Source organism: Paenibacillus sp. JGP012, assembly GCF_014203995.1.
In the GTDB taxonomy this organism is placed as follows: domain Bacteria; phylum Bacillota; class Bacilli; order Paenibacillales; family Paenibacillaceae; genus Paenibacillus; species Paenibacillus silvae.
Window position 1 is genome coordinate 1 of the sequence record NZ_JACHKG010000032.1, and the last position, 57,671, is coordinate 57,671.

The 57,671-nt window shown below is 49.1% G+C and carries 54 protein-coding genes and 1 riboswitch (1 of these 55 running past the window's edge); of the genes, 10 read left to right on the forward strand and 44 right to left on the reverse strand.

Features of this window, described 5'->3' with window-relative positions; genetic code table 11:
• Positions 1 to 306: 306 nt before the first annotated feature.
• On the reverse strand, positions 307 to 1,515 hold the full coding sequence (locus HNR77_RS25220) for a PQQ-dependent sugar dehydrogenase (RefSeq protein WP_184190245.1): 1,209 nt from the start codon (positions 1,513 to 1,515) through the stop codon (positions 307 to 309).
• Positions 1,516 to 1,875: 360 nt separating this feature from the next.
• On the opposite strand from HNR77_RS25220, the gene HNR77_RS25225 reads away from it, so the two are divergent.
• A complete protein-coding gene (locus HNR77_RS25225; RefSeq protein WP_184190247.1) occupies positions 1,876 to 2,964 on the forward strand; it encodes a M24 family metallopeptidase in 1,089 nt (362 codons plus the stop codon).
• A 169-nt stretch (positions 2,965 to 3,133) separates the two neighbouring features.
• Here HNR77_RS25225 and HNR77_RS25230 read toward each other — a convergent pair whose 3' ends face one another.
• From HNR77_RS25230 to HNR77_RS25240, 3 genes are all read right to left on the reverse strand, one after another.
• Positions 3,134 to 3,487 carry a hypothetical protein gene (locus HNR77_RS25230; RefSeq protein WP_184190249.1) on the reverse strand — a complete coding sequence of 118 codons (354 nt, stop codon included), beginning with the start codon at positions 3,485 to 3,487 and terminating at the stop codon, positions 3,134 to 3,136.
• A gap of 447 nt (positions 3,488 to 3,934) precedes the next feature.
• Positions 3,935 to 4,618 (reverse strand): queuosine precursor transporter, encoded by a 684-nt coding sequence (locus tag HNR77_RS25235; RefSeq protein ID WP_184190251.1) that lies wholly within the window; start codon positions 4,616 to 4,618, stop codon positions 3,935 to 3,937.
• A 287-nt stretch (positions 4,619 to 4,905) separates the two neighbouring features.
• Positions 4,906 to 6,303 (reverse strand): L-cystine transporter, encoded by a 1,398-nt coding sequence (locus tag HNR77_RS25240; protein ID WP_184190253.1) that lies wholly within the window; start codon positions 6,301 to 6,303, stop codon positions 4,906 to 4,908.
• A 347-nt stretch (positions 6,304 to 6,650) separates the two neighbouring features.
• On the opposite strand from HNR77_RS25240, the gene HNR77_RS25245 reads away from it, so the two are divergent.
• A complete protein-coding gene (locus tag HNR77_RS25245; protein WP_184190255.1) occupies positions 6,651 to 8,351 on the forward strand; it encodes a methyl-accepting chemotaxis protein in 1,701 nt (566 codons plus the stop codon).
• Between the two features lie 273 nt (positions 8,352 to 8,624).
• Here the strand turns inward: HNR77_RS25245 and HNR77_RS25250 are convergent, their stop codons facing one another.
• The 11 genes from HNR77_RS25250 to cobD all read right to left on the reverse strand — a co-directional run bounded on the left by HNR77_RS25250 (position 8,625) and on the right by cobD (position 20,348).
• The gene (locus HNR77_RS25250; protein WP_184190329.1) at positions 8,625 to 10,199 is read right to left on the reverse strand and encodes a cobyric acid synthase; all 1,575 of its coding nucleotides are present in this window, start codon (positions 10,197 to 10,199) and stop codon (positions 8,625 to 8,627) included.
• A gap of 79 nt (positions 10,200 to 10,278) precedes the next feature.
• Entirely contained in the window at positions 10,279 to 11,178 is a 900-nt protein-coding gene (gene cobS, locus HNR77_RS25255) for an adenosylcobinamide-GDP ribazoletransferase (protein WP_184190257.1), read from the reverse strand.
• Positions 11,175 to 11,735 carry a bifunctional adenosylcobinamide kinase/adenosylcobinamide-phosphate guanylyltransferase gene (gene cobU, locus HNR77_RS25260; protein WP_184190259.1) on the reverse strand — a complete coding sequence of 187 codons (561 nt, stop codon included), beginning with the start codon at positions 11,733 to 11,735 and terminating at the stop codon, positions 11,175 to 11,177. The genes cobS and cobU overlap by 4 nt, the downstream gene beginning before the upstream one ends.
• On the reverse strand, positions 11,732 to 12,808 hold the full coding sequence (gene cobT / locus HNR77_RS25265; RefSeq protein WP_184190262.1) for a nicotinate-nucleotide--dimethylbenzimidazole phosphoribosyltransferase: 1,077 nt from the start codon (positions 12,806 to 12,808) through the stop codon (positions 11,732 to 11,734). The genes cobU and cobT overlap by 4 nt, the downstream gene beginning before the upstream one ends.
• Before the next feature lie 64 nt (positions 12,809 to 12,872).
• The gene (locus tag HNR77_RS25270; protein ID WP_184190331.1) at positions 12,873 to 13,655 is read right to left on the reverse strand and encodes an ABC transporter ATP-binding protein; all 783 of its coding nucleotides are present in this window, start codon (positions 13,653 to 13,655) and stop codon (positions 12,873 to 12,875) included.
• Between the two features lie 101 nt (positions 13,656 to 13,756).
• Positions 13,757 to 14,803: a FecCD family ABC transporter permease gene (locus HNR77_RS25275; protein ID WP_184190264.1), complete on the reverse strand. Its 1,047-nt coding sequence runs from the start codon at positions 14,801 to 14,803 to the stop codon at positions 13,757 to 13,759.
• Complete coding sequence (locus tag HNR77_RS25280) at positions 14,800 to 15,792, reverse strand: ABC transporter substrate-binding protein (protein ID WP_184190266.1); 993 nt, start codon at positions 15,790 to 15,792, stop codon at positions 14,800 to 14,802. Before HNR77_RS25280 ends, HNR77_RS25275 begins: the two co-directional genes overlap by 4 nt.
• 416 nt (positions 15,793 to 16,208) lie before the next feature.
• A riboswitch (cobalamin riboswitch) is annotated at positions 16,209 to 16,344 on the reverse strand.
• Positions 16,345 to 16,521: 177 nt separating this feature from the next.
• The gene (locus HNR77_RS25285; protein ID WP_184190268.1) at positions 16,522 to 17,244 is read right to left on the reverse strand and encodes a histidine phosphatase family protein; all 723 of its coding nucleotides are present in this window, start codon (positions 17,242 to 17,244) and stop codon (positions 16,522 to 16,524) included.
• Positions 17,235 to 18,215 (reverse strand): adenosylcobinamide-phosphate synthase CbiB, encoded by a 981-nt coding sequence (gene cbiB, locus HNR77_RS25290; RefSeq protein WP_184190333.1) that lies wholly within the window; start codon positions 18,213 to 18,215, stop codon positions 17,235 to 17,237. The genes HNR77_RS25285 and cbiB overlap by 10 nt, the downstream gene beginning before the upstream one ends.
• A 37-nt stretch (positions 18,216 to 18,252) precedes the next feature.
• Positions 18,253 to 19,161 carry an adenosylcobinamide amidohydrolase gene (locus HNR77_RS25295; RefSeq protein WP_184190270.1) on the reverse strand — a complete coding sequence of 303 codons (909 nt, stop codon included), beginning with the start codon at positions 19,159 to 19,161 and terminating at the stop codon, positions 18,253 to 18,255.
• Positions 19,158 to 20,348 carry a threonine-phosphate decarboxylase CobD gene (gene cobD, locus HNR77_RS25300; protein ID WP_184190272.1) on the reverse strand — a complete coding sequence of 397 codons (1,191 nt, stop codon included), beginning with the start codon at positions 20,346 to 20,348 and terminating at the stop codon, positions 19,158 to 19,160. The genes HNR77_RS25295 and cobD overlap by 4 nt, the downstream gene beginning before the upstream one ends.
• A 263-nt stretch (positions 20,349 to 20,611) precedes the next feature.
• On the opposite strand from cobD, the gene lplA reads away from it, so the two are divergent.
• Together lplA and HNR77_RS25310 are read left to right on the forward strand one after the other, a co-directional pair.
• Positions 20,612 to 21,616, forward strand: coding sequence for a lipoate--protein ligase (lplA, locus tag HNR77_RS25305; RefSeq protein WP_184190274.1), 1,005 nt, complete (start codon positions 20,612 to 20,614; stop codon positions 21,614 to 21,616).
• Positions 21,617 to 21,868: 252 nt separating this feature from the next.
• Positions 21,869 to 22,672 (forward strand): Cof-type HAD-IIB family hydrolase, encoded by an 804-nt coding sequence (locus HNR77_RS25310; protein WP_184190276.1) that lies wholly within the window; start codon positions 21,869 to 21,871, stop codon positions 22,670 to 22,672.
• Positions 22,673 to 22,921: 249 nt separating this feature from the next.
• On the opposite strand, the gene HNR77_RS25315 is transcribed toward HNR77_RS25310, so the two are convergent.
• Complete coding sequence (locus tag HNR77_RS25315; RefSeq protein WP_184190278.1) at positions 22,922 to 24,451, reverse strand: FAD-dependent oxidoreductase; 1,530 nt, start codon at positions 24,449 to 24,451, stop codon at positions 22,922 to 22,924.
• Between the two features lie 173 nt (positions 24,452 to 24,624).
• Between HNR77_RS25315 and HNR77_RS25320 the strand changes: the two genes are divergently transcribed.
• Positions 24,625 to 25,194 (forward strand): TetR/AcrR family transcriptional regulator, encoded by a 570-nt coding sequence (locus HNR77_RS25320; protein WP_184190280.1) that lies wholly within the window; start codon positions 24,625 to 24,627, stop codon positions 25,192 to 25,194.
• 77 nt (positions 25,195 to 25,271) lie between these two features.
• On the opposite strand, the gene HNR77_RS25325 is transcribed toward HNR77_RS25320, so the two are convergent.
• Positions 25,272 to 26,207, reverse strand: a complete 936-nt coding sequence (locus HNR77_RS25325; RefSeq protein ID WP_184190282.1) for a DMT family transporter — start codon at positions 26,205 to 26,207, stop codon at positions 25,272 to 25,274.
• A gap of 136 nt (positions 26,208 to 26,343) precedes the next feature.
• Here HNR77_RS25325 and HNR77_RS25330 point away from each other — a divergent pair, with 136 nt between their 5' ends.
• Entirely contained in the window at positions 26,344 to 27,750 is a 1,407-nt protein-coding gene (locus HNR77_RS25330) for an aminotransferase-like domain-containing protein (RefSeq protein WP_184190335.1), read from the forward strand.
• Between the two features lie 715 nt (positions 27,751 to 28,465).
• On the opposite strand, the gene HNR77_RS25335 is transcribed toward HNR77_RS25330, so the two are convergent.
• From HNR77_RS25335 to cysT, 11 genes are all read right to left on the reverse strand, one after another.
• Positions 28,466 to 29,092 carry an ABC-2 transporter permease gene (locus HNR77_RS25335; protein WP_184190284.1) on the reverse strand — a complete coding sequence of 209 codons (627 nt, stop codon included), beginning with the start codon at positions 29,090 to 29,092 and terminating at the stop codon, positions 28,466 to 28,468.
• Complete coding sequence (locus tag HNR77_RS25340; protein ID WP_184190286.1) at positions 29,085 to 29,951, reverse strand: ABC transporter ATP-binding protein; 867 nt, start codon at positions 29,949 to 29,951, stop codon at positions 29,085 to 29,087. Before HNR77_RS25340 ends, HNR77_RS25335 begins: the two co-directional genes overlap by 8 nt.
• 5 nt (positions 29,952 to 29,956) lie before the next feature.
• Complete coding sequence (locus HNR77_RS25345; protein WP_184190288.1) at positions 29,957 to 30,331, reverse strand: GntR family transcriptional regulator; 375 nt, start codon at positions 30,329 to 30,331, stop codon at positions 29,957 to 29,959.
• A gap of 206 nt (positions 30,332 to 30,537) precedes the next feature.
• Positions 30,538 to 31,125, reverse strand: a complete 588-nt coding sequence (gene clpP / locus HNR77_RS25350) for an ATP-dependent Clp endopeptidase proteolytic subunit ClpP (protein ID WP_184190290.1) — start codon at positions 31,123 to 31,125, stop codon at positions 30,538 to 30,540.
• A gap of 22 nt (positions 31,126 to 31,147) precedes the next feature.
• A complete protein-coding gene (locus HNR77_RS25355) occupies positions 31,148 to 32,149 on the reverse strand; it encodes an RNA polymerase sigma factor (protein WP_260410883.1) in 1,002 nt (333 codons plus the stop codon).
• 319 nt (positions 32,150 to 32,468) lie between these two features.
• A complete protein-coding gene (locus HNR77_RS25360; RefSeq protein WP_184190292.1) occupies positions 32,469 to 33,281 on the reverse strand; it encodes an MBL fold metallo-hydrolase in 813 nt (270 codons plus the stop codon).
• A gap of 224 nt (positions 33,282 to 33,505) precedes the next feature.
• Positions 33,506 to 33,952, reverse strand: coding sequence for a hypothetical protein (locus HNR77_RS25365; protein WP_145403374.1), 447 nt, complete (start codon positions 33,950 to 33,952; stop codon positions 33,506 to 33,508).
• 189 nt (positions 33,953 to 34,141) lie between these two features.
• Positions 34,142 to 35,233 (reverse strand): sulfate ABC transporter substrate-binding protein, encoded by a 1,092-nt coding sequence (locus tag HNR77_RS25370; protein WP_260410885.1) that lies wholly within the window; start codon positions 35,231 to 35,233, stop codon positions 34,142 to 34,144.
• A 27-nt stretch (positions 35,234 to 35,260) separates the two neighbouring features.
• On the reverse strand, positions 35,261 to 36,325 hold the full coding sequence (locus HNR77_RS25375) for a sulfate/molybdate ABC transporter ATP-binding protein (protein ID WP_184190294.1): 1,065 nt from the start codon (positions 36,323 to 36,325) through the stop codon (positions 35,261 to 35,263).
• A 1-nt stretch (position 36,326) separates the two neighbouring features.
• Positions 36,327 to 37,124, reverse strand: coding sequence for a sulfate ABC transporter permease subunit (locus tag HNR77_RS25380; protein ID WP_184190296.1), 798 nt, complete (start codon positions 37,122 to 37,124; stop codon positions 36,327 to 36,329).
• On the reverse strand, positions 37,121 to 37,936 hold the full coding sequence (gene cysT, locus HNR77_RS25385; RefSeq protein WP_184190298.1) for a sulfate ABC transporter permease subunit CysT: 816 nt from the start codon (positions 37,934 to 37,936) through the stop codon (positions 37,121 to 37,123). The genes HNR77_RS25380 and cysT overlap by 4 nt, the downstream gene beginning before the upstream one ends.
• A gap of 256 nt (positions 37,937 to 38,192) precedes the next feature.
• Here cysT and HNR77_RS25390 point away from each other — a divergent pair, with 256 nt between their 5' ends.
• The gene (locus HNR77_RS25390; RefSeq protein ID WP_184190299.1) at positions 38,193 to 38,594 is read left to right on the forward strand and encodes a secondary thiamine-phosphate synthase enzyme YjbQ; all 402 of its coding nucleotides are present in this window, start codon (positions 38,193 to 38,195) and stop codon (positions 38,592 to 38,594) included.
• 170 nt (positions 38,595 to 38,764) lie between these two features.
• On the opposite strand, the gene HNR77_RS25395 is transcribed toward HNR77_RS25390, so the two are convergent.
• From HNR77_RS25395 to tkt, 5 genes are all read right to left on the reverse strand, one after another.
• Complete coding sequence (locus tag HNR77_RS25395) at positions 38,765 to 39,367, reverse strand: TetR/AcrR family transcriptional regulator (protein ID WP_184190300.1); 603 nt, start codon at positions 39,365 to 39,367, stop codon at positions 38,765 to 38,767.
• A 5-nt stretch (positions 39,368 to 39,372) separates the two neighbouring features.
• Positions 39,373 to 40,005, reverse strand: coding sequence for a YigZ family protein (locus HNR77_RS25400; RefSeq protein ID WP_145403378.1), 633 nt, complete (start codon positions 40,003 to 40,005; stop codon positions 39,373 to 39,375).
• Between the two features lie 193 nt (positions 40,006 to 40,198).
• The gene (locus HNR77_RS25405; protein WP_090918059.1) at positions 40,199 to 41,554 is read right to left on the reverse strand and encodes a glucose-6-phosphate isomerase; all 1,356 of its coding nucleotides are present in this window, start codon (positions 41,552 to 41,554) and stop codon (positions 40,199 to 40,201) included.
• 183 nt (positions 41,555 to 41,737) lie between these two features.
• Positions 41,738 to 42,055: a pyrimidine/purine nucleoside phosphorylase gene (gene ppnP / locus HNR77_RS25410; RefSeq protein ID WP_110898659.1), complete on the reverse strand. Its 318-nt coding sequence runs from the start codon at positions 42,053 to 42,055 to the stop codon at positions 41,738 to 41,740.
• A gap of 149 nt (positions 42,056 to 42,204) precedes the next feature.
• Positions 42,205 to 44,247 carry a transketolase gene (gene tkt, locus HNR77_RS25415; RefSeq protein ID WP_184190302.1) on the reverse strand — a complete coding sequence of 681 codons (2,043 nt, stop codon included), beginning with the start codon at positions 44,245 to 44,247 and terminating at the stop codon, positions 42,205 to 42,207.
• Between the two features lie 349 nt (positions 44,248 to 44,596).
• Between tkt and HNR77_RS25420 the strand changes: the two genes are divergently transcribed.
• Positions 44,597 to 45,073, forward strand: coding sequence for a hypothetical protein (locus tag HNR77_RS25420; protein WP_184190304.1), 477 nt, complete (start codon positions 44,597 to 44,599; stop codon positions 45,071 to 45,073).
• A gap of 129 nt (positions 45,074 to 45,202) precedes the next feature.
• On the opposite strand, the gene purU is transcribed toward HNR77_RS25420, so the two are convergent.
• Both purU and HNR77_RS25430 read right to left on the reverse strand, forming a co-directional pair.
• A complete protein-coding gene (purU, locus tag HNR77_RS25425; protein WP_184190306.1) occupies positions 45,203 to 46,096 on the reverse strand; it encodes a formyltetrahydrofolate deformylase in 894 nt (297 codons plus the stop codon).
• A gap of 42 nt (positions 46,097 to 46,138) precedes the next feature.
• On the reverse strand, positions 46,139 to 47,245 hold the full coding sequence (locus HNR77_RS25430; RefSeq protein ID WP_184190308.1) for a deoxyribonuclease IV: 1,107 nt from the start codon (positions 47,243 to 47,245) through the stop codon (positions 46,139 to 46,141).
• Between the two features lie 168 nt (positions 47,246 to 47,413).
• Here HNR77_RS25430 and HNR77_RS25435 point away from each other — a divergent pair, with 168 nt between their 5' ends.
• Positions 47,414 to 47,881 (forward strand): DUF2621 domain-containing protein, encoded by a 468-nt coding sequence (locus HNR77_RS25435; RefSeq protein WP_184190310.1) that lies wholly within the window; start codon positions 47,414 to 47,416, stop codon positions 47,879 to 47,881.
• Between the two features lie 181 nt (positions 47,882 to 48,062).
• Positions 48,063 to 48,974 (forward strand): TIGR01777 family oxidoreductase, encoded by a 912-nt coding sequence (locus HNR77_RS25440; RefSeq protein ID WP_184190312.1) that lies wholly within the window; start codon positions 48,063 to 48,065, stop codon positions 48,972 to 48,974.
• Between the two features lie 82 nt (positions 48,975 to 49,056).
• Here the strand turns inward: HNR77_RS25440 and HNR77_RS25445 are convergent, their stop codons facing one another.
• The 9 genes from HNR77_RS25445 to HNR77_RS25485 all read right to left on the reverse strand — a co-directional run.
• The gene (locus HNR77_RS25445) at positions 49,057 to 50,895 is read right to left on the reverse strand and encodes a DUF6382 domain-containing protein (protein WP_184190313.1); all 1,839 of its coding nucleotides are present in this window, start codon (positions 50,893 to 50,895) and stop codon (positions 49,057 to 49,059) included.
• Positions 50,896 to 50,946: 51 nt separating this feature from the next.
• Positions 50,947 to 51,453 (reverse strand): A24 family peptidase, encoded by a 507-nt coding sequence (locus HNR77_RS25450; RefSeq protein WP_311768672.1) that lies wholly within the window; start codon positions 51,451 to 51,453, stop codon positions 50,947 to 50,949.
• 15 nt (positions 51,454 to 51,468) lie between these two features.
• The gene (locus tag HNR77_RS25455; protein ID WP_260410890.1) at positions 51,469 to 52,509 is read right to left on the reverse strand and encodes a pilus assembly protein; all 1,041 of its coding nucleotides are present in this window, start codon (positions 52,507 to 52,509) and stop codon (positions 51,469 to 51,471) included.
• Between the two features lie 52 nt (positions 52,510 to 52,561).
• Positions 52,562 to 54,673, reverse strand: a complete 2,112-nt coding sequence (locus HNR77_RS25460) for a hypothetical protein (RefSeq protein ID WP_184190315.1) — start codon at positions 54,671 to 54,673, stop codon at positions 52,562 to 52,564.
• Between the two features lie 93 nt (positions 54,674 to 54,766).
• Positions 54,767 to 55,447 (reverse strand): TadE/TadG family type IV pilus assembly protein, encoded by a 681-nt coding sequence (locus tag HNR77_RS25465; protein ID WP_184190317.1) that lies wholly within the window; start codon positions 55,445 to 55,447, stop codon positions 54,767 to 54,769.
• Complete coding sequence (locus tag HNR77_RS25470; RefSeq protein WP_397367555.1) at positions 55,425 to 55,652, reverse strand: Flp1 family type IVb pilin; 228 nt, start codon at positions 55,650 to 55,652, stop codon at positions 55,425 to 55,427. The genes HNR77_RS25465 and HNR77_RS25470 overlap by 23 nt, the downstream gene beginning before the upstream one ends.
• Positions 55,653 to 55,724: 72 nt before the next feature.
• The gene (locus HNR77_RS25475) at positions 55,725 to 56,594 is read right to left on the reverse strand and encodes a type II secretion system F family protein (protein ID WP_184190319.1); all 870 of its coding nucleotides are present in this window, start codon (positions 56,592 to 56,594) and stop codon (positions 55,725 to 55,727) included.
• Positions 56,595 to 56,607: 13 nt separating this feature from the next.
• On the reverse strand, positions 56,608 to 57,327 hold the full coding sequence (locus HNR77_RS25480) for a type II secretion system F family protein (RefSeq protein WP_184190347.1): 720 nt from the start codon (positions 57,325 to 57,327) through the stop codon (positions 56,608 to 56,610).
• 38 nt (positions 57,328 to 57,365) lie between these two features.
• A protein-coding gene (locus HNR77_RS25485) for a TadA family conjugal transfer-associated ATPase (RefSeq protein WP_184190321.1) crosses the window boundary here: on the reverse strand, positions 57,366 to 57,671 show its final stretch. It continues 1,002 nt past the right edge of the window; the window shows 306 of its 1,308 coding nt (coding positions 1,003–1,308); the start codon falls outside the window, past its right edge — the gene reads right to left on this strand; the stop codon is at positions 57,366 to 57,368.

Consider the following 57,671-nt stretch of genomic DNA (forward strand, 5'->3'; position numbering starts at 1 on the left):
AGTACATTGAGTTCTATTACAACCGCAAGCGAATGCATGGCGCGCTAGGTTATCTTTCCCCTGCTCGTTTTGCAATGAAATTTACGGACAAATCCGTAGCGTAGTGTCTACTTTCTTGACATAGGTCCACTGGGAGTCTTATTTACTCGAAATACCACTGAAATCTCCCAATTATGCACCTTTTCAGCAAAATAGCATTCCTGAGAATCGTTACATTTTTCAAACACTCAAAATCCACCAAATAAGCTTCCCTCGAATCGTTAGAATAGCCGCGTCTCTTCATCCGCACTATCCCTCCGTGTCCCCTCACGCTTCTGGAGTAAGTACGATTAATTTGTCATCCCCGTCACGCGGTGTGCCGCGCCCATCGCGATTGTTCGTGAGCACGTACAGCTTGCCGTCTTCACCGGCACTCACATTGCGGATGCGTCCCCATTCCCCTTTGAAAAAAGGAACTACCTGTTCGACCTTTGTACCGTCTTCGGATAATATCACCCGCAGCAGCTGCTCTCCTCTCAGGTTGGCAGCTACCAGCGATCCGGCCCACGGGCCTTCCGTAATATAAGCTACGCCCGAAGGCGCCCAAGTTTCATTGCCACTATGCGCAAGCGGGGCCTGATAGGCGCCGCCACCATCGTCGTCACCCTCCACTTCGGGCCAGCCGTAATTCTCCCCGGCAATAATCCGGTTAATCTCGTCATGATTGCGTTGACCGTGCTCGGTCGCATAGAGATACCCGTTATCCGGGTTCCATGCCAGCCCTTGAGCGTTCCGATGCCCCATACTGTATACAGGTGAATTCGGCCAAGGGTTATCTGAAGGGATCGAGCCATCGAGACCGATACGCAGTATTTTTCCACCAAGACTGTTCTGGTCCTGTGCCAGCTCCGGTTCGTATCGCTCCCCCGTAGTAATGTAAAGCCGTTCATCCGGGCCAATCTTGATACGTCCACCGTTATGATTCACCCCGCCAGGAATGTCAGCAAGCAGCTCGCGGTCAATCACCGCTTTTCCACCATTCACCTTCAAACGCAGCACCCGATTGGCGATATCCTGCCCGTCCAGATAGGAGTGGTACACATACAAATATCCGTTGCTCTCGAAGTTCGGATCAATCTCCAGCCCCAGCAGCCCGCCCTCTCCTTCTTCGTTAAAAGGGGCCTCAAATTCAATCAGCGGTTCAGACTCCAGCTTTCCATCTGTAATGACGCGGATCGTTCCCGGGCGCTCTGTAACAAACATTTGCCCATCTGCAGCTGTTACTATCTCCCAAGGTGCATTCAGCCCCTCCACCAGCACAGACGCCTGATAAGGCACAACGAGGCTGCCTTGCTCTTCACTCTCTCCAGCAGTAGCTCCATGATTACTTCCCTTTGCCGTCTGCCCTTGACCCGTTCCCTCTCCCTGAGAAGACGATTGTGAGCTTGATGCCGGATCACCCGGTGTACAGGACGCGGTCAACAAAGCCATACTAAGTAATGATGCATACAGCGGCACGGTTAATCGATTGTTCATAACAGATTGAATTCTCCTTTCGTTCTGATCTCATTGATATAATATATGTCGGGCCTCTCTCCCACATCGCAGCTCTATCTGGAATCATTATAACGTATCAAAATTGAAAAGGCTTCCATGTCTCCGATGGCTCCATGTGTCTATGTCTTTATTCTTGCTTGATTCTTGCTTGATGCACAACGGCATTCATAAGATAAAACGTTTCGCCCTGTATTACCCTTGCCACTCCTCACTTAAACGATATCAAGCATCCTGCGACCATCTTGTGATTGGGAAATCCATGAATATCTTCTATAATAGAAACAGCACAACGAATCACGAACCTATGCAGCACATATGGAAAGGTGGATACATCCAATCATGAATCAAACTCCCTTATCAAGACTCGAAGCCGATCTGTCCGGGCAGGGGCTGGACGCCATGCTCATTACCGATCCCAAACATATTTATTACTTGACCGGATATGCCAGCAATCCGCATGAACGCTTTATGGGTCTGATGCTGGCGCGTGGCGAAGACCCGCTGTTGATTGTACCCGCACTGGACGCCGACGCCGCGGCAGCCGCTTCTTCCGTATCCAACATTGCGACGCATTCGGACACCGATAATCCTTATGCTTTGTTCGACCGATATCAGGGACGCCTGGGCCGGGTTGGTCTGGAAAAAGAATACGTCACCGTCTCCCGTTATGAGCAATTGACCTCCGCGCTTGGTGGTGCAAGCTTCGAAGATGTCGGTCCTTTGCTGCGCGCGCTGCGTGTCAACAAAACACCGGATGAAGTCGCTCGCATTCGCCACGCGATCTATCTTATTGAAGAAACGCTGCGCCAAGGTCTTACCCATGTGCGTGCAGGGGTAACGGAGATCGAACTGGTGGCCGAGATGGAATATCAGATGAAAAAGCTTGGAGCAGATGGCCCTTCCTTTGACACGATGGTGCTGACCGGGCCCAAAACCGGCCTGCCGCATGGCACGCCTGGTGAACGCAAGCTTCAGCATGGAGACCTGCTGATGTTTGATATGGGTGTGTACGCCGCGGGATATGCATCCGATATTACGCGGACGTTTGCATTTGGAGATATCACGCCAGAGCTGCGCACCATCTATAACACGGTGCTCTCCGCCAATGAAGCCGCTATTCAGGTAGTTAAACCAGGCATTACCTGTGCCTCGGTGGACCATGCTGCCCGCCAGGTTACGATTGCTGCAGGCTACGGCGAGCGCTTTATGCACCGTGTTGGACATGGACTCGGCATTGATGTGCACGAATATCCTTCACTTCACGGCGAGAATACGGACCTGCTTCAGGCTGGAACCGTGTTTACGATTGAGCCGGGAATTTATACGGCAGCAGGCGGCGTGCGGATTGAGGATGATGTGCTCGTAACCGAGACAGGTGTAGAGGTGCTGACGACCTATCCGAAAGAACTGCAAATCCTGACAGACTAGTCTGTATACAGAACGAGCTACGAAATACACAAACGCAAAAAATCCCGCTTTCCATGACCTCATGGTTTGCGGGATTTTAATTATTTTATTTCCTCACTGACAATTAGCCTCTCACAATTAAATTACTTGCCATTAAACGGCTTACCATTAACCTAAAAACGGCTTACCATTAATCCAACTCATGCGTAATATCCTTCCAGGACTCCAGCTGTGGCAGCTGCTGCTTCCCCCAGTAATCCAGAATCCATTGAATGATCACCGTCGGATCTGCCGTAGTATAGCTGTAATGCCGGAAACCGCTCTCTCCTTCCTGCAAACGAATCTCCGCCACCATTTGCCCGGGTTCATCAAGCGCAGCAGCCTGCATATACATACTTCCCTCCACCAGCTCCGAAGGTTCAAGCACCACATAATCCTGCAATTCCAGATTCGTAATTAACTCCACCAATAACGAGGCATTAATGCTATCATTCTCGTAGGTTGTGCCATTGCTTTCCAATGTATAACGCAGTGTTGAGTACATGTATGATTCCCCTTTGCCCTTGGTATGAAGTGATTGCCCACGAATGCTACACGTTCGCTCATAACGACAGGTTGTTTATATTATAACTTTTTCATAAAAATGTAAAAGCATTATTTCTTGTTTCGATAAAATATGATGTCTTTATAAGTTGAACTATTTATTTACACGTGAACGGAGAGGACAAAAAAACCTGAAAAAGCGGAGCGGTCGCCTGAAAGCTTTCTGCAAGAAAGCTGCTTCGGAAGCATACGCTTATCACCGGATTTTCCCCTTTAGAAAAAGGAATCGAAAAAATCTGGGGATAACAGCGATTGGAAGGTTATTCTGTCATCGGAGTGGATGGTGTAAAATCTTTAGTTCAACTTATAATTAAAAAATCCCCTGTACAGTCCAATTTCAAGTGGCTGCACAGAGGGAAATCTCAACATGATCCTTTTTGAATATTAATCAAGCCTCATCTTTAAACTTGAAGCTGCGTGCAGCATACAGAAACGGCGTTCCTACCGCAGTCAGCACAAACTTGATCAGATACGTGGTCAGGAAAATCTCCAGCCACACATCCCATGGATAGATGAAGACAAAGGCAACCGTGCAGAATACGAGTGTATCCACAAAGGAACTGATAATCGAGCTGCCGTTTGTGCGAATCCACAGCTGATTGCGTCCGGGCGCAACTTTGCGCAGCCAGCTGAACAGACGTACATCCAGAAACTGACTGATGAAATACGCAGACAAACTGCCGAGTGCCAATCGTGGCAGCAGACCAAACAATTTTTCCATGGATTCCTGAGCAAAGTCCGTCGGTGCCGGATCAAAGAACAATACCATCTGCATGAGAACCGTTGTCATGATCAGCGTGAAAAATCCAAACCACACCGCTTTCCGCGCTTCACCCGATCCATATTTCTCATTCAGCAGGTCACTCGTCAGATACATACTGACATACATCGTGTTGCCCAGCGTCAGCACTATGCCCATAATATCTATCGTTTTGGTCACCTGAATGTTGGCGATGACGGTTGCTACACCAATCCAGGCATACAGACCTTTTTTGCCGAACAAGCGGTAACACAAGAGGAAAAATCCATACGTCACGAGAACGAATACCGCTCCCCATCCTAAATTAAACATGAATACATACACTGCCTTCCTAGTTTTGATTACGCGGGATGGTTACGAACCGCGGCTTGGCGCAGGGCCAAAACATGAATACTCTATCACATCTCCTCCCCCTTGTCTATTGAAAAAAAGACTCCCGCCCTCGTGCCTGACCGCACGCTCCGGCGTAATTACACACGCAAGAGCCGCCCTTCGAAGTTCTCCGAAGGGCGGCTCAGCGCCATCTATTGCAGAACGCTCACCTTGCCGAGCATCTGCTTATCTCTTGCAAGAGCTGCGGCGCAAGGCCCCGCCCCAGCTTACGCGTGAGCCGCAGAATCCAGCTCACGGCTCTGATCGTTAAACGTATCCCGATCGTTTTCCTTCAAAATCTTGCTCGTCAGCAGTCCGGATGTCATCGACCCGTTCACGTTAAGCGCTGTACGACCCATGTCGATAAGCGGCTCCACGGAAATGAGCAGTCCAACCAGAGCCACAGGCAGATTCATGGTGGACAATACGATCAGGGAGGCGAAGGTTGCCCCGCCGCCGACGCCAGCTACACCAAACGAACTGATCATCACGACGAGGATCAACGTTACAATAAAGTCCCAGCTCAGCGGGTCGATACCGACCGTCGGAGCAATCATTACCGCCAGCATGGCCGGATATACCCCGGCGCAGCCGTTTTGCCCAATCGTAGCCCCAAAGCTTGCAGACAGGTTCGCAATGCCGTCCGATACGCCGAGTTTCTTCGTCTGTGTCTCCACATTCAGTGGAATGGCCGCAGCACTTGAACGGGACGTAAAGGCAAATACCAGCGTTGGCAGCACCTTCTTCACATACGTAATCGGGTTGAAGCCGGACAAAGTGAGGATAATAAGGTGAATAATAAACATAATTGCCAGCGCGACATAAGACGCTATCACGAATTTGATGAGCTTTAATATCTCTTCCGCATTGGTTGTCGCCGTTACCTTGGTAATCAGTGCTAAAATCCCGTAAGGCGTAAGCCTCAGCACCAGCGTAACAATCCGCATCACAACCGCATAAACGGCATTGACCATGCCGCGGAACGTTTCTGCCTGCTGTGGTTTTTTACGATCCAGTCCCAGCACCGCTACTCCGATAAAGGCTGAGAAAATAACAACCGCAAGGGTCGATGTACGGCGTTCACCTGTCATATCCGCAAATGGATTGGAAGGGATGAACTCCAGCACCTGCTGTGGAATCGTCTGATCCTTCACATCAGCCAGACGCTCCTCCACCTTTTGAATCTGTGCAGTCTCCCGATCTCCCCCTTGAATCTCAATGGAAGTCAGGTTGAAGCCCAGACTGGTTACAATGCTGACCCCGGCAGCAATAGCTGTTGTAATCAACAGGATTGCAATAATCGAAACACTCATTTTACCGAGGTTCTGCTTGCCCTTCAGATTCATGATCGCCGAAATAATCGACACCATGATGAGCGGAATCACGACCATTTGCAGCAAACGAACATATCCTGAGCCGACCAGATTAAACCAATCGACTGATTTCGCTATGACATCCGAACCTGATGTATAGATCAATTGCAGAATTACACCGTACACAACGCCCATACCAAGCCCCGCAAATACACGCTTCGTAAAGGAGATGTGTTTCTTCTGCATCCAGTAGAGCACACCCAGCAGTGCCAGCATAACTACTACATTCACAATCATTAGAAATGTATTCATTACCTCATATCCTCCTCAGACATGTTTAACCGGTGATCAAACCGATTTCTCTATTTATATATTTCCCACAAAAGGGACAATGAACAATATAACATATATCAAACTATTCTGGTAGGTATTAATTGATATTATGTAATATTCGTGTAATGGATGCACGTTTCATGAAAATAATTGCAGTTTTATGAAAAAAGTTGTATTCAACCCGCGGTTAATTTTGTAAAATAGGTATATCCGCTTATTCCCAAGTTTTATAAACATGAAAACTAGGTCTTTGTTCGTTGGTAAAAAGGCCATACGATAAAAGAAAAGGGATAATGTTAACGAATATGACGTGAAAGGATGATTGTATGTTTCGCAAACGAACCGTTGCCGGCAAGATCAGGGGTACACTGTTCCTTGTGCTGCTGGTTGCCTCCCTGTTGTTCAGTATCAGTTTCTATGCCGTATCAATGAATATTATTCAAAGCTATGTGCTACCACAATTCGATAAAGTCCTGAGCACATCCATTCAGGATATATACAAAAACACATCTGCATCCAAAATTTTGCAGGTGCAAAGTGGCGGAGCAGGCGCCGAAGGTGCTGCCATGACGTTAGAATCCTCCCTGTCCGAAGAAGCCAAAGAACACAGCCTCGATGCTGTCTACGTTGTCGCCCTTCAGGATGATCAGGCCAGCGTCGTTGTTGCTAGCACTAACTCAGGCATGAAGGCCGGAGATGTCGTAGACATCAACCCAGCAATGACAGAGGCAGGTGAGAAGAAACAAGCTGCGATCAGTTCCGTTTATGCAGATGCCTATGGTGTACATAAAGCTGTATTTATCCCGATTTCAGGAAGTAATATGCTCATGGCCGTCAGCATGGATGCCAAGTTTATTCAGGATAAAATTGCCCAGATCTTCTGGCTGTGCCTGGGTATCACTGCTTTGGTATTTGTACTTGGCTGGCTCATCTCTGCCAGTATGGTCAAAAGAGTCACCAGACCAATCAGCACGCTTGTTGAGCACAGCAAGCGAATCTCTCAAGGTGATCTGACCACGGAGCTCAAGATGAAGGGCAAGGACGAAATTGCCCAGCTGGCCGCAAGCTTCCAGACCATGACGCATAATCTCAAAGAAATGATCAGCCAAGCGCTGTCTACCTCCAACGAAGTGGTGGTTGGCTCCAATGACCTGCTGCAGCGGGTGGAATCCATGTCCGGCATGGTACAGAACTCCAGCCAGGCCGCAGAAGAAGCCGGAAAGGGCAGCGTCAGCATTGCTTCCAGTGCATCCGAGAATGCAAGAGCCATGGAAGAGATCACGCAGGGCATTATGCATATCGCTTCGTCTGCATCAGAAGTCTCGGATCAGATTAGCGAAGCCGCAACAGAAGCAACAAACGGCAATCAGCTTGCACAGAACGCAGTTGAACAGATGGAGCGCGTTGGCGCAACGGCCAGCGAATCGTTGCGTTACATTGAAACGATGAATGAACGTTCTGTAGCGATCGGTACAATCGTCAATTCCATCTTTGAAATTACAAAACAAATTAACATGCTGTCGCTCAATGCCTCCATTGAAGCTGCACGTGCCGGTGAACACGGACGCGGGTTCGCTGTCGTCGCCGGAGAAGTCCGCAAGCTGGCAGAACAATCCAAGACGGCAACAGAGGAAATCGCTGATTACCTCGGCACCATTCGCGAAGACGCCGAGCGCTCCGTAAGTGCAATGAACCGTGTAACACAGGAGATTGGTTCTGGAACCGAGGTTGTGCAGAAGGCTGGTTCGGCGTTCCAGCAGCTGAATGAACTCATTCAAAATGTTAATCTCACCATTCAGACGGTATCCTCATCTACACAGCAGGTGTCTGCAGGTGCAGAAGAGGTCAGCGCTTCGGTGGAAGAAACAGCACAGATTACATCCAGATCACGTGAGAGCATGCAGCAGATTGCTGCTACGGCTGAACTGCAGCTGAACGAGATGGATTCTCATTCCAATACGGTTCGCCACCTGCATGAGCTGGCTGTCGAACTGCAAACGGCAATGAAGAAGTTCACGATTAACTAGAGGATGCGCTTGTTGCTCCAATCTCAACCGAAACATACGAGAACCGGGCACGAACAAATATCTATAACCTTGCTTCCAAAGATTTAAACAAGAGAACATGATCGAATGATAAAGAACACCCCCATGTAGCAGCAGCTTCGTTCATACCGAACGGGCTGCCCTCCCTTGGGGGTGTTCTTTGGATTAGATTCGATATATGTTGAACATACAATGATGATTAGATGAATTAGATGATTATTCCTAATAGAAGTCAGCTTATAGAAGACCTCATATTTATTCTCCCTGCATTACGCCCATAATCTCGTATACTCGCTTCATATCCAGTGACGAGCGCAAAGAATCAGCCACCCGATCAAATTCCATCTCCTTACGCTCATGAGCGCTGTACGTTTCCTCCAGCGGTGCAAGTCCCTTCTTTTCTCGCAGACCGTTCAGCCAGGAGCGCCGGAATAGATCGCTTTCGAACAAACCGTGTAAATACGTGCCCCATACGCTTCCATCGGAAGTGCCCCATCCCTCCAGAAAGGACTCTCCTCCTGCATGAGCAATCTCAAACAGCGCAGTCACCTGCTCTGGCTCATGGCACTCGGTGACACCCATATGGATTTCATATCCGTTTACAGGTACAGAAGCTGTGCTTGTGTGTGCTTCCTGGTCTGCGTTTATGTCTGAATTCGTCATGCCACTAAGACGGAACGGATGAAACGGCTGTACCTTGCCCGATGCCCGCACCGTCTGTTTGTGCTGAAAAAATGTCGTGGACAGCGGTAACAATCCGATGCCCTCGGCTTCCTGAATCTGGTTGGCCTCCACTGCAAACGGGTCCTTCAGGTGACGTCCCAGCATCTGATATCCGCCGCATATGCCGACCAATTGCACTGCCTTTTGTTCTACATCGTTCAGGATTGCCCGCTCCAGACCCGACTCCCGTAGAAAAATCAAATCACCGATTGTATCCTTTGTACCTGGCAAAATAATTGCATCCGGTCTGCCCAGTTCTTCTGGAGAGGTCACATAACGCACATTCACATCCGGTTCGCGAAGCAACGCATCGAAGTCCGTAAAGTTAGAAATGCGCGGATATCGGATAATAGCAATATCCAGCTCCGTTTGCCCGCTTTTTCCATAACGCAGGGAATCCAGCACCACCGAATCCTCTGCTTCAATCTGTATATCTCTTATGTATGGCAGCACACCCAGGACAGGAATGCCTGTACGTTCCTCAAGCCAGTCCAGACCGGGCTGCAGCAAGGAAAGATCTCCTCTGAACTTGTTGATAATGAAGCCTTTGACACGGGCTGCCTCATGGGGCTCCAGCAGTTCAAGCGTACCGACAATCGATGCAAATACACCACCGCGATCAATATCGGAGATCAGAATCACCGGTGCATCCGCCCATCCGGCCAGGTTCATGTTCACGATATCCCGATCCTTTAGATTAATCTCAGCCGGGCTGCCCGCTCCCTCCATTAAAACGATATCGTAGGCATTCCGAAGTCGGTTCAAGGCATCCATTACGGTCTGCCTGGCTTCTGGAAGAAAATGCTGACGGTAATCCGACGCACTCATCTGGGCAAAAGGAACACCATGAACCACAATCTGTGAATGCATATCCCGCACAGGTTTGATCAGAATTGGATTCATATCGGTTGTAGCCTCGATTCCACAGGCTTCAGCCTGTGCCCCCTGCGCTCGTCCAATCTCCTTGCCATCTGCTGTGACGTAGGAATTCAGCGCCATATTCTGTGATTTGAACGGAGCTGGCCTGAAGCCGTCCTGCTTGAAAATCCGGCATAGCGCCGTAGTAATGACGCTTTTCCCTACATCCGAAGCCGTTCCCTGCAGCATCAGTACGGCCGCCGGTTGTTTTGGTTTCTCTCGCACGCTGCTCCCCCCCTGTCTGCATCTGCTTTCTTTACAACGATCGTTACAGCCAAAATAGTCCTTGAAGCACGCTTAACACCGTCAGCAAAGCGGCTTCCAGAAGTTCATTCATGGCACCGTATGTATCCCCGGTAAGCCCTCCAAGTCGTGTACTGATCCGGGAAGCCACCAAGCGGCCAATATAATAACAAGCGACAGGCAGGACAATAACAGCCGATACAGGATACAGCCACCACGGTAAGGTTCCAAACCCGCTGACCATTACATCCGCAACCGCTGTATCCGGTTTAAACAGCCCTACCGCAGCCAGCGTGACTACTCCTGCAATCAGCGTAAGCATGAGAGCGGCACGACGTGATCGCTGGACCTCCCTGCGCTCACCAAGCCCTTTGAATAATACAGCGAGCCCGTCATCTCCGCGTGCATTAGGCCAGGCCGACATCGCGTACACCATGAACCAGCGGCTCCAGATCATGGGCAGAATCAGCAAAGCGCCGTACACCCAGCTGCCGCTGGCAATAAAGTCCGCGATCAGAGCAGCCTTCATCATAAGCAGCAGCACGCAGGCTATAACCCCCATCGCTCCTACCCGGCTGTCCTTCATAATCTCCAGCATACGTTCACGGCTGCGGTAACTGAGCAGTCCATCCGCCGTATCCATCCATCCGTCGAGATGAAGCCCTCCGGTCAGCCACACCCATAACGTCAAGGTCAGAACCGCTGCCGGAAAAGCAGGCAGAAGTTGACCGCTCAGTGCGCCAACAAGCCAGACACATAGACCGATTGCCGCACCGACAAGCGGATAATACACTACACTTTCACGCAGCAGTGGCGGCACAAAATCAAGCTGCATTTTCACAGGAAAACGGGACAAAAATTGAAATGCGGCCGCAGCCGCATATTTCCGCTGCGGAACGGCTGAACCGGATGCACCCTGCTTCATAAACGATACTCCTTGCTTTTTAATTCAATCGCGATGCCCACGGTGACGAGAAATACTTCACCGCAGATCGCTGCGATACGCTGATTGAGCACCCCCGCCAGATCACGATAAATGCGGCCCAGCTTGTACTCAGGCACGATTCCATCGCCTACTTCATTTGTAACAAGCACAAGCAGACCCGGATAGGTTCGAATCGCTTCCACCAGCGCATCCAGCTGTCCCTGAAGTACATGGCTCTCGTCCTGTTCATGCGCTAACAGCACATTGGTCAGCCAAAGAGTCAAGCAATCGACCAGAATTGTCGGTGCAGAAGTACCCGTATGACCTTCGCCCATGCGTTTTATCAGCGCGGGCAAAGCCAGTGGTTCCTCCATCGTTCGCCAGAGGTAACCCGAGTCCTCGCGCTGCTTCTGATGCATCGCAATGCGTTCACGCATCTCGTCATCATATGCCTGGGCTGTCGCCACATACCACGCCTCCGAGGAACGCTGCATACAGAGACGCTCGGCGAACGAGCTTTTACCGCTGCGTGCCCCGCCTGTGACCAGTACACTCATCGGGAGCCATCTCCTGATCCATCGGACACACCAGCACTTGTGAAGGTTGCCATCTCATTCAGAATGAGGCATGCCGCATCAATCAGATGCAGACTAAGCACCCCGCCCGTTCCCTCACCGAGACGCATATCCAGATCAAGCATCGCCTTCAGTTCAAGCTCACGCAGCAGCGCTGCATGTGCATTCTCATTGGAGGTATGCGAAGCGATCATATAGGCTGTACTCAGAGGAGCCAGGTGTCTCGCAACCAGCGCAGCAACTGTGGAGATAAATCCGTCTATAACGACAGGACAGCGATGAGCTGCAGCAGCAAGGATAACCCCGGTGAGTCCGGCAATCTCCAGCCCGCCCACCTTGCTTAACACATCAAGCGCATCGTCCGGGTCAGGTTGGTTCACACTCAGCGCCTGGCTGACAACAGCCGCTTTACGCTGCAGACCCGCATCGTCCAGCCCCGTTCCGCGTCCAACCGCAGCAGCAGGTGCTATGCCGGTGAGTGCACTCATCACCGCAGCACTTGCCGTGGTATTCCCGATCCCCATCTCTCCAGTGACAAACAGCTGTGTACCTTTTGCCACTTCTTCGGCGACCACCTCCACACCTGTCAAGATGGCCTGAATCGCCTCATCACGAGTCATCGCCGCCCCTTGGGCCATGTTGGCTGTACCTTTACGAACGTTGCGGGAGAACAGATCTGCATGCTGCAGATCAGCATTTACACCGATATCAACACAGATGACCTCTGCTCTCGCCTGACGGGCCAGCACATTCACAGCAGCACCGCCAGCAAGGAAATTCATCACCATCTGCGGTGTTACCTCCGCTGGAAAAGCACTAATGCCTTCTGCGACCACACCGTGATCCGAAGCCATCACAATCACCGCTCTGCGATCAAACCGTGGGCGAGCTTTCCCCGTCATACCTGCAAGACGAATCACCAGCTCTTCCAATTTCCCGAGACTTCCGGGCGGTTTCGTGAGTACATCCACATGAGCAGATGTTTCCGCAGCCACGTTCCGGTCAGGAGCCACAATTTTTGTCAGCCATTGTTCCAATATCTGTTCATTCTTCATCCAACCAGCACTTCCTTCATCAAAATAGGGGGTTCTCCCGCTTCATTAAAACCAATACCCGCATTTATTTCTTGTCCCGACGCAGCAGCAATTGAGGCACGGCATGATTCGGATGGGACACCATCACAGGTTCAACGCGAAAAACGTCCCGAATCTGCTCTTCCGTCATCAGGCTGTGAGGTGTGCCCTTCCCGACCATTGCACCTTCCCTCAGTGCCAGAATCCGATCACAAAACAATGCAGCCAGATTCAAATCATGCAGCACAGCCACAATGGTAATGTTGTTTTTCTGCCGCCATGCAGCCAGCAGCTCCATGAATTGCATCTGATATTTAATATCCAGAAACGTCGTTGGTTCGTCCAGCAGCAGCAGGCGCGGCTCCTGTGCCATCACTTTGGCGAGTGCCACCCGCTGCCGCTGTCCACCGCTCAGCGTATCCAGCGGCCGCTCTGCAAGCTCCGTCAGTCCCAGCTCTTCCAGCACACTGTCGACCACCCGGGCCCCGTCTGCTGTTTCTCTGCCCAGCCAGTTCTGGTACGGATATCGACCCATTTCCACGACATCGCGTACAGGATAGGAGATCGCCGGCAGACCATCCTGCTGCAAAACGGCAATCATACGTGACAGATCCTTGCGGCTGTAAGAGCCGATATCGCGACCATCTATCGTAATCTGACCTGTACTTAGTTCTTCCGTTCCAGCTATAAGCTGCAGCAGGGTTGACTTCCCGCTTCCATTCGCCCCAACGACGCCCCACCATTCTCCTTCCGCAATCTGCCAGTTTATATCTTGTAATGCATGATGGTCTCCATATGATTTGCCTGCCCCTGCAAGAGACACCAGCATCTTGCTTGAACTCGCTCCGGAAGAACCGTTGGATTGTGCGTCCACTGGCCGTCCAGTGCCCTGTTTCCCATGCTGCCTCATCCTTTGTTTCATCTGCTTCTTCACGGCATCATCCCCTTCTGCAGCTTTTTGTTCCGATGCAGCAAGTAGGCAAAGAACGGCGCCCCGACAAATGCCGTGACAACGCCGAGCGGAATTTCCGTCGGAGCCAGCAGGGAGCGGGCAATCGTATCTGCCCACACCATAAAGATCGCCCCACCAATAGCAGACAGAGGTACCAGCAGTCGATAATCCGGCCCTACCAGCAGCCGCAGCATGTGCGGGATAACCAATCCGACAAAGCCGATTACACCCGACACAGAGACAGCCGCGGCCGTAAGAAGCGTGCCCGCGGCGAGCACGGACAGCTTGAGTCTGTCCACGCCAACACCGATATGTGCAGCCTGACGTTCACCGAGTGCCAGCACGTTCAGTGAACGCGCCCGGCTCCACAGAAAGACCAGCCCAAGCAGGAAATACGGGAAAAGGATGGCCGTATACGACCACCCGCGCAAAGCCAGACTTCCCATCGTCCAGTATATAATTTCATTAATCGTTTGCTTGGACATGGTCGACAGGAACGAAACGACCGCAGCCAGAAAGCTTTGCATAACGACGCCTGCCAGAATCAGGCTGTGCGTAGGAATTTTACGCCCTTCACGAGCCAAAGCCATGACAAACCACAGGGTAATGACCCCGGTCAAAAAGGCAACCAGCGGCAGCGTCCAGATTCCGATCAAGGCATACTGCAGGCCGAAGAAGATCAGAAATGCTGCCCCTACCGAGGCTCCTGATGATACTCCGAGTGTAAACGGATCGGCCAGCGGATTGCGCAGCACACCTTGAAAGCCCGCTCCCGCAATGGCAAGTGAAGCTCCAACCAGCATCGCAAGCAATACACGCGGGAAACGAACCTTCCATATAATCTGTTCGGACGCCTTGCCCCAATCCGGTGTAACCCAGTCGCCGATCCACGGCATCTTATGAATAAGAATGCCCGCGATGTCCCCGATTGGCAGTGCCACTGAACCAATGCCTGTGCAGATGAGCACGGTAAAAACCAGCAGCGCCATGCCCATCGTTCCAAACAGCATCAGCTTCCTGCTCATTTGAACAGGTCAGGATAGATTGCTTTGGCTACTTCTTTCAACCCTTGGGTTACACGAGGTCCCGGACGGCTTAGCAAGTTAGCATCCAGACCAATCACCGCATTATTCTTCACTGCTGTAATTTGATCCCAGCCGCTACGTGCCTTGATGATCTGATCGAGCGTTTTGGAGTCCTCCACTACATCATTGGCATACAAAATAACATCCGGGTTGGAGGCAATAACATTCTCCTCATTAATCTGATACCAGCCCTCTTTGTCTGCAGCAATATTGGTGCCGCCTGCAACCGTGATCAGCTCATCCATGAACTCACCTTTACCTACGCTCCAGCCTGGAGAGAACTCAATATATACTTTCTTCTTGTCCTCCGGTTTTACAGCTTGTACCGCTTCGGTCACATCAGTTACATCCTGCTTCATCTGTGCAATCAATTTCTGCGCCTGCTCCTGATGATCAGTAATTTTACCGAAGGTTTCGATATTGTTCATCACATCGTCGATGGATTTAGGGTCGGTTTTGAAAATGGTGATACCCATATCACGCAGCTTTTTCACTGCATCCTCGCTTAATGAAATGCCTCCGAATACGATATCAGCATCGGCTGCAATAACGGACTCTTCATTCGGCTTGTTGATGCCGCCCATTTTGGCTTTAGTTTTGGCCGCTTCCGGATAATCGTCATAATCGGACACACCAATAATCTCATTGTCCAACCCAAGGGCAAACAGAGACTCTGTCTCGGCAGGAGATACGGATACAATTTTGGTTGGTGCTTTTTCGAACGTGAATGATTCACCTGTCGCATCTGTAACGGTAAGTGGATATTGGGTTTTCAGATCCGTTTGTGTTTGTTCCTGAGTTTGCTCCTGTGCAGGCTGTTGCGAACTACCTGCTCCTTCTTTCGTTGTTGCATTGCCGCATCCAGCCAGCGCCAGTGCCAGCATCGCTGCACTCAGCAGAGATGATAGTGCTTTCCAGTTCTTAATCATTGATTTAAACTCCCCTTCTCTATCTGTACTATTGTTGTTGCATATTACCTCACTCTTAATGCTCTGCCCCATCTTGGTGTTCCGATGAAACGAAAATGAAGATGTGTACACGTTTAACGGAGAGTGCAGAACCAATTTGGAGAAACGAAGTGTTCGCCTTTATCACCGGATTTTCCCCTCAAATTAAAGGAATCCAAAAAATCCGGGGATAACAGCGATCGGAAAATGGTACTGCAATCGGAGTGGCTCGTGTAACATAATATTTTTGAACACACCGTGTACAACAAGAAAAATCCCCGATCCTCTTACAAAGGATCAGGGAGAACGTCTCGCTTACGGCAATCTGTACATGTGCAGCACTAGGCTGTCCATGCGCATAGAATGGCCCGAAACGTTGTCCTTTCCTCGAAGGAACAGCGGCTTGTACGTCCAGGGCTGGTAACCTGACTTACAGGAATACTCCTGTTTCACAGTGGCGGGACCGTGCCGGATTTGCACCAGCTTCCCCATTTTACCCTTATGCAGATCATGACCTTGTGTTTCCTTATCATGAATAACCTCTCCACACACGGGACCCTTGGTCGTTAATAATGAATTAAAACCAATCTAACACAGCTGTATTATTCGGTACAGAACACGTCAGCTCAGGCAGCACATCTCATCTCACCCCATACAACCTGTCCATACCGAGCATACTTCTGTTGTGATTATAGGGTATATTGCTTAACCTTACAACCCGATTGGCGGAAAAGACCCCCTCCGGCCCAGCCATCTCCCGCCCTGCTTTTGCAGATGAACCTGAATGGCTTGACCGGGGATTACGTGAGTATCCCAGAAGCCAACGCCGTCAAGAAGTCGGGAAAGCATATAACGAATGACCCCGCCATGTGTCACAATGAGTATTCTTTGTTCAGTCCTCGGGGCTGGCTTGTAGATCTCTCCCGCAGGCGATACGGTTTCATCCAACCATAAGTGCTCGTCCAGAAATGAATCCATGCGCTCGACAAAAGACGACCACGCTTCACCCCCAGGTGGTGTAACGTCCTGCGGATGATCAATCCAGCTTCGGTAGATCGGATTATGCTTCAATCGCTCATAGGTCAGACCTTCCCACTCTCCAAAATCATTCTCGCGCAGGCGCCGGTCCAGCGTCGCCTCCGCAGCTGCCTGCGGCGCAATATGCGCAAGCGTCTGGCGACAGCGAAGCAGGTCGCTGCAATATACAGCGTCCCATGCGAGATCGCGGCATTGCTCGCGCAGCATAGCCAGCTCTTCATTTGCATCAGGCAGCAGAGCGATGTCGGTATGCCCCAAATATTTTTTTTCCACATTCCAGGACGTCGTCCCATGACGGATCAGCACAATGCTACGCTGCGGGCCAAGCTGCTCTGATTCACCCACTAGTGCTGCACTACGTTCTGCTTGATGCCGCCGCCCTCTCTTTATTGCCATAACAGCGTGCCTCCCGTCAGCCGTACAACAAGCACGGTCAAGAAACACAGGACAACAAAAGCACCCGCCGACCAGAACATCAGCCGTGTCGTTCGCACAATATCTTCTGCCTCCATTGGCCGCGTTGGTTCACCCATATACGCACGAAACGAGGAAACGCCGTGATACACATTATGTCCGCCCAGCCGAATGCCCAGCGCACCAGCAACGGCCGATTCCGGGAAACCGCTGTTCGGGCTTGGATGCAGTCTTGCATCCCGGGTAACCATACGCGCTGCGCCTTTGGCGTCCAGCTTCATGACCCATGCTCCCGTAATTAACAGCATCGCCGTCAGACGGGCAGGAATCCAGTTCGCCCAATCGTCCAGACGGGCCGAAGCCCAGCCGAGATGCAGATATTTGTCATTTTTATAACCAACCATAGAGTCCAGTGTGTTGACAGCACGGTACGCCATAGCCAGCGGAGCACCGCCAATAAGTGCATAGAACAGAGGTGATACGATGGCATCCACGATATTTTCCGCGACCGTCTCCACCGTTCCCCGAACGACCTCAGGCTCGTCCAGATGTGCTGTATCACGTCCCACGATCATGCCGAGTGCACGCCTCGCTGCAACAAAGTCCTGCTGTTTCAGATGACGGTATACTTCCATGCCTGCATCACGCAGTCCTTTGGAAGCAATGGTAGTGGCAATAAGAATGACTTCGGCTATGCCGGATACGATCGGATGGATCAAGCCCAGCAGGAGAAGCACACCCCACGTGACAGCAAAAGAACCCCCTGCAATCAGGAGCGGAAATAACAGACCAGCTCTTGTCAAACCTTCATTCGTCTTCACGCGTGCTCGAATTATACGCTCCAGCGCCGAGATCGCTTTCCCCATGCCGATCACCGGATGAGGAATCCAGCGCGGGTCTCCGATGCACCGGTCCAATATGTACGCAAGCATAATGATCCAGGCTCCTGCCATGCCTGCCCAGAACGATGATGCCCATAGGTGTCCAACATCAAATGTCATTGTCGCCCTGTCCTCTCCTCTCTTTCCAATGCAGTCCAGCCTGCAGGCTTTCCGTCACCGTGTCATATACCAGTCTGCCAATCGCCGCACCCAGAGCCGTAGCTGTACCGGCGTACGTATGCAGCGGCTGGCTCTCATGCTTGGTCCGGCGCACTGCGAGCACAATAGCATCGGTCGTTGTGCCTGTGGCAGTCTGTCCGTTCTCCGAATCCTTGATGCCTGCATCGGCAAGTGCCGCTGCCTTGGCCTCGACCGCTGTCTGAATGGCGTTAACCATCGCACCCGGGGTCATCTGCCCATTCAACCAGAGCATGATATTAATCGTACCCGGGACATATGAAGATGTGTTTGATGTATTGGATGAAAATGTGTTTGATGTATCAGAGATATCCGTCCCACTGTGCCGATCGTAATCTGCCGAAACATCTTCCGTCTCTCGCAGCGTCGAGGCATTCGCTTGATGTTTTTCTCCATAAGCATCAAAAACAGTTCTCTCCGAACCAGCGCGTGCTGCATTCGATACCCCTGCGGTGGTACAGCACAACAACCCGAAAGCATCACATGTATACTCCTGAATCGAGGTATGCTCCAGCCTGACCGCTGTTAACAATCCGGCACACATCTCCGTTCGTTCCTGCCATTCGAGCAGCGCCTGCTCGATGTCACGGGGCGGATCATCACAACGGTAGTGCTTGTCCACATAGATGTTAAAGACACGGTCCAGTTCGAACATACCTCCACCGTACACCGCACTTGATAATGCCTGTGCAGGCTGTGAACTGAGCGCCCTGATATGCCGTTTATGTGCAGATAGGAGCAGACCTGGCCAGGAAGAGGACACATAGGTATTCTCGTCTTTTTTTCCATGTGCAAAATAGTTATAAAACGGGAGTGTCACAGCGGCTCCCCTCCCTTTATTTTTTCGGAATGCTGCGTATATTCCTGCTGACTCTCCTGATCTGCAACTGCCAGATCCTGGTCCTGATGCTCGCTTCGTTCAAGCACACTCCCCAGCACCTCAAGCAATCTGTCATTGGCCTGGGCATCTTTTACCGCGAAGCGGACATGCCCTGCACGGAGGCCTGGATACATGGCGCAGCTGCGAATCAGAACGCCACGCCGCCCCAGTGCCTCCTGCATCGAAGCTGCCGTCCAGAACTGCGGAACATGTACCAGCAGGAAATTGGCCTCTCCCGGTGTTACACTGCATCCATACCTCTCCAGCGCTGCAACCAGCCGTACACGCTCCTGCGCAATCAACGTGATCGTCTGCTGTTCATAATGTTCGCCGCTGCGCAGACAGGCTTCACCTGCAACGAGCGCCAGCCCGTTTACGCTCCAGGTGACCTGTTTCCGTGTCATCGCCTGGATATATTTCGGGTTGCCTATGGCATATCCGAGCCGCAGACCAGGGATGGCGTAGAACTTGGTCATGGAGCGAATGATGATGACATTCGGATACGTATTTATATCTGAAGCAAGAGACTGACGCTCTGCTGCCGAAATAAAATCAATAAAAGCCTCGTCAATGACAAGCACGGTATCACTCTCTTCAGCTGAGCGTGCGAGCCTGTGAAGCACCTCCAGCGGATACTGCACACCGTTTGGATTGTTAGGCTGTCCGAGGAAAAGCAGGTCCACCTTTTCCATCAGCCGTTCAATATCTTCGGGCCTCGCACGCCAGTTCAGCTCTTCCCGCCCCATCGCATGTGTAACCTCCGCACCGAATTGCCTTGCCAAAGCACGGTACTCCGAAAAGCCCGGCTCTACAGTTCCCACTCTGCGCGGAGCAAGTCCAAGCAGGATCAGCGCCATACTTTCGGCCGCACCGTTGCCCACAGAGATTTGTTCCTGTGTTACTCCCAGCCGTTCACTCAGCAAGGCTTTGAATCCACGATGCCCTGGATCGGGATAACGAAGCACAAAATGCAGCCCCTGCTGCAAAGCCTCCAGCACTTCCCTCGGCGGTCCTAACGGATTAATATTGGCGCTGTAATCCAGAAAATCTGTGGCATTTCCTCCAAAACGTGAAGCAGCGGTCTCCACATCTCCGCCATGTCCGAACACTTCAATATAACCGGTCATTCATCCGTCATCCTCTCTGCATGTTGTTTTTATTATGGAGGGCATGGGAGGTACGGGTCAATCCTGTATTGTTTTCATTTTATGATTGGGGCCAAAGCCAGAAGTTGTAAACAAAGAGGTTACGTGTTTTCTTTGTGTCCTAACCGCAATTCGTTTACAATAGAAGAGGAATTTCAGGAGCTTCGGTTTTCTGATTCATTTGTACAAGCTTCACTACATAGGGGGCTTACACGCCTCTCATATACATTAATGGAGGAATGACCATGCTGTTTGTAGATAATCAGGGTATTACAGATCCTTCTGTAAACCTCGCGATTGAGGAGTACATATTGAAGCATCTGCCGATGGAGGATGACAGCTATCTGTTGTTTTACATCAACCGTCCGTCGATCATTATCGGTAAACACCAGAACACGATTGAAGAGATTAATATCGAGTACGTTCAGGATAACGGAGTGCAGGTGGTACGTCGCCTTTCCGGGGGCGGGGCGGTGTATCACGATCTGGGCAACCTGAACTTCAGTTTTATCACTGCGGATGACGGTCAGTCCTTCCACAACTTCCGCAAGTTCACCCAGCCTGTCGTTGAAGCCCTGCATGAGCTTGGCGTGAATGCCGAGTTGACCGGGCGCAATGATCTGCAAGTCGGTGAAAAGAAAATTTCCGGCAACGCGCAATTCGCCACTCGCGGACGTATGTTCAGTCATGGCACGCTGATGTTTGATCTGAATCTGGAGCATGTTCAGGCATCCCTGAACGTCAATCCCGAGAAATTCAAATCCAAGAGCACCAAATCGGTACGCAGCCGCGTAGCCAACATTCGTGATCTGATTGACACCAATCTGACGATTGAAGAGTTCCGTGATGAGCTGCTGCGTCACATTTTCCGCATGGAGCCGCAGGACGTTCCTCAGTATAAGCTGACCGAGAAAGACTGGGACAAAATCAAGGAAATCTCGGCCGAGCGTTATAACAACTGGGACTGGAACTACGGTCTGTCACCGGAAAGCAATGTAAAACACACTCGCAAATTCCCTGTTGGCATTATTGATCTGCGTATGAACATCAAGGATGGCCGCATCGAGGATATCAAAATCTTCGGAGACTTCTTTGGTGTTGGCGATGTAGCGGATATCGAGGATATGCTGCGCGGGAAGCGTTATGAAGAAACCGAAGTGCGTTCAGCACTGGATGGCTTGGATGTGAAACATTACTTCGGCAACCTGGAGCTGGAAGACTTCATCGGTCTTATTTTCCTGGAGGAGTAACAGAAATAAACAAGCAATTTAGATGGATATAGATTGTTTGAACGAAATAGGATCACAGCAACGGAGAGGACAGAAAAAACCTGAAAAAGCGAAGCGTTCACCTTTATCACCGGATTTTCTCCTTATAAATAAAGAGTTCAAAAAAATCCGGGGATAACAGTGATTGGAAGGTTATTCTGTCATCGTAGTTTTTGTGTGAGCCTATTTCGTTCAATGAAATAGAGCCAGATAAAAAAGGAGAGAAACGCACACATGACTTACAAACTCATCGCGATTGACATCGACGACACCCTGATTAACGACAACAAGGAAGTTACACCCGCTACGCAAACTGCACTGGAACAAGCGGTAGCCCACGGTGTCGTGGTAACTCTCGCTACTGGACGCGCGTATGCTTCTGCACAGGCACTTGCTCGCCAAACCAAGCTGAACGTGCCGATTATTACGTATCAAGGCGCTTTGGTGAAAAACCTGCTGGATGAAAAAGTGCTGTATGAGCGCTATGTGCCGCAGGAGGCTTCCCGCAAGCTGTTTGACTACTGCCTGGAGAAAAACCTGCACCTGCAGACGTACATCGACGACAATCTTTATGCCCGTGAGGAAAATCAAAAGCTGCTTGATTATGCCAAATTAAACGGCACGCAATATTACATCGAGTCTGATTTCATTAAAGTGATCGAGCAGCCAACACCAAAACTGCTCATCATTGATGAGCCGGACTATCTGGATCAAGTGGCTGTCGAGCTTCGTGAGCTGCTCGGACCCGAGGTACACATTACGAAGTCCAAACCGTATTTCCTCGAAATCATGCATAAAGAAGGCACGAAGGGCCACGCGCTGACGTTCCTGGCCGAGCATTTCGGTCATCAGCTCAGCGAGTGCATCGCTATTGGCGACTCGTGGAACGATCACGAGATGCTGGAAGTGGCCGGTCTTGGTGTAGCGATGGGCAATGCCATCCCTGCCCTGAAAGAGCTGGCCGATTACATTACTGCAAGCAACAACGAAGACGGTGTTAAAGAGGTTATCGAGAAGTTTGTACTGAATGCAGAGTAAATAAGGCGTAAAAAAAACAGTCTGGGACACAAAAATTCATGGTCCCAGACTGTTTTTTTTATTTCTTATGTTTTGAGAGCAATGCGGCCGTGATGAAGGATAATTGAAGAGAAATTGTGATGGCTATAGATACAATAACACGATCTGTATCTGGAACTGGAGCCAAGTACAACAAGAGAAAACATACAATTAAAGAAATAATAACGCTGGCTATAAAATTGAATAAATTCTTTTTCATTCTTCCTCCCCTTACTTGCTCATAGCAAGCCTTAAAGAATCCATCATTTTCTGGATACGACCATCAGGCTCCAACTGAAATGACGGAATAATCTCATCTATTCTTTGCTGGAAAAGCTCTGGATCTTCTATATCAAGTTCCGCTCTTAACTCCAGTTCTTCCTTGGAGCCATTGTCGTTCAAAATCAGATTCAGGATGTTTCCTTTAAAAAATTCGCTTGGAGGAAGAATTAAAGCATTCATCAGAAAGTGCATAAAAAAGAGGCGATTATTGTTTTCCTGGCTCGACTTTTTCATTGCCTGCTTCACAAACAAATTGATATATTTCTGAGCAAAGGGTACCCCCTTTAGTTGGGACGGCCCAACATGCTCAACACCTTGCCAACGCAGGTCTGCCACCGAGCTGAGCCACCAGGCCGGTTCGATCTCCTGCTGCATACGAAGCAGCACTTGGCGCTCAAACTGCGGCTCGGGATGCACTCGCTGTGCCTCTAGACATTTCCCTATCGTTTCGGCTTCAATGGCGGCAACCGTCATGCCTTGGCCATGGATTGGATCAAAGCTGCAGAATGCATCGCCAAGCACGAGTAATCCCGAAGGCCAATGCTCCATCAGTTCAAAATGTTGACGGACAGACTCGGAAATACGGTATCCCCGCGGTCCTTGAAACGGCTCCAACTGGTCTACCAATGCTGCGATTTCATGTGAAGCAAACAGCTGCTTGATTTGCTTTTGAAACTCATCCGGATCGGTGGAAGGATATTCATTGCCTCCTGCGTTGAAAAGCAATACTCCCGCAATATCATTTTCAATTCGCCAGAACATGCCCGCACGAACTCCTTGCTCCGGGTCTGATTCTGTAATGACCGTTCCCCATTCATTTTGAATAGAGGACGGTATGTTGTAATAACGGGTGCTATAACCAAGGGATACCTTCAGCACCTCCGGTTCGGGCACAGGTATTCCTATCTCATCAAGCCACCTGATCAATTTGGAGGAGCGCCCGGAGGCATCAATCACCATATCCGCTGCAAGCATTTCTATCCGATGATCCCGGCCCCGTTCTTTAGTATATACACCTGTAATGGAATGGCGATCTTCCGACATCATTAACCCGGTAACTTCTGTACTCGTTAAAAAGCTTACATGATCGATGCTCTGCACGCGCTGACGCAGTACCCATTCAAGCAGGGCTCTGCTGCACGATGCAATGTTGAAGGAAGAAGCAGCCGCATTCGCCTTGTTGACTAATGTTCCGTAACGATTGGCTATCACAAACTTTTCGTTCTGTGAAGGAATCGCACCCAGTGCAATCAATTCATCATTGTATCCGGGAAAGTAATGTTCCAGAATGAGTCCGCCGCGCGGCAATACCCGATGTGGATGAAAGGATTGAGGCACACCCTGACGATTTGACGGTTCAGCAGGCAATTCATCTCGCTCGATAATGCATACCTCTTCATAATAATCAGATAACATTCTTGCCGTGATTAACCCCGCAATTCCTGCGCCAATCACTACAGCTTTTTTCATATCAGGCATCGTAACTCCATCCTTTCATCGTAACTCCATCCTTTTCTATGAGGGTTATTTTCTACAGTTGTAGATCAATCAAAAATATACTTATAATACCAATATATAACTAAAATTTCTTTTTTGGTAAGGAACAAAGTGAGAAAAGTATATAGATAAACTACAATAAGGAAATGATGTAGATGAAAACGGTTGGTAAGAAGGTCGATTTAAGAGTTACCCGAACTCATAAATTGTTAACGATGGCACTGGTGGATCTGTTATCCGAGCACGGCCAACGATTCAGTAACATTACAGTGAATGAAATATGTGAGCAAGCCATGGTTCATCGCACAACGTTTTACAAGCATTTTGAAGATAAATTTGCGCTGTTGTCCTCCATCCTCACTTGGTGTCTTCGGGATTATTTGCAAATGGATGTAGAAAAGCGTCTACAGCAGCCACTGCAAAGTCTGTCTGGAATTATGCTCGGAAACGTGCTTACAACGATCGTTCAGAATCAAAAGGAGGATGAGGTATTTAACGTTTTTTTCAGAAATTATATCAGAGAACTCTTCAAGCAAGATTTTCTGGAATTAAAGCGAAGGGGGAAGCAATTTGCACTTCCAGTAGAACTTGTAGCGGAATTTCACTCAGGGGTCATCAGTTTACTTGTGACGTGGTGGTTACTTCATTTTGAAGAAGAAATTACAGCTGAACAAATGGATGAATATTACTACCAGTTGGTTAACGAGAACATCAGGTTAAAATAACAAACAGCCCAATCCAAAATCATGAGTTGATTTCGAGATTGAGCCTGTGGATTTCATTACCTTTATGACTTGATATTCTATTTTAAAACAGATTCAGGAGCTTGGCCCACCCCTGTCACCGTTTTTTTCTTCAACCAGCCGCTCACCTTCTCGTTCATGGCCAGCAGGCCAGAAATGACCAGCACGACGCCAATCCATGTTACCCAGCTGACATGCTCCCCGTAGACAATGGCTCCAAGTCCGACTGCTATTGGTGGAGAAATATACAACCAGGTTGCCGGGAACAGCGGATTGGTACGCGACATAATCCAGTAAAACAGACTGTGCCCAACCATCGAACCGATGACCGTCAGATAGATCACGGAAGATAAGGCAGGCAGAACGTCCAGTGTCGACATATTCCAGGTTTCCGTCAGCGCCGACAGAATGAATAATAACACGCCACCATACATCATCTGCACCGCATTGATGGCAACAGGGCTCATCTCACTGAATTGGTGAATGACTTTTTTGGAGTACAGCGTACCTGCCGAATAACAGACTTCCCCTACCAGCACTGCGATACATCCCCACAAAAATAGTGATCCGGCGCCAAGCGATACTCCCGGCAGCACAACCAGCACAACACCCGTAAAACCGATTAAACAACCGGCAAGCATACGGGCAGATGTTTTTTGCCGCAACAATGCTGTCTGCATTAACATAATCATCAGCGGCCCTGTAGCCGATAAAATCGCACCCACACCCGAGCTGACATGCTGTTCAGCCCAATACAACGTGGCAAAGGTACCAAAGGTTAAACCCGCCCCCGTAATCAGCATTTCTTTGCGGAACAGAAGAGACAGGTTTACTTTGCCTTTCATCCACATCCATGTAAACATCAAAGCTCCTGCGATCACAAATCGCAGCCCTGCTGACAGAAACGGCGGCATTCCTGCCTCCACTCCAATTTTAATCGCCAGAAATGTTGTTCCGAAAACGAGACACATAATCGTAAATGCAATGCCCACCATGTTTAACCACTCCTTTTTCTGTTCTCCATCATAACTCATCGTCTACAGAACAGAATAAACAAAACAGAACAGTTACCTCCCATTAGCTGTTACAATAAAGCTTAAAAGGAGCGTGGATCGGGTGGGCGAAACAATCATGAGGACAGATAACAGCATGAAACGGTACAAGCAGGTCATTCATTATCTCATGGTGCGAATCGAAGCAGGTGAATGGACGGAACAAGAGAAACTTCCTTCGGTGAGAAGCCTGTCCGAGCTGCTTGGCGTACATCGGCTCACGGTGTTTAAGGCGTATCAAGAGCTGAAACAACGCGGGATCGTATATGTCAAAGACAAGTCCGGTTATTATATCAGTCCTGCCAAACCACTAGCGGATGCAGAACAGGCGGATGATCCGTCCGTGTCTGCCTGGCTTCATTGGGACACGCTCGACCGGGTTCAATCCCTCGAGGCTGAATATCAGTTTTCCAAATCATTGATTGATCCTGCCCTGCTGCCCAACCGATATTGGGGCGAATTAATGCGTGACCTGCTGGACCAGTATCCGCGTCTGCTCGGCACGTATTCAACCATTCAGGGCGATCTGGAGCTGCGCAGCAGTCTCGCTAATCATCTGACGAGCAAGGAACGTTTCTACCTCTCTTCTGACGAAGTGCTGATTACATCCGGTGCACAGCAGGCGATCGATGTCATCTCCCGTGCGCTGGTCAAACCCGGAGACCGGGTATTGATCGAACGGCCAACGTACGGCCCCGCCATGGAGATTTTCCGCAAGCAGGGGGCACGACTTGTCTTCACCGATATCCACCCGGAAGGCTACGATCTGGAACAGATCGAGCATCTGATGAAAACGGAGAAGCCTCGGCTCTTCTATATGACACCGACCTTTCAAAACCCAACAGGGATCAGCATTTCGGTGGAGCAGCGCAAACAGCTGCCAGAACTGGCTGAGCAATACGGCTGCTTCCTGGTGGAGGATGACAGCACCTATGATATTTATTTTAAAGAGAAGCCCCCGGCCCCTATCTTTACTTACGATACTTCCGGGCATACGCTGTACATTCGCAGCTATAGCAAATACGTTGTGCCCGGTTTGCGGATTGCAGCTATCATGTGCCGTTCACATCTCATGCCAGGACTACAGGCGATCAAAGCTTTAACGGATAACGGGTCACCACTGCTGAATCAGAAGCTGTTTCTGCGTTACTTTCAATCCGAACGTATGCATCAGCATCTGTCCAAGCTGCGAACCGCCATTCAGCTGCGAATGGAGGTCATGGAGCAATGTCTGAAGGAGACCGACTGGACATGGACTCGTCCTGAAGGCGGCCTCAACATTTGGGCCGAGCTACCGGAAGGAATCGATACAGGCAGGCTGCTGCATCGAAGCATGGAGCAATCGGTTGCTTTTGTGCCTGGAACAGTATTTGATCCTTCGCATTCTTCTGGCAGCCGCAAGCTGCGTCTCTCCTTCTCCTATGCCCGTGAGCAGCAGATTCGGGAAGGCATGCACAGACTGATCACCTTGGCAGCGAAAAATTAAGTTATGCATCCATCAACGGGAGAGATACTGGTTACTGGAGCACAGAAAGATCGTGAGGAAGAGAGCATGAGAGCATGAGCACGAACTTGACTCGAAGGCTAAACGCGTCACGCATGCTGTAGGAATACCAGAGAACCCGCTGCACACGGAAGCTCCGAGAGTTACCAAAGGCTTGAGTGGATAGCGAAACATTGCAGCGCTGCCAAAGGCTCGGATCGTAACCGAAGAGCATGTTTGGAGAAACAAATAAGATTCGGACCTTATATATATGCCTATCGTCAAGTTGGCTGCGATGCCTTTAAGCACACCAACGCTAGCGCTAATGCTAACGATTCCCAGCAACCTTATTTAAGCGTTTTTTACGAACTAAAAACTGTAACGATTCCCAGTAACGCTATTTCAACTAAAACGTGAGATTTACGCCTGTTTTTCATCAAAAATACGATGATAACGTTTCCTGGAATCGTTACATTTTCAAATCCACTGAAATCCAGCAAATAGCGTCTTCTGGGATCGTTAGCGAAATAGACCACCTGTCGTCTGAGTTGATAAACGTATACTATACCCGTCCATCATTCTTTGGAGTGGGTAGGTATTCAAATAAAACGAATTACCAGGCAGCATGCTTCGGGACTTTCTGGAAAGCTATTAGGGCCAGTTTCTGGTTTTATATTAAATGCAATAGAAGAAAAATATATTTACATCGTTCACGCACTTACAGATCTTTTCTCTCAAACAGACGAATCGTAATGATATACGAAATGAGAAACAGCGCTATAATGGCCACGGAAACTGCGGAGATAACCGGCGCTGTACTCAACCCTTTATCACCAGCCACATAGAGAAGATACGCAGCAGGCTGGGCCAAAATAATCAGGCAGATCATAAATATAGTATTGATGATAGCCGCCCCCTTTTTGCTAAGAGCATAGAAAAGCGGCATGTAGATCGACACCAGCACAAGTACTATGCCCATTGAGATAGCAATATCCAGTATCGAATAATGGGGTTTGTTCAACTCGGGATAATTCAGTTTAACCAGCTTGTGAATTCCATAAGAGGTTAACACTCCAAACAGTGCATACAGAATGGCGGACAGGTACTTGGCTTTCACGATCTGTTTGCGGCTGACTGGAAGAGTCACCAGAAAGTTATGGTTATTGTTTTTGATATCAATCATCGTGGCCAGCATAATCGAGCCAAAAGCGGTGTAAATGCCCACAAAATACATAGACATTTCACTGCCTGGAATAAAGGCGAAGCTGAACACCACCAAATACAGCGCAATCGTCCACAAGGAGCTTTTCAGAACGATAAAGTCTTTGCGAAGCAGATTAAGCATGCTGACGTCCCCCTTTTGCGGTGAAATAAATGAGATCTTCCAAGGCGGGCCTATGTAGCAGCGCCTCATTGCCAAACAGATGCTGTGCTTCCGCTTTGTTATCTGACAACGCTTCGAAACCAACACTTGTTTCTCGTATGCCAATAAAATGTCGCCGGGTATCGGCATCCAGCAGCTCTATGTCCCCTTTGACAATGGTGTAGCGTTCAAGCACATCGTCTTTGGCTTCATTGAAAATTAACTTACCTTGGTTAACAAACGCGATATAATCCGCAATGCGCTCCAGATCTGTCGTAATATGTGTCGAGAAAATGATCGTTTTGGTCTCGTCCTGAATGATGCCAGCCAGCAGATCAAGCAGCTCCCTCCGAAAAACGGGATCAAGACCCGATGTCGGTTCATCCATGACGAGAAGATCGGCATCATGTGACAGAGCTACCGCAAGTGAAAATTTAATCTTCATGCCTTTGGATAAATCCTGAATTTTCTTTTTCGGAGACAGTTCGAACTGCTCCAGGTAACGGTTGAATAAAGCATGATCCCAGCAGCTGTAAAAGGGAGCAATCATACGGGCCATCTCCCGGATTGTCAGATGTTCGTAATAAAAGCATTCATCGGATACAATTCCCAAGCGCTGCTTGACAGCCACATCTTGTTCTGGCATTTCACTGCCCAACGTCCGCAAAGTTCCTTGATCGGGATGAATTAACCCTGTAATCATTTTGATCAGGGTGCTTTTGCCAGCTCCGTTTGGGCCGATGAGTCCTGTGATATAACCTTCCTTTACATCCATGGATATGTTGTGCACCTTAAATAATGGGTAAGCTTTTGTCACATTCCGCAATTCTATAGCGTTCATCGTGTTTATTCCTCCTCTAACAGCAAAGTAAGATGATGAATCAAATCCTGCGAACTCATGCCCAGTTCCTTGCTTTCCTGAATAACCTCAAGCATCTTGCTTTCCAATTGTTTCATACGTCTCTCTCGAATAAAATCCTGATTCGCTCCGGACACAAAGCTCCCCTTACCAACTACGGAATCAATCAGCTGCTCCTTCTCCAGCTCTTCATATACACGTTTTGTTGTGATCACACTAACTTGCAAATCCTTGGCAAGCTGCCGAATGGAGGGCAGACTGTCCCCTGCTGCGAGCTCTCCGTTCAGAATGCTCTGCCGGATTTGGGATAAAATCTGGATATAGATAGGATCGCTGGATGCGTTGGATATCCGAATATTCATGCGCTTTCACCTCATTACTTTTCCATCTTACGAACAAACCAGGCATAGTGTATATATATAATATATACACTATGCCTGGTTTAAGTCAACCTTACAATTTCAACACGCTACACAAAAACAAAAAGGGACGACAGCTTCCTGTCATCCCTGTACTTATCTCACAATCACATCGAACTTATACTTACACTTAAACGTACCCTTGCCATTTAAGCGCCGGCACCTGTAACCACCTTATCCACCAGACCATAGTCCACCGCTTCCGCTGCCGTGAGGAAATAATCCCGATCGGAGTCTTTCTCAATGCGCTCCAGCGGCTGGCCTGTATGGTCTGCCAGCAGCTGATTCAGCCGCTGGCGGTGCTGAATAATGCGATTCGCATGAATGAGCATATCCGATGCCTGCCCACGCGTGCCACCATGCGGCTGATGAATCATGATCTCACTGTTAGGCAGCGCCATGCGTTTTCCTTTCGTGCCGCCCACGAGCAAAATTGTGCCGAAGCTGGCCGCCATGCCTGTGCAGATCGTTGAAATGTCCGGCTTCACAAACTGCATCGTATCATAGATCGAGAACCCCGCTGTCACCGAGCCCCCCGGGCTGTTAATGTACATCTGGATATCCTTATCCCGGTCCTCTGCAGTCAAAAACAGCAGCTGGGCCACGATGGCATTGGCCATCTGATCCTCAATCTCTCCCGACACCATAATGATGCGGTCTTTCAGCAAACGTGAATAAATATCGTAACTCCGCTCACCGCGAGCGGTCTGCTCCACTACATAAGGTACTACGTTCATATGCCAGGTCGCCTCCTTATCATTAGGCAGCCAGGATAACGGTATACCCGCCTTGGTGAGACATCGAATTCATACCCGAAGCAGCATACTCGTTGTACATCATCACTGGCTGCATGGATGGAGACGGCAAAGCGCTCTGCAGGATCGTACCCGCCACAGCCATCGGATCATGCATCCGATTCAGGCACAGGTCAATCAGAAGAGCTGTATCCCCCCGGCGAAAAGCCATCAGATAGCTTCGAAGCTGCTCCTGTTCTGCATCAGCAGTCCCTTCCTTCGAATTCATTTCAAATATGGCATCCGTTCCGGCCTCTCCCAGCTTCTGTTTCACCTTGCTCAAGGCTGTGCGGGCACGATTCAGGGCCGCCTTCACAGCTCCCTCGGTGGTACTCAGCATGCTCGCAGTCTCTGCCGCCGTATATCCCATCATTTCACGCAATATATAAATCGCCCGCTGCCATGGTGAAAGCTCTTGAATCAGAAGCCGCACCGCCGACTCCAGCTCTTCCCATGGCTCTTCCTCCACATACGCTGACATCACCGGTTTCAGACCATCCAATATGGATCGCTGCTTCTCCTGCTTGCGGATTCCATCAATCCACGTATTCCGTGCGATTCGAATCAGATAAGCCTCCCAATTGAACGCTTCTGTTCGATTCACGGCGTGAGCAGCCGCAGCAGACGATAACGCCTTGAGACAGGTTTCCTGTACCAGATCCTCTGCTTCGTTCATGGATTTGGTCAGTGAAAAGCAATACGCATACAATGCTCCCATCAGGTCAGGCAATACATCATGTAGCGTTGAGTATGGTACGTTTTCCACCGCTGCATGCTTACTTCTGTCCATACCCTGTGTTTGCTTCGCTGCATTTACTTCTTTCGTTTCATTAACTACCGTGGTTCCGTATGCTGAACTGGCTCTATTACACCCATTCGTTTCATCGGTCCTGCAGTAACTACTCGAACTGCTCCATTTATACTGTTGTCTGTTGATTGGTTGATCTACGGACTTCACAAAGGCCATCTCGGGGGCCCCCCTTTGCTGGTTCCTGATTGATGCTATATAAGTTGAACTAAAAATTTCACACCGTCCACTCCAATGACAGAACAACCTTCCAATCGCTGTTATCCCCAGATTTTTTTGATTTCCTTTACTAAAGGGAAAAATCCAGTGATAAATGCGACCGCTACACTTTTCCAGGTTTTTTCTGTCCTCTCCGTTATTGTGTAAAAAATAGTTCAACTTATATAATTTAGATGTTTCACTATGTAAACGAAGAACCTCCTGTAAAGGATACGCTCTTCTTCATTTTATTTTTTCATATGTTAATTGTGCTCATTCCTTACTTCCCATTCCGATCCTGACCCAGCTTCACCGTCATTCCCGTCAGAGCTATCGTTATGCCTTGATCCAGCTTGTAATGCTGACGCACATCAACATCATGAGACATATGTGTAAAATACGTCTTCCCTGGCAGTAGCTCTCGCAAAAGCTCCTGTGCCTCCTGCATATCATAGACCGAACGCGTCGAAAATTCCGCCAGCTCGTGCACAAAACTTGTACCCAGCACCAGCAGGTCCAGTCCATGCAGCAGCGCCTTCTCATCTGGTTTCAAATCGATAGCATCCGAACAGTACGCCCACGCATACCCCTCGCGTTCAAGTCGGTAAGCATATGAGTACCCATTGTGCCCGTGGCATACCTTCCAGGAGCGAATGTTCCATCCACCCAGTTCAATTCCGTTATCAGTCTCCAGAAAATCCATATGACGAGCAAGCCACGGAAACTGCGCCTGAATGATGACAATCACCTCACGGGGAGCATACAGCTTGCCCTTCACACCTAGCCAGCGGCACGCATCCGCCCATTCCGGCAAACCGCCAATATGATCAAAATGCGCATGCGTAATCAGCAGCGTGTGCACCATACGTATCCCTTGATCCTCCATCTGGGAACGCCAGTCGGGTCCACAATCAATCATAACCATCCCGTCTTCATCTGCCTCCCCAACCTGACCGCCTCCGTGGATCAGAACCGATGAACGCTTGCGTCGATTCTCTCCTGTCTGCCGTGCCTCCGTACATACCTCGCAATCGCAATACACCCGTGGAACACCCATGGCATCGCCGGTGCCCAGAAAGGTGAGCTGATTCATTCCGCATTCCCCTCTCGCTCCCTGAAGCCCAATCAGCTCAGATGTTATCATTTTTGTTCAGCAATCCCTCGCACTTGATCTCAAACTTTCTATGTAAATTGTAATCTCCTATCTCTGCTTTTGCAAAAAAAGACTCTCCCGCTGCAGCTCCTCACCGCTCGCCGGGAAAGTCTATCTTCTGACCTGAGCACCCCATGGTCAAACGTCATGAAGAAGGCGTTCGCTTACACCAGCGCACGCAGCTTCAAGGTCAGCTCAAGGCCCGCAGGAATCTCCTTGGCATCGGTAATGACCCAGTTCCACGCCAGACGCTGCTTCAGCACCTCTGCCTGGGCAGCCGTCAACTGCAAACCGGTGATGATGCCCTCACCCACCGTGAAATCCTGATCTGCTTTCAGACGAAATGCCTTTTCCAGCCAGATGCCAAGTCCGCCGCGAGTATTAAACGTAATGCGATACCCGTTCAGAACTGCCTCCTCCAGCTTTTCCCCATGCTCGTCCGCGTAGTTAAAAAATTCATCATATCGATAATGCTCCTCGGACACAGCGTCAAATGCCGACACGTCCTTGGCCTGAATTGCCTTCAAAATATCTGCTTCCGGCATGCCCTTGCCCCGGGCCTGTTCCAGTCGAATCGCGGTACTTTGGGATAATTTGATCTCTGTACTCATTCCTGTCACGCCTTTCTGCAATTATCAATTATGCCATCATGTGCACTAGTATACTCCCTATTATAACCTTTTGGCAGAAAAAACCTCCATCCCGGCATGCGCGAAATGAAGGTTCACACTCCTAAATTAGCTGGAACTAAAGATTTTACACAGTCCACTCTGATGACAGAATAATTTGGAGAGTCGCTGTTACAACCCCGCCAGCACCTGATACCATACACCGCGTTTGGAATAGAGTGTGTTGCGCACCTCATCCCATCCGCCCAGATAGTTAATATCAAAGAGCCCTGCAGGTGTCGGAAACGAAGCTTTGGTCTGCGCGAATACATCCGGGTCTACCGAGCGGAAGCCATGCTTGGCAAAAATCCGCTGTGCTTCCGGCGTCCGCAGATAAGCGATAAAAGCCTCTGCCAGCTCCCGATTACCGTGTTTGTCTGCGTATTTATCCACCACTACTGCGGGATTTTCGATCAGAATGGTATTTTTCGGCACAACGATATCATACTTGACTCCCTTGGCAATTCGGGCAAGCAGTTCATTTTCGTACGTCACAATGACATCGCCCACGCCATATTCAAATGCTGCCATGGAGGATCGGCCGCTCTTGTCCAGGGATTCGACGTTCTGATGCACTTCTTCCAGAAATGCCTTGGCTGCGGCAGGATCCTTCTTGCCTTCCTGCTCTTCGGACAGCTTCAGCCCTGCACCATAGATCGCGTTAATATCCCACTGTGCACCACCGGAAGTTTTAGGATTGGGGTACAGCACCTTCACACCCGGCTTGGTCAGGTCCTGAAAATCCTGAATACCCTTGGGATTGCCTGCTCTGGTACCCAGAACAACGATTGAACGGGTAATCATGCCCGCGTTAGGGGTCTGCTTCCAATCGGCAGTGACCAGCTTGGCCTTCACCAGCTTATCAATATCACTTTCCATCGCAAGCAGGGCAACATCTGCCTCAAACCCGCCAACAATGGCTCTGGCCTGTGTTCCTGAAGCTTCATATGACTCCTGAAAGTTAATCGTCTCGCCTGTTTTTGCCTTCCATTCCTCCTGAAACTTCGGCAACAGCTCTCCCACGGCATCCTTCGCTACGCTATATGCACCGATGACCAGCGTATGGGATGAATCACCGCTTGAAACCGTGGCTTGCTCTGGCTGCGCCTGTTCCTGCTTGCTGCATCCGGCAGTCACACAGACAAGCACAAGCATCAGAATAACGTATAGAGGGATGAACTTCTTCTTGTTTTGGCTCGTCTGCATGGCTGCTCCTTCTTTCATTTCTGTTTTTCCTTAGAATAACTGGCTTTAGATCATGACCGGCATCGGATCTTCCTTGAGGCGATTCTCAACGACCCAGCTCTCCGAATCATTAAACAGATAAGCACGGTGCACAAGCACACGAATGGTCTGCCCGATTTCCAGCGTAGTTTTCTCCAGCGAGCGATACGTAATAAGCTTGTGGCCCTGCACCTCAACTTCCACCATCCACTCACTGCCGCGGAAATGAAGATGCTTGACGGTGCCTTTTTCCGTTGCCGACAGCATGGTGAATTCGTTCTTCAACCCGATCTCGATATACTCCGGTCGGATCAGCGCACGAGTGTTCCCGCCCTGTACTGCATGTTCGAAGCCCTTCAGCTGAGAAGCATCCTCTACCACCGTAGATTCGCCAATAAAGGTCGCTACAAAAGGTGTCTCTGGATTTTTATAAATATCCCAAGGTGTGCCTTTCTGCTCCAGCCTGCCCTGACTGATAATCATAATCTCGTCTGCGACTTCAATCGCTTCGTCCTGGTCATGCGTAACAAAGATAGACGTAATCCCTACACGCTCAATCAGCTCGCGCAGCCACGAACGCAGTTCCTGACGAATTTTCGCATCAATGGCGGCAAACGGTTCATCCAGCAGCAGCAGCTGCGGCTCTGGCGCCAGCGCTCTGGCAAAGGCTACACGCTGACGCTGTCCACCCGACAATTGATGTGGGTAACGCTGTTCAAACCCTTTCAGCCCGGTCAGCTCGACGAGTTCCATCACACGATCACGAATCTGGGCTTTGGGTGTTTTTTTCACCTTGAGACCAAACGCAATATTATCAAATACACTCATATGTTTGAACAGCGCATAGTTCTGAAATACAAATCCGATGCCCCGCTCCTGCGGCGGCAGATGATTCACCACTTTTCCATGGAAACGAATCTCTCCTGAGCCCGGACTTTCAAGCCCTGCGAGCATCCGCAGAATCGATGTCTTCCCGCCGCCGCTGGGGCCAAGCAGACCGATCAGATGACCTTTGGCAATATCGAACGAGACATCTTTTACCGCATGAAAATCACCGAAATGTTTGTTCAGATTACGAACTTCCACATGCATCTCAATGCACTTCCTTTCGCTTCTTGGCCCATTCCATCAGGAGCAACAGCCCTACGGAGAAGGTTACCAGCACCAATGCCACTCCATTTGCAGCCGACACATTGAAATTCTCTACATCCTGATACACCAGCGTTGTTGCCGTCTGTGTTTTGTTCATAATATTACCGGATACCACCAGTACAGCCCCGAATTCTCCCAGTGAGCGCGCTACCGTCAAAACCAGACCATAGACCACCGCCCAACGAATGGAAGGCCAGGTTACACTCCAGAACGTTCTCCAGCCATACGCTCCAAGTGTGGAAGCCGCCTCCTCCTGCTGTGAACCCAGTTCCTGCAAGACAGGCATCACCTCTCTTACCATCAGTGGAAACGTGACGAACAGCGTGGCAATCACCATACCCGGGAAGGCATACACCACATTAAATCCGATGCCCTCAAAAAATCCGCCCATAATGCTGTTTGGTCCAAGCAGCAGCACAATCATCAAACCGCCGATGACGGGTGATACCGCATATGGCAGGTCAACGATGCTGTTGAGCAGCCCTTTGACCCTGTCACTTAGCCAGCCCGCGCGAACCAGATAGATTGCCATCATGATACCAAACAGCGTGTTAAGCAGAGTCACCACCAGAACAACCAGTCCGGTCATCATCAATGCGTGCAGTGCCTCTGGACGCATAATCCCTTGGACAAAACCGCCCGTTCCGTCCTCAAATGCACCAATCAGAATTCGTCCGAGCGGAATAATCAGCAGCAGGGTAAATACCGCAAACGTCAGTCCGATTAAAAGTCTTCTCATCGTCTTCTCCCCCGCATCTGTACCAGATTAATCAGCCAGAGGATCAGGAAGGAGAGCGTCAGCAGCAGAACGGATACTGCGGCTGCCCCTGTCGGGTTATCACTTTCAATCTCACCATAGATGAAAACGGAAGCGGTCAGTGTTCTGCCCGGAATGTTGCCTGCTACGAGCACAACGGCCCCGAACTCAGCCAGTGCCCTTGAAAAAGCCAGCATGCCGCCGCTAATCATGCCCGGAGCCATGGACGGCAGAATGACCTGCATAAATGTACGTGCCTTGGAAGCCCCCATCGTATATGAAGCCTCTTCCTCGGAAGGATCAATCTCTTCCAGCAGTGGCTGCACTGCGCGAATGACAAAAGGAAACGTGACAAAGGTCATCGCAATAACGATGGCAGGCTGATGAAATACGATCTCGAAGCCGAGCGACTCAGCCAGCTTGCCAACAGCACTCACCGGCCCGAGCAGCAGCATGATCATTAGACCGCCTACAGCAGTTGGCAATGCAAATGGCAAATCAACGAGACTGTTAAGAAACGATCTGCCAACAAAGCGATACCTTGTCAGGACCCAAGCAATCATCGTGCCCAAAACCACATTCAACAGAGCAGCAATCACGGCCAGACGGATCGTTAACAGCACCGCCTTCCATGCAATCGGGTCCATAATGCTCTCGGCAAAATTGCTCCACCCTTCAGAGAAGGAATTGGCATACACCCCGATAATCGGAAGCACAATGAGCACGATAAAATATAACAATACGGTACTGCGAAATCCCCAAGTCCATCCCTTGTGACGAAGAACGGTGTTCATTTGCTGTGTTCCCTCCCAGCCTCCGGCTTTAGCTCCGGTCGGCAGTCTACCTGACTTGATACGACATTTTCCTAAGTTGGATAAGTTTACTTTATTATTATTCCCATTAGTCTACTTGGAATTTTGCTTATCTGATACTTTACCAGTTTGCAGTACTAATCGTCAATGCTTTTATTCGAACTATTTTGGTGGTTAAGTTACAAGCTCTCGCGTTAAAATTATGTAGAGTGAAACCTATTATAAGGAGCGATGAATGATGTTATTTACGCAAAGCATAACGACTTCAACACGCGATGAAATGAAGGATATCACACGAGAAGTGAAACAGGTCATTGAGCGCAGCGGCGTGCAAAACGGGACCGTGCTGATCTACTGTCCCCACACTACGGCAGGTATTGCCATTAATGAAAATGCAGACCCTGATGTGAAACACGATGTCCTGTTACGCCTGGATGAAGTATATCCTTGGGAGCATCCACAGTACCTTCACGCTGAAGGCAATACGGCTTCTCATCTGAAGTCCATAACCACCGGGCCTTCACAGACTGTTATTATTCATGAGGGCAGACTGCTGCTGGGACGTTGGCAAGGTATTTATTTCTGTGAGTTCGACGGACCGCGTCATCGGGAGTATTTCATTAAAATTATGGAAGGTTAGTCGAAACTCGAAAAATGAAAACATAAACAGGCGGTCCTCCCGATCTTTGGGATTGGAACCGCCTGTGTTCGTCTTCTGCGGATTGTAGCTTTCGCAAGATAACGTTATAAAGAATTAATGTTATGACAAATCACCGCCCTGAAGTGTAGGGACGCAAGCGAGAGCGCCAGTTATTGCACGCCAGGCTGCTGGCCCAAGTTACGGCACAATACTTTGACATGAGACAGCGCGGACGATTCAATCTCCACAAATGTCAAACGGTCTTGAATATAATACGAAATAAATCCGTGCAGAGCGAGAAACAATGTACGTGGTACATGCTGTATATCCTCTTCCGAACAGCCTTCTTCCTTCATGTACTGCCGAATGATCGACGCAAACAGTTCAAAGCAGCGCCCCTGCTCGGTGCGACAGTAAGACAACAGCTCCTCGTCCCGAATCATGAACATGATCTCATATTGATATGGATTCTCCAGACCAAACCGAATAAACTCCATCAAAATGTGCTCGACCTTGCTCACGCCGCCTGCAACCGGCCTGACCATGGCTTGCAGCAGCAGGTGCCCCAGATGGTTAAAATCCTCAACCACAATGGCATAAAACAGCTCTGCTTTTTCTTTAAAATGATAATACAGCGACCCATGACTATAGCCTAGATGCTGGCCGATGCTTCGCATCGAAATGGCGCGGTATCCTTTGGTAATAAAAAGATGCCTCGCCGCCTCCAGTATCCGCTCCCTCGACAACTCCTGTTCGACTGCTCTTCTAGCCATATATTTTATTCCCCTTCAATAAAATAAAGCCGCTGTCCCTCCGTGATCCGGGATTGCCCTTGCGTCAAATCCGTGATCCAGGCGATAAATGCCTCGGTTTCACTATCCGGCGGAAGACAAGTCAACGTAACCTTATCGGTGAAAGCAGTTTCACCTGTACGCACTTCCCGGCTTCTTAACTCATTTTCCACTTTCCCTAGCCACGTATAATCCAGCTCAACAAACACTTCACGATGCAGCACCTTCGTAATGACTTCTCCTGCTTCGATTGCTGCTACAGCTCCGTCCGTATAAGCACGGATCAGACCTCCAGCGCCAAGCATGATTCCCCCGAAGTAACGTGTGACCACAATCGCTACATTTTTTAATTGCTGATTCTTGATCACTTCAAGAATGGGTTTGCCTGCTGTACCACTCGGCTCCCCGTCATCAGACTGCTTCTGAATCTCATCCCGCTCGCCAAGCATGTAAGCAGAACAGTTATGTGTCGCATTCCAATGTTTTTTCTTGATATCATCAATAAAAGCAATCGCTTCCTCCTCGGTGGTGACTGGCATAATATGACCGATAAACCGCGATTTTTTGATCACAATCTCCAGCTGCCCAGATCCCCGAACCGTACGATAACGTTCCATCATTGCAATCCAACTTTCTGTGAAACTTCTGAACCTGACCTTCCATCCATCATTCATTCATTTACAAGAAAGCAGTTCCCCGCATCATGCGGATGAACTGCCCTGTTTAATCACATCCGGGAAGCGGTGTTCCGCAGAGCACCGTTCTCCGAATGGATGTTACAACCTTATTTAACTATATGAGCACAGCCGTGAATTATTCAGAAAGTCTCGCTTCAAGCGCTGCTTTCTCTTCTTCAAAGCCTGGTTTGCCCAGCAAAGCGAACATGTTTTTCTTGTATGCTTCCACGCCTGGTTGGTCAAATGGATTCACACCCAGCAGATATCCGCTGATGCCGCATGCTTTTTCAAAGAAGTATACCAGATATCCGAACGAATATGGAGTCATATCTGGAATATTCACAATCAGATTTGGAACCTGACCATCTGTATGTGCGAGCAATGTTCCTTGGAATGCCTTTTTATTCACGAAATCCATCGTTTTGCCTTCCAGGAAATTCAGACCATCCAGATCATCCGCATCCGCTTCAATGGAAATATGCTCGGATACTTCAGCGACTTGGATAACCGTCTCGAAGATGTTACGGCTGCCTTCCTGAATAAATTGACCCATGGAGTGCAGGTCTGTGGAGAAATCCACGGATGCAGGATAGATGCCTTTGTAATCCTTACCTTCACTTTCACCGAAGAGCTGTTTCCACCACTCGGAAACGAAGTGCAGGGATGGCTCGTAGTTCACAAGAATCTCGGTGCCTTTGCCTTTGCGATACAAAGCGTTACGAACCGCAGCATATTGATAGGCTTCGTTCTCGGCAACATTCGGATTGCTGTACTCTTTGGAAGCATCAGCCGCACCTTGCATCATCTCTTCAATGTTAATGCCGGCTGTTGCGATTGGCAGCAAGCCTACAGCTGTCAGTACGGAGTAACGTCCACCTACATCATCCGGGATGATGAAAGACTCATAACCTTCTTCATTCGCCAGCTTTTTGAGTGCGCCGCGCTCTTTGTCTGTTGTTGCATAGATGCGTTTGCGAGCTTCTTCTTTCCCGTATTTTTTCTCCAGTGCTGCACGGAAAATACGGAATGCAATGGCCGGCTCCGTTGTTGTACCGGATTTGGAAATTACGTTTACGGAGAAGTCTTTGCCTTCTACCAGATCAAGCAAATGTGTTACATACGTAGAGCTGATGTTGTTACCTGCAAAATAAATTTCTGGCGTTTTGCGTTTGTCTTTCGGCAGGTTGTTATAGAAAGAGTGTGTCAGCATTTCGATCGCTGCACGTGCTCCAAGGTATGATCCACCAATACCGATAACGATCAGCACTTCGGAATCACTTTGGATTTTGGCAGCCGCTTTTTGAATACGGGCAAATTCTTCTTTATCGTACGCTGTTGGCAGGTCAATCCAGCCCAGGTAGTCGGAGCCTGTTCCTGTACCGTTATGAAGCTGCTCGTGAGCGAGACGGATTGGTTCAGCGAAATAATCTACTTCATGCTGATTCACAAATTGCAATGCTGTACTGTAATCGAATGTCACTTTTTTTGCCATGATCTCAAAAACCTCCTGATATCGGTATACTATTTCCGTTTTCGACGCTAAACAACTTAGCCTAAGGATACTTCAAATCCACCGGACTGACAAGCTTGCAGCGCGAACTTGACTGTTAGCAGGCAAGAAGCAAAAAGGGCAAACCGAATCCGCAGGGATGCGGTTCTGGTTCCCCTTCTTGTGTTATTCCGCCGGGTACGAGCAGACGTAGTCGGTAACGCTGCGTATCTCCAGTTTGAATTTGGATTCGGCAGGCACATGAAATGTAGCTTGGCCTTGAATCTCTTGCCACTCTTCTTCACCAGGAAGCAATACTTTCAGATCTCCGGACAGAATCTCCATAATTTCACGAGAGTCCGTACCAAATTCATAACTGCCTGGAAGCATGATGCCCAGCGTCACTTTGCTGCCATCCCCCAAAATAACCGTTCTGCTGGTTACCTGACCATCATAATAAATGTTGGCCTTTTTCACTACACTGACTTGATCGAATTGTGACATGCGTACCCGCTCCCCTGAAGTTAATCAAAACAAAAGGCAACACAGATCAGGGCAGCCAGGCCGCCCCTTGCTCTGTGGAAATAACAACTGTCATGAGCCAGAACAGCCGTAAGCCATTCCGCCCATGACAGCCTGGTATAGCAATGCGATTACAGCAGCGCTTTTACGCGGCTAACTACGTTATCTACAGTGAAGCCATATTCCTGGATTACACGGTCGCCAGGCGCGGAAGCACCAAATGTGCTGATTCCGAGGATGTCACCTTGATCTCCAACATATTTCTCCCAGCCCATTGGGTGAGCCATTTCGATTGCAAGACGAGCTTTAACATCCGGCAGAAGCACGGACTCTTTGTAAGCTTTGTCTTGTTTCTCAAACAGATCCCAGCTTGGCATGCTGATTACGCGAACCTGGATGCCTTGCTCAGCCAGTGCAGCTTGAGCTTTAACAGCCAATTGCACTTCAGAACCTGTAGCGATGATTTGTGCAACCGGTTTGCCGTCTTTGGCATCAGATACGACATAAGCACCGCGTTTTACGTTCTCGCGTGCACCTTCTACGGTTCCTTCAAGGATCGGCAGGTTTTGACGAGTCAGTACCAGCGCAACCGGATTTTTTTTGTTTTCCAGCGCATAAGCCCAAGCTGCGGAAGTTTCATTACCATCTGCCGGACGAATTACCGTCAGGTTCGGGATAATACGCAGGGATGCCAATTGCTCGATTGGTTCGTGTGTAGGACCATCTTCACCAACAGCGATACTGTCGTGTGTCAGGACATACGTTACAGGCAGGTTCATCAGAGCAGCCAGACGAACAGCTGGACGCAAGTAGTCCGTAAATACGAAGAACGTACCGCCGAATACTTTCACACCGCTGTGCAGAGCCATACCGTTCATTGCTCCAGCCATACCGAATTCACGGATACCGAAGTAGATATTGCGACCGGAATAGTCTTCTGGAGTAAAGTTAGTCAGGTTGTTCAGGTGCGTCATTGTGGAGCTTTCCAGGTCAGCGGAACCACCTGTCAGTTGTGGCACGTTGTGCGCCAGGCCGTTCAGAGCATTACCGGATGCTACACGTGTAGACAAAGCTTTGTCTGTTGCCGCATATTTAGGCAGATCACGATCCCAGCCTTCTGGAAGATCGCCGTTGATCGCTGTTTCGAACTGAGCAGCCAGTTCTGGATATGCTTTTTTGTACTCCGCAAATTTCTCGTCCCAAGCTTTGTTTGCAGCGATACCTTTCTCTTTAACTTGAGCAAAGTGGTCGCGTACTTCAGCTGGTACGTGGAAGTTTTCTTCGTACACCCATTTGTAATATTCTTTAGTCAGCTTAGCTTCTTCTGCACCCAGTGGGGAACCGTGAGTACCGCCGTGGCCGCCTTTACCTTGTTTGTTCGGGCTTCCGTAACCGATAACGGTTTTCACTTCAATCAATGTAGGGCGTGCAGTGTCTGCTTGACCTTCTTTGATTGCTTTTTCAATTGCAGGCAGATCGTTACCATCTTCAACGCGAAGCACTTGCCAGCCATACGCATCAAAACGTTTAGCGATGCTTTCGGAAGAAGACAGATTCAGTTTACCATCGAGCGTAATGTCGTTGGAATCGAACAGCATGATCAGTTTGCCAAGGCCCAAACGTCCAGCCAGGGAAGCAGATTCATGAGATACGCCTTCCATCAGGTCGCCATCACCGCAGATTGCATATGTGTAGTGATCAACAACGTTGAAGTTGTCTTTGTTGTAAGTCGCGCCCAGTTGAGCTTCAGCCATAGCCATACCAACAGCCATTGCAATACCTTGGCCCAGTGGTCCGGTTGTAGCATCAACACCAGCTGTATGTCCAAATTCCGGGTGGCCCGGAGTTTTGCTTCCCCATTGACGGAATTGCTTCAATTCTTCCATCGGAAGATCGTAGCCGCTCAGGTGCAGCAAGCTGTACAGAAGCATGGAACCATGTCCTGCGGACAGCACAAAGCGGTCCCGGTTAATCCAAGTCGGGTGGTCCGGGTTATGAGTCATCGTTTTTGCAAAAAGCTGGTATCCCATTGGAGCGGAGCCCATCGGCATGCCCGGATGTCCGGAATTTGCCTTCTCAATTGCATCAATCGCCAAAGTACGTACGGTTGTAATCGACAGGTTGTCGATTGTGGTGTTCTCGTCCTTTTGAATCGCTTCGTTCTTGTCAGTCATGGTTTGTCCTCCTCATGTCTTTAGATAAGTCGGGTGCGCAAGCGAATCCCTCTCATCATACAAGCAAACCGCATAAACAATAAGTGAATCCGCTTGAATGTTTCATTTTGACTTATTCACTTTTGTATTGTATCACTTGGCGTGAAGCTTTTCCATAACCTTCTTTTAGAAAGTTACGGAAAATTCGGCTGATGTCTGGCTGAACCTTGCTAATCCATCGCATGAAGTATAACCTTTAACTCGAAAACCATACACTTTTTAGAGGTTAAAGCGAAATTTGCATGTTAACTCGTTCCGCTCGATTCGAAAGCAGATGCCAGAACCAACTTCATTCCAAGGAGGATTTGCTATGCCCGATTCCGCCCGGCACCCGTCTCGTTCGTTAAAATCATCATTACCCTGGATGTCTGGAATCATAACCGGATTGATTAGCGGTGTTTTTCTGGGGTTCTTTCTCAAGGCTGTTCAGGCATTAACAGGCGAAAAGGTATACATCCTGCTGCTGAATATTGATTTTGTACCTGGTCTTCCTGCACAGCTGCCGGAATGGTTTGAATTTTCTCTGCATCTTGGCGTGTCTGTTGTCATTGGCATTTTCTACATCTGGTGGATCATGCGTTCAGGACATCCGCTCAACCTGGGGATATATCTCGGTGCCGTCTCCTCCCTGCTCTATATTCCCCTGGCTCCCTTATCCACACGAGTTCCCGACCTTAATGATATAGGAGCCGTTCTTTACTGGACCGCCGGACATATCCTGTTTGGTGCAGTGCTTGGTCTATGCGGAAAATATGTGCACGCCAAAAAGCGGCACCTGGTTCAATAATGGAACAGGTGCCGCCTGGTCTAACGATATGGCATAGGCTTACTGGTCTGAAGATACGGCATAGACTTAATGAAAAGTAACTCTCTCGTAAGGTTACGGATCAACCTTGCACAGTATTAAAGCGCAAGCTTAAAATACAACCGTTTTATTTTCATGAACAAGCACACGGTCCTCAACATGCCACTTCACTGCACGCGCAAGCACAACACGCTCAATGGTACGTCCGATCCGTTTCAGCTCCGTAACATCATCCCCGTGACTTACACGCTGAACGTCCTGTTCGATAATCGGACCGCCATCCAGCTCTTCCGTTACATAGTGCGCCGTTGCACCAATGATTTTGACGCCGCGATTATAAGCCTGGGCATACGGCTTGCCTCCAACAAAAGCCGGCAGGAAGGAGTGATGAATATTGATGATGCGATTGCGGTAGTGCTCGATAAACATTGGAGAGATAATTTGCATATAACGTGCGAGAATAATCACATCCACATCGTTTCCGATCACTTCCAGCTGACGCTGCTCCGCTTCTTTTTTGGTATCGGCTGTAACCGGAATATGATGATACGGGATGCCGAATGATTCCACGTAGTCCTTCATATCCAGGTGATTGCTGACAACAAGCGCAATATCGGCATCAAGATCGCCAGCTTGCCACTGCCATAGCAGTTCTACAAGACAGTGATCCTCTTTGGATACAAAAATAGCGAGTCTCTTTTTGCGGCTCACCGCGGAAAGTGTCCATTCCATCTGGAAACGTCCTGCAACTTCTGCGAAATCCGTTTTCAGCTTCTCCAGATTATCCTCCAGCTGCGGAAGATCGAACTCGATCCGCATAAAGAACATCCCGCCAGAAGGGTCCATCGTATACTGGTCAGACTGTACAATGTTGGCTCCATGCTGATGCAGGAAGTGGGATACTGCCGCTACTATTCCCGGACCATCCGGGCAGGAAATAAGCATACGCGCACGATTGGCGCGGTTTTGAATATCTGGTCTTGCTTGTTTTGCATGAATCTCCATCGGGTTAATCTTCCTCCTTTAATTAAGGCAAGACTTGCAGGATTAACCTGCAAGCCAAGCAATCAAGCGATGATTCACTTGTTCTTCATTCAAATGCGGGAACAATGCCGCTTCGGTTACCATGTCATACAAACGTTCCAGCGGTTCACGCGGGTCGGCTTTTTTGGCTTTGGCATCATTTTTAAGCAGTGTCCACACATCAAGCACATAGGAACGAGATTGTAAGTCCTTGCCTTTGAAGAAGTGCTGAAGCTGTTCAACGTCGGTAAGGAATTCCTGACCGAAGCGGCCTTCTACATCTCCTCGCAGCAAAGCAATTTCAATCTCATACATCGGACGCTGTGTTTTGGCATCTTTACCAATCCAAGGTGTCTCCAGAATGAATGGACGATTGCTTAATTTTTCATGATTTACGATGCGATTGATCGCTTCGAAACCGATCCAGCCAGATCCGATAGGAGTATGACGGTCCTTGCGTGCACCCGCAGTATTTTTACTGTCGTTGATGTGCATTACTGCAATGCGGTCCAGTCCAACCGTACGATCGAACTCATCCAGCACACCATCCAGATCATTAACGATGTCATAACCCGCATCATGAATATGGCATGTATCCATACACACCGTCAGACGTTCGTTATGCGTTACCTTGTCAATGATTTGCGCAATTTCCTCAAAGCTGCGGCCCATCTCGGTGCCTTTGCCAGCCATCGTCTCCAGAGCGATGTTTACGTCTGTCTCCTGAATGCCATCCAGCACTTCATTCAAGCCCTGCGCAATACGCTCAATACCATAATGAGCATCCTTGTCCGTAAACGCACCGGGATGCAGTACAATATTTTTCACACCGATGGCATGGGTGCGGCGAATCTCCTCCTGAAGGAAATCCACGGCGAGTCTGTACGTGCTGTCCTTATAAGAGCCCAGATTAATGATATATGGAGCGTGGACAACAATTTCCTCGAACCCGCCTGCCTGCATCGCCTGCTTGCCTTCCTCAATAAACATGGATTCAATAGGCTTGCGGCGAGTATTCTGCGGTGCACCCGTATATATCATAAACGAACTGGAACCGTACGAGGACGCTTCCTTCGTTGCACTCAATAATCCCTTGTCCGAAAAGGACACGTGGGAGCCGATTTTCAGCATCATTGATCCCCCTTTTTCTGAATTATCCCTTATCATAACGCGATTATCGAAATAAATCTAGAAATGCGCTATAATTCAGGTGAGAGGCTATTTTTGACAGCTGATGATGCTACATCGGGCGGCCCTTTACGTCATTCCATAAAATCAATAAACCGAGGTGACTCCGCAATGATTTTCAATGCTTACACCCATCTTCTGACAAGCAATGCACCAAGCAACTGGTTTATGAATACAATCGCCTTCTGGACACTTGTGCTGCTTGGAAGCATGTGTATAGGTGGATTTTTCATGATGCGCAAATTCCTCAAGGTATTGCCGAAGGCAGACGGAAAGTCCAAGCTGGATTGGCAAAACTACTGGGTGGAGACAAGCCGTCATTTATGGACGGATGAGGCCAAAGCATTTCTCGATCAGCTCGTTGAGCCTGTACCCGGCCCTTTCCGTGATATTGCCAAACATTCCATAGCAGCCGAGATTGGAAAAATTGCAGTGGAGGACAATGCCTCTGAAGTGTCCAGAGATCACTGCATCAAAGGTTATATTATCGCCACACCCAAACGGGACAATAAGTTCCTGGTGAAGTTTTTGGAAAAAAACAAAATCGACTATACTCCGTATCGCCATCTGATGAAATGATAAATCATCGTGCAGATGATATAATGAAGCACATTCAACGGAGGAAAAATAAATAAAGAGCAGTTAGAGAGTTGCCGAATTGGTTAAATTATATACAGATCAACTCCGTTCGGGTAAGTCTTCTTACACACCTAACTTACCCTGCGGAGTTTTTTGACCTACTAGAGAGGATGTTCTATTTATGAAAATTGCCATTTGTGGTGGAACCGGTTTTGTCGGAGGCGCTCTTGTTGATTATTGGCTTCAAGCGGGACACCATGTGAAAGTAATCACTCGCAAGCTGCCTGATCTGCATAATCCGAGTAAAAATCTCTCATATATATCGTGGGAGCAGCTCGAAGAGACACCGCACGAGCTTGAAGGCTTCAATGCTCTCGTGAACCTTGCGGGTGAAACGCTGAACCAGCGCTGGACTACCAAGGCCAAGCTTGAAATTGTGGAATCCAGGGTGACAACCGTTGCACGGGTCGCCCGTCTGGTCGAAGCGTTGAAGCAAAAGCCCGAAGTCGTGGTTCAGGCATCCGCTATGGCAATCTATGGAACCTCTCCAGATGAAACCTTTGATGAGAACAGTCCGCAAAAATCGATGAACTTCCCTTCCCGGGTGTCGGAACAGTGGGAAATCGCTGCTGACGCTATTCAGGATGTAAGACTGGTCAAAATTCGGGTCAGTCTCGTTTTGGGGCATAAAAAAGGTGCCTTCCCTTTGATGAAACTTCCGTATATGCTGGGGTTTGGCGGAAAAATCGGCAGTGGCAAGCAGTGGACCAGTTGGATTCATATTATGGACATCGTTCGGTTGATTGACTTTACCATTCACAATAAAGAAATCTCAGGTCCAGTGAATGCATCTTCACCTCATCCGGTGACAAATGATGAATTCGGACGTACAGTAGGCAAAGTCTATCACCGCCCTCACTGGTTCCCTGTTCCTGGATTTTTGATTAAAACACTGGTTGGTGAATTGTCTGTTGTCCTGCTTGAAGGACAGCGGGTCATCCCGCAGAAATCGCTGGATCACGGGTTCCAGTTCACCTTCCCCACATTGACTGAAGCTCTTGAGGATCTGAAGCATCGCGGCTTGTCTGACTAACATGGCTGGATCAAGCTACCGGGATCTAACCTCGCATCCCGCTCTAATCTGAATTTCCATTGAGTTAACGGAACAGATACATTCATCCTGCCATTCGGTATACATAAACCGATTCAGCAAGAATGAATGTATCTCCGTCCGCCAGTGGGTATTCCTTGTATGGAGCCAGCAGGTTCCCTTGAAGCATCGTCCCATTGACCGAACCCAGGTCCTTGATTACGTATCCACCCGATTGGCTTCGGCTCAATTCCACATGTGCACGTGAGACCCCATTAGAGTTATCTACACATTGAACCATATCCGAAGCTCTTCCAATTATAAAAGAAGCCCCCTTCACATCTACACGCTCGCTTCTTGCACCTTCTTTCGAAATCCGTTCCAGATAATATACAGAACTATCCGCGCTATTCCTTTCAGCACCTGAGGCGGTCAACTGCTGCAGATTCACGGTTGCATCTGCTGCTGCAGTCGTGCGATTCCATTCTGAAGTTTCACTGACACCTGCATTTTCAATTGCATTTATACCTGTTCTTGTACCCGCGGCTGTTCTTGCTTTATATTCCTGAACAGATAAAGTGTCCCTCATGTTTCCAGCAGGTATGTCGGCAGACATCGCGGTTTCGACCCCGGCATGCACATTGCGTAGGCGAGAGGATGTAGAGGCTTCAGCTTCAGAACTGGCACCCGAGAAGTCCAGATGCAGCTTTGCAGCTTCACCAGACTTCTCGGGTGCATTCCAGCGCCAGCTCTCCTGACACACGCCCTCTTCATGTCTCGATTGCTGATTTTTTCGTCTGCCCAGGCCGGGAACAGGAAACCACTTATGAATGCCTGATTCACTGTGAGAGTCTGCCTTTCGCTTCCACATCCAGCATGCAGCTGCAGCAAGCCCGACACTTAGAGAACTGGAGAGAATCATTTCGTTCTGGCCTCGCTGCTCCATGTAGATGAATCTCCAGACTAATGCTATAGAGACCATACAGCCGAGCCAGATGTATGTCGTTCTTGAAGAGCCAGATGTTGACCCACTCTGTTTTTCTTTCGTATTCTCCTGCCAATCCACATCAAACGAGGGTTGCTGTATTTGTGAAGCATTTTGTTTCTCTTTCATAGAATTAGAGTCTGAGATTGAGTTGTTCGAAAGAGGCGGCTCAGCTGCTCTTCTATGTAAAAAAGACTTTGAACGCAGATTTGGATGATTTGCATCCTCCGTAATATCTGCATTCTCCCTCATCCATGGCTGACGCTGAGCCTGTAATTCCAAGACATTTGATTTATTCAACCCGTAGCTGAACTCATTTCTTGATTCCGTCAGCGCTGCAGCCCCGATTCCTGAATGTGTTGCACTTCCCGTGCACAATTCCAGCAGCAGCTCACGTAACTGGCGAATATCCCAGCGTTCGTCATCACAAAGCTGTAACACACGTTGTATCCCTTCTCCCTGCAGCTCCTGCACATACGCCATAAGTCTTATGACCAGGTCACGGAATAACAGCGGTGTATGATCCTTCTGCCGGACATCCATCATAGGCACATAGATCAAACCTAGCTCCCCTTGCTCCATGGACCCTTGAATAAAGATATACTCTTCATGAATCCACAAATTTTGCGGCTCAAGCATATACTGTCTGCATTCTTCAAGTACATCAACCAACTGAAATAGAAGATTGTACAGCACGGGTAGAGCAATCTGACCAGACCTCAACATCTGGGATAACATCTTATAACCGGAGATGTCGTACTGCAGCGTCACATTTTGATCGATCTCCCGTGTGTGCACAGGCAGTATACGCGGGATTCGGTTCGAGGATAACATCCCTAGCTGTACCCTGCTAAGCTCCTGCATGCGAAGTCCGTTTTCTTTTTCCAAAGTCATAAATGCCCCGCCGTTTCGTACAAAATCTCTCGTTAATCCATACATGCCGATCCTCACTTTCTAATGTTATTAGTTGCTGTAACATGCAAGTACTCGTTATGTTGTAATATAGATCCACGAGCTGATGAAGCCGGGCAGAACAGCCAGCATAAATGGAAACTTTAGGTTTTTCTCCTGAATTACCAGTGTGAGAGAGCCCAGCTTGAAGAAACTGAACAGATTAAAAATCATTGTACGGAAGCGCTGCGCACCATCTCTACGAAACAGCAGAATAATGATTCCAATGACTCCAGCATACAAAATGGAATAAACTACAACGTGCACACCAAAAGAAAACCCGGTCCACGCTCCGATACCTCCAAACAGCTTTACATCCCCTGCGCCGACCGCACCGATAACATACATCAGAAAAAGCATACCGAAACCGGCAGCAAATCCTGCTGCAGAGAACACCATACCTTCCCACCCGCCCCAAGCCAGATGAGCAGTCGCACCGGCTAAGGTTACTGGCACGGTCAGCCGATTCGGAATTTTCATCGAGCGAATATCCGATACAAACGCGGCCAGGAGATAAATACAGCAGCACGTATAAAACCATTGCACCTACATCACCTCTCCTTATTTTCTGGATGCTACAGTAAATGTCGTTTCCGTCTGCACACCTTCCGCTGTCTCCACAACAAAACTCCACGTTCCTTCCGTCGTTCGAGTGCCGACAAACCAGGTCCACTCGATGATCCCGTTTTCGTCAGCAGTAGCCCAGCCTAAATGCTTCGCAGAACTCTCACCTGACTTGTAAAATATTGTAAGATTGGCTGAAGCTCCCGGCTCAACCTGAACTTTGATCGTTGCATGATTGCCTATATATGCCGGTTCCGGCTTTGACAAAATAGCTGCCGCACCCGTACCGCTGTCATTCCCTTCACCACTGGCTGCGCCCTCCTCTGTGTCACCAATCCATATTCGCTCAGCCGCGGCAGCTTGAATTCGTAACGGTTTACTCAGAAAGGGAACTTTCACAGGCAGCTCATAACTCAGCTCAATTCTGAAGTATGGATTCGTTTTACTCTTCAGATCGGGAACAGATATTCCATTAACATGAATCCGCTCCATATCCAGCAGACTCGTTTCAACAAACGGCTGCAGCAGTGGCTTGATAACAGGATCGAGCACCGCCTCGAATGCTGCTGTTTTGATCCTTTGCAGCGGTTCTTCACCGCTTTTGGCCGCTGCCCGAACCCAGTCACTTAACGGTGCAGGTAATGAAGAAGCGTAATCATCAGCCCATTCCGTCAGATCGAGCTCCGGCCACTTTCCTCCTCCCTTAACTCCCTCTCCGCCAGCAGAATCCGACGGACTGAAAACGAGAGATACCGGGTACACCTTTGTTGACAGTTGCTTCACTGCTTCCCCCGCAGTGCTTTGCAGAGCGGTAGAGATCAATGTCATCTGAACAATGAAAATCAGAAATAAAATAAAAAACAGAAATACAGGCAGTACCAGCGAAGCTTCCAGTACCATACTGCCATGCTCTTTCTTTGCTTCAGGCATCTGTTTTTTCAGAGCATGTAACATCTTTAATCTGTTTATCCTCATGATTCGCTGTCGCTGCATCTGCATGCTTGGCCCCTTACCCCAATCCTGCCCCCATCTATCCATCGCCCCTCCGTCGAAACTTCCTCCGCCTGTTCATCAAAATTTCTCCATCCGTTCAATACGAATAATCCGCCTTATACTCAATAAAAAAGCGTCCGTCCTGCACTTGATCTGCGCTGCCCATAGCGACACCTATACTTCGCACGACTCCAGGCAAAAACCACAGCTTGATGCTGCTGCGCATCTGACCCGAAGCATATGTAAACTTTCCATCCGGGTTGACCCCCGTATTCATTCGGATTAATGCCAGCATTCGAGACATTTTCCGTTCATTATTGCTGTGCATAAGCAGGAAGAGACGAAGGTGATCTCTGTAGGTCAGTTTCACCTTGATATATTTCGACAGCTCTACATTACCCTCTTTGGCCAGCTTCATCATGTCCTCGATGGCATGTGTAATGCCGTATAAAATAGCCGCAGACAAAACAAGCAGCGGATTACCCAGCTTGCTGTTCTCAGCCAGCCCTTCAGCCGTTCGAATGGCAAGACGCATACCAAAGATTTCTGCATATGCAGCCGCAATGTTACCAGAAGAATTGTGGAATCCGTAGATGATATATTCCAGTTCCTGATTCTCCAGCTTGAACACATCACCGGCCTCACCATCACCTTCTGTCCAGGAAAACAATTGACCAAAATCCATAGAATTAAAATAGGCGAGCGCGTACTCATTCTGGAACAATTCATCGCCCAGGCTGGCTAGAAGGCCTGACATACCGCCAAACAGCTGATCCATTCCTTTCATCGCATTTCCTCCTGAATCATACGGATCACTTGATATCTCGGCTTTTTCCGCTTGCTCGGAGCTTTCTTCATTCAATGCGATGTTGGCATCATAATATTGTTCAAGCTGCCTGAACGCTTGCTGTGCACCAGAGCTTCCTTTCTCAATACGTGTTAATAGCCGTTTCATTTCTTGCAGCTTGCCTTTGGACTGCTTGTCATTCGCTTTGCGCTTTGCGTCGGAACCGCGGCCATTTTCAAGCTCTTGTTTGCTTTGCGTAATGAGATTGGAAGGCCCCGTCCGCTCATAAGAATTCATATAACGTTCCGTCGTTTGGCTGGCTTGTCTGACCGCAGACTTGATCGGAACGCCCCATTCTCCCGTCACACTGCGGAGCTGAGTATTCAGCTCCATACTGTCTTTACGAACGTTGGCGAACTCCGTATTCTGTGATGTCACGCGAGACTTTAACCGATCAAACAAAGCACCCTCTCGTACAAGCTCCGAAGCGAGAGAACGTGTGCTTTTAGCTTCACTACCCGAACCAGTCTTCTCAAGGGCGGCCCCTGGCAGAGACGAATTGCCTACATCGTCATAACTGACATTTTCAGCGCGGTTCTCCCCTTCCGCAATCACACGTTTCATCTCTTCGTTGATTTGACGTGCCTCTTCAATCTTCGCCTCTGCTTCCACCAGCTTGATCTGATGTGTCTGCAGCGCTGGCTGTATAATCATGCTAATGCCTGTAACTATGCTGTTAACCCCTGTCCGGTAACGCCCCATTTCAACGATGTACTGCTGTTCGATAAAAGGCAGACCTTCATCTGCCTGCTTTTTGCTTAAATAATCGCCATATCGGGATGCTGCTTCTGCAGCTGTCTTCGGTGTTTCTTCAAGCATTTCATCATAGATTGCCTGCGCAGGCGGCCTCATAACCAAGTCAGGAAGCCTTGTAATCTGATCTGCAGATTCAACCTGATTGTCTATCGCTTCATCCAGCAGTTTTTCACGCTTGTCATAGAGCTTTTGCAACTTTTTCAATAGATCTACCGTATGTGCCGCCTCCTTCATCTCCTCCGACATCGGTTTAAATCGATCAATCACTTCCAGCACAAAATCAACCGGGGCCCTGTATTTCATATCCTCCTGGATCTGGCGATTGAAAATATCATATCTGCCCAGCTCACGCTCCATGCGGAGTGAAGTTGTGTCCCACTGCATATCCAGAACAGGGAAACGATCCTTCACAGCTGAAGGCTTCACACTATCATTTAACACTTTAGCCATAGTGGCCTCCCCGCTGCTATCCCCATACGCAAACAAACCATACTCCCGCAGTGACGTATCGTAAGCAGACATAACCGATCTCATCGCAGCATGTGTCATACGCTCCGTTTGCACTCTAAAAGCAGCGATGCGTGCATAATCAATGAAGATCGCCACAAACATATACACTCCCGCCAGAATTAAAATCAGAAACAGCGTTACAGCCCCGGTTTCACCGTCTTTTTTTCTGAACAGAGCCTCCCTCCCCCTTTACTTTGTTTTACTTTTGCCAAAATACTGCACAACCTGTCCAGCCTCTGCAGCTGAAACGGCCGCTTTATCTCCCTTGCCTTTGAACTTTGCCCCGTAATAACGGGCCAAGTCCACTGTTCGAATAAATTCAACCGGTTCTACAACAGCAGACGAGCCTTGTGTAATTACACCACTGCCTGAATCCAACAAAAATGAAGGCAGCGGCAGTGAAATCACCTGCTCCAGCCTCGTTGTTACTTTCCGCTGAATCAGAGCATTCCGGTACGTCATCGTGCCCATCATAGCCGAAGGCATGCCGCCGGATGCCTGAGCCAGCTTCTTCTCCGAGAGACTGGCCCCCTCACCAGCAGCTATAGTCACAGTGACCTCATTGTCTGCACCCGCCCATCCGAACACAGATCCCAAGAGACGGTCATCCGTCAGCCTCCAGTACAGGGAATCCTGTTCTCCAGCAGTATATTTACCTGTCATTGCTTGTTTGTGGCTGTTGTCCCAGCTGTAGGCAGCTCGTTCCGCTGCTGCATATGCATGCTGGTTCAGAAATACCTTTTGATACATGTACATCGTGAAGAAAAGCAGCAGTATTAGAATAAACAGAATAACCGGGAAGACCAGGGAAGCTTCAATGGTGAAGCTCCCTTCCTCCTTTCTCAGCCTACTTATCCGGGAAAAATTCATTACTTTTGGTGTCCACTTTCGAAAGCAAACTTGTGATCAACGCTGTTATTTGTTTCTTGAATATCAATGCAATAATAATGATAACCCCAATAATCAGGATCAGCTCCAGCGTTCCCAGCCCCTCTTCTTCCTTCCATAGAGCTGCTGCCTTGTTCTTCATGACTTCCGTTACATGTGCCTTCATCTCAATCACCTGCTCTTTCATTCTGATTCACCTGTCCTCTCAAGCTTGTCCACTTGCACTTATCCATGCAGTCAATCGTCTTCCCCATTCCACCTACATATTCATCATCATAAAAGCAGGCGCCCCGATCATAACCACGATCGTAAAGAAAATTAGCACCATGGGAAACACAAGCTTGGAAGATGCCTGCTCTCCCTTAGCCCGGCTCACTGCCTTACGTTTCTCCCACAGTACATGTGACAGATCCCTAAGCGCCAATACAAAGTCACCTCCCCCGCGCCGAAAATTAAGCAGCACCGTCGATGTAAAAATCGTCACCTCCTGCACACCACAGCGGCGGCTGAACTGTTCAAAGGCTTGTTGGAACGAGTATCCATTATTCCAGTCCACCGCTGCCTTTCTTAATTCGTTGTAAAGCGGATGATGCCGCTCACCTTGACTTGCCACACAATGCATAATGGCACGCTGCACCGTCTCCCCCGCTCCAACCAGCAGCACAATCCGATTGAGCAGCTCAGGCAGCTCTATGAGAATATCCTGATCTCGCCGCTGTACTTTAGCGTATAAATCCTTAACCATGGCAAACGGTACAGCAATTCCAAGCACCAGCCCTCCGACAATTCCACCAACGCCTGTATCACCAATGATTGCGAGCACACAGCCAGCCAGCAGCATCAGCCAAGTGTATGTCAACATTTCGGCACAATAGAGCAGCGTTTTCTCACCGCTATGCTGAATGCCGTACATCTTCTGAATGGCATGCTGCATACGAAACATAAGCACAGGCAATCTGCGTCCCACATCGACCTTGTCCAGTAAAAACAGAAACGGGCCATGCATCTTTTTGAAACGCACACCTTGCATATCAAACTGACGTAAATGTCTGTAGGTTTGCCCCCGAGTGCGATCAAGCACGATCCAGCTCACTCCCAGACCTCCTGCAATGACAAGGGGAAGCAGCATTTTTTTCAACTCCCTACACTTTGATATCCATAATGCGATGTATCCATAAATAACAGCAGACCAGTACAGCAAGTGCCCCGGTGGAGATAAGGTATCCCATCCCGCTGTATAACGGCTCCATGAAATCGCCGGCGGTAAGATTCAGAAACAGCAGAAAAATGAAGGGTGCTGCAAACATCACCTTCGATTCAAATCTTTTCTGTGCGACAGCAACCATAATATCCTGCTGAATATCCAGCTTTTCTCCGATCACTGCGGACGTACGACGAACCACTTCCACCAGATCACCGCCTGTTCGCTTACATGTAATAAACACATCTGCAAAATTTGTAATGTCCTCGATCTGTGCCCGATCCGAGAAGTCCTGCAGCGCTTCTTCAATGGGCTGCCCGTATTCCATTCGAGTTCTTAATATCGTGAACTCCCGGATCAGATCCGTATCTGCCTCAGGATTCAACATACGCAGATCCTCCACAGATTCCTTAAAACCGTTCTCGACTGATTTTCCAGCCGCCAGTGCCGAAGACAAGGCATAAAGAGCTTGCTTGAAATGCAGACTTAGTGTCATCCTTCTGCGTTCCAGCAGTACGTTTCTCCACAACCCGGGCACCCATATGCAGCCTGCAGCCAATACAGCTCCTGCAAGCAAGTGGTGGTAAAACAGCAGGCCCACACTGAAAAATAATGAACCGCTGACGATCATGCACATTAGCCGCTGTCTTGTAGTGAGCATATATACGGTGTAATCCGTTAACGCCTGGCTGCTCTGAGTCACCTTGGATCACCTCCTCCTGAACAGGTGTGTTGTCCTTCCATTTGCTCTATGTATCGATCCAGCCATTCTCCCAGCCCGGCCATCTGGATTTTATCTGCCTTCATCAGTTTTCCTATTTGCACTAATCCCCCAATAATGCGACCTTCCCGTTCCTCCTGCTCCTGGAAACGAAATAACGGGTTTAGAAGCACCTCACCCTCCTGCATCCCGATGACTTCACTTATTTCGGTCACCCGTCGTGAATGATCCCGCATCCGGGAGAGATGGACAAAAATATCTATGGCCGAACTAATCTGCTGTCT

Coding starts and splice junctions, on each gene's coding strand:
- HNR77_RS25220 (WP_184190245.1), bottom strand. CDS start 1,515: ATGAACAATCGATTAACCGTGCCGCTGTATGCATCATTACTTAGTATG.
- HNR77_RS25225 (WP_184190247.1), top strand. CDS start 1,876: ATGAATCAAACTCCCTTATCAAGACTCGAAGCCGATCTGTCCGGGCAG.
- HNR77_RS25230 (WP_184190249.1), bottom strand. CDS start 3,487: ATGTACTCAACACTGCGTTATACATTGGAAAGCAATGGCACAACCTAC.
- HNR77_RS25235 (WP_184190251.1), bottom strand. CDS start 4,618: ATGTTTAATTTAGGATGGGGAGCGGTATTCGTTCTCGTGACGTATGGA.
- HNR77_RS25240 (WP_184190253.1), bottom strand. CDS start 6,303: ATGAATACATTTCTAATGATTGTGAATGTAGTAGTTATGCTGGCACTG.
- HNR77_RS25245 (WP_184190255.1), top strand. CDS start 6,651: ATGTTTCGCAAACGAACCGTTGCCGGCAAGATCAGGGGTACACTGTTC.
- HNR77_RS25250 (WP_184190329.1), bottom strand. CDS start 10,199: ATGCTGCAGGGAACGGCTTCGGATGTAGGGAAAAGCGTCATTACTACG.
- cobS (WP_184190257.1), bottom strand. CDS start 11,178: ATGAAGCAGGGTGCATCCGGTTCAGCCGTTCCGCAGCGGAAATATGCG.
- cobU (WP_184190259.1), bottom strand. CDS start 11,735: ATGAGTGTACTGGTCACAGGCGGGGCACGCAGCGGTAAAAGCTCGTTC.
- cobT (WP_184190262.1), bottom strand. CDS start 12,808: ATGAAGAATGAACAGATATTGGAACAATGGCTGACAAAAATTGTGGCT.
- HNR77_RS25270 (WP_184190331.1), bottom strand. CDS start 13,655: ATGCTGGTGTCTCTTGCAGGGGCAGGCAAATCATATGGAGACCATCAT.
- HNR77_RS25275 (WP_184190264.1), bottom strand. CDS start 14,803: ATGAGCAGGAAGCTGATGCTGTTTGGAACGATGGGCATGGCGCTGCTG.
- HNR77_RS25280 (WP_184190266.1), bottom strand. CDS start 15,792: ATGATTAAGAACTGGAAAGCACTATCATCTCTGCTGAGTGCAGCGATG.
- HNR77_RS25285 (WP_184190268.1), bottom strand. CDS start 17,244: ATGGCAATAAAGAGAGGGCGGCGGCATCAAGCAGAACGTAGTGCAGCA.
- cbiB (WP_184190333.1), bottom strand. CDS start 18,215: ATGGCAGGAGCCTGGATCATTATGCTTGCGTACATATTGGACCGGTGC.
- cobD (WP_184190272.1), bottom strand. CDS start 20,348: ATGACCGGTTATATTGAAGTGTTCGGACATGGCGGAGATGTGGAGACC.
- lplA (WP_184190274.1), top strand. CDS start 20,612: ATGCTGTTTGTAGATAATCAGGGTATTACAGATCCTTCTGTAAACCTC.
- HNR77_RS25310 (WP_184190276.1), top strand. CDS start 21,869: ATGACTTACAAACTCATCGCGATTGACATCGACGACACCCTGATTAAC.
- HNR77_RS25315 (WP_184190278.1), bottom strand. CDS start 24,451: ATGCCTGATATGAAAAAAGCTGTAGTGATTGGCGCAGGAATTGCGGGG.
- HNR77_RS25320 (WP_184190280.1), top strand. CDS start 24,625: ATGAAAACGGTTGGTAAGAAGGTCGATTTAAGAGTTACCCGAACTCAT.
- HNR77_RS25325 (WP_184190282.1), bottom strand. CDS start 26,207: ATGGTGGGCATTGCATTTACGATTATGTGTCTCGTTTTCGGAACAACA.
- HNR77_RS25330 (WP_184190335.1), top strand. CDS start 26,344: ATGAGGACAGATAACAGCATGAAACGGTACAAGCAGGTCATTCATTAT.
- HNR77_RS25335 (WP_184190284.1), bottom strand. CDS start 29,092: ATGCTTAATCTGCTTCGCAAAGACTTTATCGTTCTGAAAAGCTCCTTG.
- HNR77_RS25340 (WP_184190286.1), bottom strand. CDS start 29,951: ATGAACGCTATAGAATTGCGGAATGTGACAAAAGCTTACCCATTATTT.
- HNR77_RS25345 (WP_184190288.1), bottom strand. CDS start 30,331: ATGAATATTCGGATATCCAACGCATCCAGCGATCCTATCTATATCCAG.
- clpP (WP_184190290.1), bottom strand. CDS start 31,125: ATGAACGTAGTACCTTATGTAGTGGAGCAGACCGCTCGCGGTGAGCGG.
- HNR77_RS25355 (WP_260410883.1), bottom strand. CDS start 32,149: ATGGCCTTTGTGAAGTCCGTAGATCAACCAATCAACAGACAACAGTAT.
- HNR77_RS25360 (WP_184190292.1), bottom strand. CDS start 33,281: ATGAATCAGCTCACCTTTCTGGGCACCGGCGATGCCATGGGTGTTCCA.
- HNR77_RS25365 (WP_145403374.1), bottom strand. CDS start 33,952: ATGAGTACAGAGATCAAATTATCCCAAAGTACCGCGATTCGACTGGAA.
- HNR77_RS25370 (WP_260410885.1), bottom strand. CDS start 35,233: ATGAAAGAAGGAGCAGCCATGCAGACGAGCCAAAACAAGAAGAAGTTC.
- HNR77_RS25375 (WP_184190294.1), bottom strand. CDS start 36,325: ATGCATGTGGAAGTTCGTAATCTGAACAAACATTTCGGTGATTTTCAT.
- HNR77_RS25380 (WP_184190296.1), bottom strand. CDS start 37,124: ATGAGAAGACTTTTAATCGGACTGACGTTTGCGGTATTTACCCTGCTG.
- cysT (WP_184190298.1), bottom strand. CDS start 37,936: ATGAACACCGTTCTTCGTCACAAGGGATGGACTTGGGGATTTCGCAGT.
- HNR77_RS25390 (WP_184190299.1), top strand. CDS start 38,193: ATGTTATTTACGCAAAGCATAACGACTTCAACACGCGATGAAATGAAG.
- HNR77_RS25395 (WP_184190300.1), bottom strand. CDS start 39,367: ATGGCTAGAAGAGCAGTCGAACAGGAGTTGTCGAGGGAGCGGATACTG.
- HNR77_RS25400 (WP_145403378.1), bottom strand. CDS start 40,005: ATGATGGAACGTTATCGTACGGTTCGGGGATCTGGGCAGCTGGAGATT.
- HNR77_RS25405 (WP_090918059.1), bottom strand. CDS start 41,554: ATGGCAAAAAAAGTGACATTCGATTACAGTACAGCATTGCAATTTGTG.
- ppnP (WP_110898659.1), bottom strand. CDS start 42,055: ATGTCACAATTCGATCAAGTCAGTGTAGTGAAAAAGGCCAACATTTAT.
- tkt (WP_184190302.1), bottom strand. CDS start 44,247: ATGACTGACAAGAACGAAGCGATTCAAAAGGACGAGAACACCACAATC.
- HNR77_RS25420 (WP_184190304.1), top strand. CDS start 44,597: ATGCCCGATTCCGCCCGGCACCCGTCTCGTTCGTTAAAATCATCATTA.
- purU (WP_184190306.1), bottom strand. CDS start 46,096: ATGGAGATTCATGCAAAACAAGCAAGACCAGATATTCAAAACCGCGCC.
- HNR77_RS25430 (WP_184190308.1), bottom strand. CDS start 47,245: ATGCTGAAAATCGGCTCCCACGTGTCCTTTTCGGACAAGGGATTATTG.
- HNR77_RS25435 (WP_184190310.1), top strand. CDS start 47,414: ATGATTTTCAATGCTTACACCCATCTTCTGACAAGCAATGCACCAAGC.
- HNR77_RS25440 (WP_184190312.1), top strand. CDS start 48,063: ATGAAAATTGCCATTTGTGGTGGAACCGGTTTTGTCGGAGGCGCTCTT.
- HNR77_RS25445 (WP_184190313.1), bottom strand. CDS start 50,895: ATGTATGGATTAACGAGAGATTTTGTACGAAACGGCGGGGCATTTATG.
- HNR77_RS25455 (WP_260410890.1), bottom strand. CDS start 52,509: ATGGATAGATGGGGGCAGGATTGGGGTAAGGGGCCAAGCATGCAGATG.
- HNR77_RS25465 (WP_184190317.1), bottom strand. CDS start 55,447: ATGAATTTTTCCCGGATAAGTAGGCTGAGAAAGGAGGAAGGGAGCTTC.
- HNR77_RS25470 (WP_397367555.1), bottom strand. CDS start 55,652: ATGAAAGAGCAGGTGATTGAGATGAAGGCACATGTAACGGAAGTCATG.
- HNR77_RS25475 (WP_184190319.1), bottom strand. CDS start 56,594: ATGCTGCTTCCCCTTGTCATTGCAGGAGGTCTGGGAGTGAGCTGGATC.
- HNR77_RS25480 (WP_184190347.1), bottom strand. CDS start 57,327: ATGCTCACTACAAGACAGCGGCTAATGTGCATGATCGTCAGCGGTTCA.